This is a genomic window from Streptomyces sp. NPDC001443 (assembly GCF_053597355.1).
Map to the genome: position 1 here is coordinate 1 of NZ_JBSFIA010000043.1, position 57,671 is coordinate 57,671.

General features: G+C 72.6%; 43 protein-coding genes and 3 pseudogenes (1 of these 46 running past the window's edge). 19 read left to right on the plus strand and 27 right to left on the minus strand.

Annotation, left to right across the window (positions count from 1 at the left end; all coding sequences use genetic code 11):
* Positions 1-102 precede the first annotated feature (102 nt).
* The 5 genes from sbnA to ACWC24_RS33895 form a co-directional block, all read right to left on the minus strand.
* Positions 103-1,077, minus strand: a complete 975-nt coding sequence (gene sbnA, locus ACWC24_RS33875) for a 2,3-diaminopropionate biosynthesis protein SbnA (RefSeq protein WP_450666737.1) — start codon at positions 1,075-1,077, stop codon at positions 103-105.
* A gap of 34 nt (positions 1,078-1,111) precedes the next feature.
* Positions 1,112-2,155 (minus strand): 2,3-diaminopropionate biosynthesis protein SbnB, encoded by a 1,044-nt coding sequence (sbnB, locus tag ACWC24_RS33880; RefSeq protein ID WP_450666738.1) that lies wholly within the window; start codon positions 2,153-2,155, stop codon positions 1,112-1,114.
* On the minus strand, positions 2,152-3,165 hold the full coding sequence (locus tag ACWC24_RS33885; RefSeq protein WP_450666739.1) for a TauD/TfdA family dioxygenase: 1,014 nt from the start codon (positions 3,163-3,165) through the stop codon (positions 2,152-2,154). Before ACWC24_RS33885 ends, sbnB begins: the two co-directional genes overlap by 4 nt.
* A 77-nt stretch (positions 3,166-3,242) precedes the next feature.
* Positions 3,243-5,510 carry a non-ribosomal peptide synthetase gene (locus ACWC24_RS33890; RefSeq protein WP_450666740.1) on the minus strand — a complete coding sequence of 756 codons (2,268 nt, stop codon included), beginning with the start codon at positions 5,508-5,510 and terminating at the stop codon, positions 3,243-3,245.
* Between the two features lie 38 nt (positions 5,511-5,548).
* On the minus strand, positions 5,549-8,095 hold the full coding sequence (locus ACWC24_RS33895) for a Pls/PosA family non-ribosomal peptide synthetase (protein WP_450666741.1): 2,547 nt from the start codon (positions 8,093-8,095) through the stop codon (positions 5,549-5,551).
* A gap of 1,060 nt (positions 8,096-9,155) precedes the next feature.
* Here ACWC24_RS33895 and ACWC24_RS33900 point away from each other — a divergent pair.
* Positions 9,156-10,409 (plus strand): YihY/virulence factor BrkB family protein, encoded by a 1,254-nt coding sequence (locus ACWC24_RS33900; protein WP_450666742.1) that lies wholly within the window; start codon positions 9,156-9,158, stop codon positions 10,407-10,409.
* A 260-nt stretch (positions 10,410-10,669) separates the two neighbouring features.
* Positions 10,670-11,353 carry a helix-turn-helix domain-containing protein gene (locus ACWC24_RS33905; protein WP_450666743.1) on the plus strand — a complete coding sequence of 228 codons (684 nt, stop codon included), beginning with the start codon at positions 10,670-10,672 and terminating at the stop codon, positions 11,351-11,353.
* Positions 11,354-11,399: 46 nt separating this feature from the next.
* Here the strand turns inward: ACWC24_RS33905 and ACWC24_RS33910 are convergent, their stop codons facing one another.
* A complete protein-coding gene (locus ACWC24_RS33910; protein WP_450666744.1) occupies positions 11,400-11,798 on the minus strand; it encodes a VOC family protein in 399 nt (132 codons plus the stop codon).
* Positions 11,799-11,882: 84 nt separating this feature from the next.
* The gene (locus ACWC24_RS33915) at positions 11,883-12,521 is read right to left on the minus strand and encodes a VOC family protein (protein WP_450666745.1); all 639 of its coding nucleotides are present in this window, start codon (positions 12,519-12,521) and stop codon (positions 11,883-11,885) included.
* Positions 12,522-12,821: 300 nt separating this feature from the next.
* Here ACWC24_RS33915 and ACWC24_RS33920 point away from each other — a divergent pair, with 300 nt between their 5' ends.
* Entirely contained in the window at positions 12,822-13,685 is an 864-nt protein-coding gene (locus ACWC24_RS33920) for an isocitrate lyase/PEP mutase family protein (protein WP_450666746.1), read from the plus strand.
* Between the two features lie 142 nt (positions 13,686-13,827).
* Here ACWC24_RS33920 and ACWC24_RS33925 read toward each other — a convergent pair whose 3' ends face one another.
* From ACWC24_RS33925 to ACWC24_RS33935, 3 genes are all read right to left on the minus strand, one after another.
* A complete protein-coding gene (locus ACWC24_RS33925) occupies positions 13,828-14,322 on the minus strand; it encodes a CAP domain-containing protein (protein WP_450666747.1) in 495 nt (164 codons plus the stop codon).
* Between the two features lie 406 nt (positions 14,323-14,728).
* Positions 14,729-15,772, minus strand: coding sequence for a LacI family DNA-binding transcriptional regulator (locus tag ACWC24_RS33930; RefSeq protein ID WP_450666748.1), 1,044 nt, complete (start codon positions 15,770-15,772; stop codon positions 14,729-14,731).
* A gap of 169 nt (positions 15,773-15,941) precedes the next feature.
* Positions 15,942-16,955 (minus strand): hydroxyacid dehydrogenase, encoded by a 1,014-nt coding sequence (locus ACWC24_RS33935; RefSeq protein WP_450666749.1) that lies wholly within the window; start codon positions 16,953-16,955, stop codon positions 15,942-15,944.
* Between the two features lie 338 nt (positions 16,956-17,293).
* On the opposite strand from ACWC24_RS33935, the gene ACWC24_RS33940 reads away from it, so the two are divergent.
* A complete protein-coding gene (locus tag ACWC24_RS33940) occupies positions 17,294-18,874 on the plus strand; it encodes a carboxylesterase/lipase family protein (protein WP_450666750.1) in 1,581 nt (526 codons plus the stop codon).
* Positions 18,875-19,002: 128 nt separating this feature from the next.
* On the opposite strand, the gene mmuM is transcribed toward ACWC24_RS33940, so the two are convergent.
* Positions 19,003-19,935 (minus strand): homocysteine S-methyltransferase, encoded by a 933-nt coding sequence (gene mmuM / locus ACWC24_RS33945; RefSeq protein WP_450666751.1) that lies wholly within the window; start codon positions 19,933-19,935, stop codon positions 19,003-19,005.
* Between the two features lie 195 nt (positions 19,936-20,130).
* Here mmuM and ACWC24_RS33950 point away from each other — a divergent pair, with 195 nt between their 5' ends.
* Positions 20,131-21,540: an RICIN domain-containing protein gene (locus ACWC24_RS33950; protein ID WP_450666752.1), complete on the plus strand. Its 1,410-nt coding sequence runs from the start codon at positions 20,131-20,133 to the stop codon at positions 21,538-21,540.
* A 7-nt stretch (positions 21,541-21,547) separates the two neighbouring features.
* Here ACWC24_RS33950 and ACWC24_RS33955 read toward each other — a convergent pair whose 3' ends face one another.
* Entirely contained in the window at positions 21,548-23,227 is a 1,680-nt protein-coding gene (locus ACWC24_RS33955; protein ID WP_450666753.1) for a rhamnogalacturonan lyase B N-terminal domain-containing protein, read from the minus strand.
* A 192-nt stretch (positions 23,228-23,419) separates the two neighbouring features.
* On the opposite strand from ACWC24_RS33955, the gene ACWC24_RS33960 reads away from it, so the two are divergent.
* From ACWC24_RS33960 to ACWC24_RS33975, 4 genes and pseudogenes are all read left to right on the plus strand, one after another.
* Complete coding sequence (locus ACWC24_RS33960; RefSeq protein WP_450666754.1) at positions 23,420-24,463, plus strand: rhamnogalacturonan acetylesterase; 1,044 nt, start codon at positions 23,420-23,422, stop codon at positions 24,461-24,463.
* Positions 24,464-24,555: 92 nt separating this feature from the next.
* On the plus strand, positions 24,556-26,334 hold the full coding sequence (locus tag ACWC24_RS33965) for a DUF2264 domain-containing protein (protein ID WP_450666755.1): 1,779 nt from the start codon (positions 24,556-24,558) through the stop codon (positions 26,332-26,334).
* 57 nt (positions 26,335-26,391) lie between these two features.
* Positions 26,392-26,760 (plus strand): VOC family protein, encoded by a 369-nt coding sequence (locus ACWC24_RS33970; RefSeq protein WP_450666756.1) that lies wholly within the window; start codon positions 26,392-26,394, stop codon positions 26,758-26,760.
* Between the two features lie 141 nt (positions 26,761-26,901).
* Positions 26,902-27,090, plus strand: a pseudogene (locus ACWC24_RS33975) (isocitrate lyase/phosphoenolpyruvate mutase family protein); the annotation flags it as partial.
* On the opposite strand, the gene ACWC24_RS33980 reads toward ACWC24_RS33975, so the two are convergent.
* The 3 genes from ACWC24_RS33980 to ACWC24_RS33990 form a co-directional block, all read right to left on the minus strand.
* Positions 27,087-27,680 (minus strand): TetR/AcrR family transcriptional regulator, encoded by a 594-nt coding sequence (locus ACWC24_RS33980; RefSeq protein ID WP_450666757.1) that lies wholly within the window; start codon positions 27,678-27,680, stop codon positions 27,087-27,089. The pseudogene ACWC24_RS33975 and the gene ACWC24_RS33980 overlap by 4 nt on opposite strands.
* Positions 27,681-27,764: 84 nt before the next feature.
* Positions 27,765-29,096 (minus strand): jacalin-like lectin, encoded by a 1,332-nt coding sequence (locus ACWC24_RS33985; protein ID WP_450666758.1) that lies wholly within the window; start codon positions 29,094-29,096, stop codon positions 27,765-27,767.
* A gap of 185 nt (positions 29,097-29,281) precedes the next feature.
* Complete coding sequence (locus ACWC24_RS33990) at positions 29,282-29,758, minus strand: hypothetical protein (RefSeq protein ID WP_450666759.1); 477 nt, start codon at positions 29,756-29,758, stop codon at positions 29,282-29,284.
* An 85-nt stretch (positions 29,759-29,843) separates the two neighbouring features.
* On the opposite strand from ACWC24_RS33990, the gene ACWC24_RS33995 reads away from it, so the two are divergent.
* Positions 29,844-31,175, plus strand: a complete 1,332-nt coding sequence (locus tag ACWC24_RS33995) for an MFS transporter (protein ID WP_450666760.1) — start codon at positions 29,844-29,846, stop codon at positions 31,173-31,175.
* 27 nt (positions 31,176-31,202) lie between these two features.
* Here the strand turns inward: ACWC24_RS33995 and ACWC24_RS34000 are convergent, their stop codons facing one another.
* From ACWC24_RS34000 to ACWC24_RS34025, 6 genes are all read right to left on the minus strand, one after another.
* Entirely contained in the window at positions 31,203-34,073 is a 2,871-nt protein-coding gene (locus tag ACWC24_RS34000) for a glycoside hydrolase family 2 TIM barrel-domain containing protein (RefSeq protein ID WP_450666761.1), read from the minus strand.
* Between the two features lie 27 nt (positions 34,074-34,100).
* Entirely contained in the window at positions 34,101-34,997 is an 897-nt protein-coding gene (locus ACWC24_RS34005; RefSeq protein ID WP_450666762.1) for a carbohydrate ABC transporter permease, read from the minus strand.
* Complete coding sequence (locus ACWC24_RS34010; RefSeq protein ID WP_450666763.1) at positions 34,994-35,959, minus strand: carbohydrate ABC transporter permease; 966 nt, start codon at positions 35,957-35,959, stop codon at positions 34,994-34,996. The genes ACWC24_RS34005 and ACWC24_RS34010 overlap by 4 nt, the downstream gene beginning before the upstream one ends.
* Positions 35,960-35,979: 20 nt before the next feature.
* Complete coding sequence (locus ACWC24_RS34015) at positions 35,980-37,245, minus strand: ABC transporter substrate-binding protein (protein WP_450666764.1); 1,266 nt, start codon at positions 37,243-37,245, stop codon at positions 35,980-35,982.
* 267 nt (positions 37,246-37,512) lie between these two features.
* Positions 37,513-38,757 carry an ROK family protein gene (locus tag ACWC24_RS34020; RefSeq protein WP_450666765.1) on the minus strand — a complete coding sequence of 415 codons (1,245 nt, stop codon included), beginning with the start codon at positions 38,755-38,757 and terminating at the stop codon, positions 37,513-37,515.
* A gap of 114 nt (positions 38,758-38,871) precedes the next feature.
* Positions 38,872-40,116 (minus strand): FAD-binding protein, encoded by a 1,245-nt coding sequence (locus tag ACWC24_RS34025; protein ID WP_450666766.1) that lies wholly within the window; start codon positions 40,114-40,116, stop codon positions 38,872-38,874.
* A 193-nt stretch (positions 40,117-40,309) separates the two neighbouring features.
* On the opposite strand from ACWC24_RS34025, the gene ACWC24_RS34030 reads away from it, so the two are divergent.
* Complete coding sequence (locus tag ACWC24_RS34030) at positions 40,310-41,680, plus strand: radical SAM protein (RefSeq protein WP_450666767.1); 1,371 nt, start codon at positions 40,310-40,312, stop codon at positions 41,678-41,680.
* A 292-nt stretch (positions 41,681-41,972) separates the two neighbouring features.
* Positions 41,973-43,469, plus strand: coding sequence for a cellulose binding domain-containing protein (locus tag ACWC24_RS34035; RefSeq protein WP_450666768.1), 1,497 nt, complete (start codon positions 41,973-41,975; stop codon positions 43,467-43,469).
* Positions 43,470-43,567: 98 nt separating this feature from the next.
* Here the strand turns inward: ACWC24_RS34035 and ACWC24_RS34040 are convergent.
* Positions 43,568-43,870 (minus strand): annotated as a pseudogene (locus ACWC24_RS34040) (DUF1062 domain-containing protein); the annotation flags it as partial.
* 223 nt (positions 43,871-44,093) lie between these two features.
* On the opposite strand from ACWC24_RS34040, the pseudogene ACWC24_RS34045 reads away from it, so the two are divergent.
* Positions 44,094-44,645 (plus strand): annotated as a pseudogene (locus ACWC24_RS34045) (transposase); the annotation flags it as partial.
* Positions 44,646-44,714: 69 nt separating this feature from the next.
* Here ACWC24_RS34045 and ACWC24_RS34050 read toward each other — a convergent pair.
* The gene (locus tag ACWC24_RS34050) at positions 44,715-45,149 is read right to left on the minus strand and encodes a VOC family protein (RefSeq protein ID WP_450666769.1); all 435 of its coding nucleotides are present in this window, start codon (positions 45,147-45,149) and stop codon (positions 44,715-44,717) included.
* Positions 45,150-45,925: 776 nt separating this feature from the next.
* On the opposite strand from ACWC24_RS34050, the gene rsgA reads away from it, so the two are divergent.
* The 3 genes from rsgA to ACWC24_RS34065 all read left to right on the plus strand — a co-directional run bounded on the left by rsgA (position 45,926) and on the right by ACWC24_RS34065 (position 49,095).
* A complete protein-coding gene (rsgA, locus tag ACWC24_RS34055; protein WP_450666770.1) occupies positions 45,926-47,032 on the plus strand; it encodes a ribosome small subunit-dependent GTPase A in 1,107 nt (368 codons plus the stop codon).
* 135 nt (positions 47,033-47,167) lie between these two features.
* Positions 47,168-48,586 carry a bifunctional transcriptional activator/DNA repair enzyme AdaA gene (locus tag ACWC24_RS34060; RefSeq protein WP_450666771.1) on the plus strand — a complete coding sequence of 473 codons (1,419 nt, stop codon included), beginning with the start codon at positions 47,168-47,170 and terminating at the stop codon, positions 48,584-48,586.
* Positions 48,583-49,095, plus strand: a complete 513-nt coding sequence (locus ACWC24_RS34065; protein ID WP_450666772.1) for a methylated-DNA--[protein]-cysteine S-methyltransferase — start codon at positions 48,583-48,585, stop codon at positions 49,093-49,095. Before ACWC24_RS34060 ends, ACWC24_RS34065 begins: the two co-directional genes overlap by 4 nt.
* 149 nt (positions 49,096-49,244) lie before the next feature.
* Here the strand turns inward: ACWC24_RS34065 and ACWC24_RS34070 are convergent, their stop codons facing one another.
* Both ACWC24_RS34070 and ACWC24_RS34075 read right to left on the minus strand, forming a co-directional pair.
* Positions 49,245-49,727, minus strand: coding sequence for a DUF456 domain-containing protein (locus ACWC24_RS34070; RefSeq protein WP_450666773.1), 483 nt, complete (start codon positions 49,725-49,727; stop codon positions 49,245-49,247).
* Between the two features lie 36 nt (positions 49,728-49,763).
* Positions 49,764-49,892 carry a hypothetical protein gene (locus ACWC24_RS34075; RefSeq protein ID WP_450666774.1) on the minus strand — a complete coding sequence of 43 codons (129 nt, stop codon included), beginning with the start codon at positions 49,890-49,892 and terminating at the stop codon, positions 49,764-49,766.
* Positions 49,893-50,014: 122 nt separating this feature from the next.
* Between ACWC24_RS34075 and ACWC24_RS34080 the strand changes: the two genes are divergently transcribed.
* On the plus strand, positions 50,015-51,649 hold the full coding sequence (locus tag ACWC24_RS34080; RefSeq protein WP_450666775.1) for a protein phosphatase 2C domain-containing protein: 1,635 nt from the start codon (positions 50,015-50,017) through the stop codon (positions 51,647-51,649).
* 67 nt (positions 51,650-51,716) lie between these two features.
* The gene (locus tag ACWC24_RS34085; protein WP_450666776.1) at positions 51,717-53,459 is read left to right on the plus strand and encodes a pyruvate dehydrogenase; all 1,743 of its coding nucleotides are present in this window, start codon (positions 51,717-51,719) and stop codon (positions 53,457-53,459) included.
* A 64-nt stretch (positions 53,460-53,523) separates the two neighbouring features.
* Here ACWC24_RS34085 and ACWC24_RS34090 read toward each other — a convergent pair whose 3' ends face one another.
* On the minus strand, positions 53,524-56,541 hold the full coding sequence (locus ACWC24_RS34090; protein ID WP_450666777.1) for an alpha-mannosidase: 3,018 nt from the start codon (positions 56,539-56,541) through the stop codon (positions 53,524-53,526).
* 260 nt (positions 56,542-56,801) lie between these two features.
* Between ACWC24_RS34090 and ACWC24_RS34095 the strand changes: the two genes are divergently transcribed.
* Positions 56,802-57,272 (plus strand): ATP-binding protein, encoded by a 471-nt coding sequence (locus tag ACWC24_RS34095; protein ID WP_450666778.1) that lies wholly within the window; start codon positions 56,802-56,804, stop codon positions 57,270-57,272.
* Positions 57,273-57,365: 93 nt separating this feature from the next.
* On the opposite strand, the gene ACWC24_RS34100 is transcribed toward ACWC24_RS34095, so the two are convergent.
* A protein-coding gene (locus ACWC24_RS34100) for a DUF2637 domain-containing protein (RefSeq protein WP_450666779.1) crosses the window boundary here: on the minus strand, positions 57,366-57,671 show its 3' end. 738 nt of this gene lie beyond the right edge of the window; only the last 306 of its 1,044 coding nucleotides appear in the window; the start codon falls outside the window, past its right edge; it ends in the stop codon at positions 57,366-57,368.

Genomic DNA, 57,671 nt, shown 5'->3' on the forward strand with positions numbered 1-57,671 from the left:
GCCCCCGTCGACCATGACCGTGATGATCTCGAATCCCCGGGCCAGTGGATGCCGCTGGCGGTCGGGAGCACTCGCCGCCGCCTCGGTTGCCTGCGCTCCAGGTCAGCCCAGCGGGGTCAGAGCGGTCTCCAGCGGGTCCTCCGTCAGCGCCTCCTCCGGCCAGCCGGGACAGTAGACCGTGTCGAGATAGCGTTCACCGAGGTCGGGGGCGATACCGACGGCCGTGAGACCGGGGCGGCCGTGCTGCGCCAGCCACTGCCCGGCGCCACTGACGACCGTGCCGGTGGAGCCGCCGAACAGGAAACCCCGTGCGGCCAGCCGGCGGCAGGCGTGCACGGTGTCCCGCTCCTCGACCCGGACCACGTCGTCGACGTACGACGTGTCGAGCAGCGGTGGCCGCACGCTCGTACCCAGCCCCGGAATCATCCGGCGGGCCGGAGCGCCGCCGAAGGTCACCGAACCGACGCTGTCCACGGCGACCACCCGCACCCGCCGCCGCCACTGCCAGAACCAGCGCGCACAGCCCATCAGCGTGCCGGTGGTGCCGGCGCCGACGAACAGCACGTCCAGGTCGGGGAAGCGACGGGCGATGGCGGGCGCGGTGGTGCGGTAGTGCGCCCGCCAGTTGCCCGGGTTGGTGTACTGGTTGAGCCACACGTACCGCTCGTCCGAGGCGCACAGCGCCCGCACGTAAGCGATCCGGGCGCCCAGCAGGCCGTTGACCGGGTCGGGCTCCCGGATCACATGGACCCGGCTGCCGAGCGTCTCCATCAACCGGATGGTCGGCTGGTTGCACCGCGCGTCGGTCACGCACAGGAACCCGTAGCCCCGGCTCGCGGCGATCACGCTCAGTGCCACGCCCAGGTTCCCGGACGACGACTCGACCAGGACCGAACCCGGCCGCAGGACGCCGGCGCGCTCGGCGGCGTCCACCATCTCGCGCGCGGCCTTCAGCTTGACGGACCCGGCGAAGTTGAAACCCTCGCACTTGAGATAGAGCGGCAGCTCCAGCGCGGCCCGCAGGTCGACGTAGAGCTCCTCCTCGTTGAACTCCGAGGGATCGGAGATGACGGGCATGTTGTCCCCCTGTTCCCGCTGCATGCCCCGCCGGTCATCCGTGCCGGCGCAGTTCGTGGAAGAAACCGTCTACGACGCGCAGTTCGCCCAGCCGGACCATCTCGTCGTGGACGAACCGGCCGACCGCGAGGTCGAGCACGCCCAGCCCGAACGGCGAGAAGACCACCGTCCGGTCCGCCGGGACCTCCGCCCGCCCGGTCAGCACGTCGTACAGCGTGCCGTCGAGGAACTCCCGGCTCCCGGTGAGCTGTTCGACCAGATGCGGCGAGGTGTCCGCCTTCAGGCAGTGCTCGACGTCGTCGACGTAGTTGGCCGAGGCGAGCAGGATCCGCGGATCCAGGTCGCGCAACGACACGTGCAGCACCAGCGGATGGTGCGCGAACCAGGCCAGGTCGTGGACGTGCGGCCGAGCCGCCACGGTGGCGAAGACCAGCAGGTCGCTCGACCGGACCAGGGACTCCGCGCTGTCGTGCACGGTGATCCGGCCCTTCGTCCCCGACCGCTCCAGATAGCCGCGGAAGCCCGCCGCGCTGTCCGCGGACAGGTCGTACACCCCCGTCTCCTCGAACTCCCAGCCCGTGGCGACGAGATGGGTGTGGACGTAGCGGGAGATCAGGCCGGTGCCGACGAAGCCGACCCGCGCCGGACGCGGCCGGGACCTGCTCAGCCGGTCCGCGGCCAGCGCCGCCGAGGCCGCCGTGCGCGTGGCGCTGATGACCGAACTCTCCAGACAGGCATACGGATAGCCGGTGACCGGGTCGTTGAGGATCAGTACCGCGGACGCGCGCGGGAGTCCCGAGCGGGTGTTCTCCGGGAAACTGGAGATCCACTTCAGCCCGTCCACCCGCTGCGGCCCGCCGAGCGAGGCGGGCAGCGCGATGATCCGCGCCGACGGGCGGTCCTCGAAGCGCAGGAAGTACGACGGCGGGTTCACCGACTCGCCCTCGCCGTGCAGCCGGTAGGCCTCCTCGACGAGCCGCCCGACCTCGGGCTCCCGTCCGTCCAGGGCCTGTTGGACCTGTTCTCCGGAGACGACCGCGAACGCGGGCGCGTCGATCCGGTCCGGTGTCGTCGTCATGCCGTCCCCACCTCGTTCTCCATCGCCGTCGGCGCGTGGCCGGCCGGCCTGATCGGGTCGCCGAGCGCGGCGAGCACCTCGCGCGGTCCCGTGAAGGGCTCCCTGCCGTGCGCGGTACGGATGTTGTCGACCAGCAGCAGATCGCCGGACTGCCACGGCTCGCGCACGGTGTGGGCCTCGTACACCTCGTTGATGCAGGCCACGACGTCCTCGCCGACCGGGTCCCCGCCCCCGAACCAGGTGCTGAAGGGCAGCCCTTCGGGGCCGTAGACGTCGATCAGGTACTCGCGTACCTCGGGCTCCATCGTCCACTCGCTCAGGAACGAGATCTGGTTGAACCAGCAGCGTCGGCCGTCGGCCGGATGCGCGAGCACGGCGCCGCGCCGCTGCCGGGTGCGCAGCGCGCCGTCCTCCTGCCAGGCGAACTCGATGCCGTGCGCCCGGCAGTAGCGCTCGACCGTGGCCCGGTCGTCGGTGCCGAACGCCTCGGCGACCGACGCCCCCAGCTCGTCGTGGTAGGTCCGGGCCAGCGTCCAGCCCTCCTTCTCGAACCGCTCGGTCAGCTCGGCGGGCAGCGCGTCGAGCACCGCCGCGGCGTCGGCGAGCGGGGTCGCACCGCCCTCGGCCGGCGCCTCCAGGCACGCGAACAGCAGCAGGCCCGGGAACTCGTCGGCGTAGCTCAACTCGTGGTGCAGGCACATCTGCTGGTTCGGCGGCCACTTGGTGGAGGAGTACACGCCGTCCCCGTACGTCCGGCGCGGCGCGAACGGCTCCCGGTCCTGCATCAGCGTGTCGGTCAGCCGTCGGAAGACGGCCGCGCAGGTGTCCGGGTCGCTCAGGCCGAGACCGCGCACCAGCACGCGCCCCTGCCCGGCGACGACCGCCCGCAGCGCGTCACGGTGCGACTCCGCCCAGGCGACCGGGTCGCCGCCGGGATCGGCGTGCAGCAGTGGCGGACTGCCCGGGGCCTGTGCCAGGCCCGGGAGGACGAGGGGAGATGAGGACGTCATCTCGTGGTTCCTTTCGGTGGTGCGAATGAGCGGTTGTGCGGGGGTGGACAGAGGGCGCGGCGGGCGGTCACCGCTGCTCAGACCACGGGGTCGAGCAGGACCGCCAGATCCGCGAGGACCGGATGGCGGGTCACGTCCTTGAGGGTGACCGCCCGGTCCAGCGCGATCACCAGCCGTACCGCGGCCAGCGAGGTGCCGCCACGGTCGAAGAAGTCGTCCAGGCGGCCGATCCGGTCGGCGGGGATGCCGAGCACCTGCGACCAGGCGGCGGCCATCCGGTGCTCACCCGGGGTGTCGGGGCCGCCCTCGACCGTGCCGAGCTGCTCGGCGAGCGCGCCCAGCGTCCGGCGGTCGATCTTGCCGTTCGCCGTCAGCGGCAGCCGGTCCCGCCAGTGGACGGCCGACGGGACCATGTAGGCGGGCAGCGACGCGGCCAGCCGCTCCCGGACGGCCCCCGCCTCGATGGGCGACGCACCGCTGCAGAACGCCACCAGGCGGGTACCCCGTACGACCACCACCGCGCCGTCGCGGACCCCGGGCACCCGCAGCAGCGCGCTCTCGACCTCGCCGAGCTCGATCCGGAAGCCGCGCACCTTCACCTGGCTGTCGCGCCGCCCGAGGAACTCCAGCTTGCCGTCGGGCAGCCAGCGCCCGTGGTCGCCGCTGCGGTACAGCCGCTCGCCCGGGCGGTGCGGGTCCGCGGTGAACGCGGCGGCGGTGCGCACCGGGTCGTTGACGTATCCCCGGCCCACGCACACACCGGAGAACACGATCTCGCCGGGCGCCCCGAGCGGCACCGGCGCCAGCCCGGCGTCGACGACGTACGCGCGCACGTTCGCGATCGGCCGCCCGAGCGGGACCCGTGCCTGCTCCGGCACCGCGAGCATGACCTCGTGGTTGGTGTCGTCCGACGTCTCCGTCAGCCCGTACGCGTTGACCAGCCGGATCCCGGGCCGGGCCGCGAACCAGCGCTGCACCAGCTCCTTCTTGACCGCCTCCCCGGTGACCGACACACAGCGCAGGTCGGCCAGTTCGCGCGGCCGCTGCTCCAACTCGGCCAGCACAGCGTCGAGATACGACGGTACGACCTGGAGCACATGGACCCCGGCCCGCTCGACGGTGTCCACGAACAGCGGCACGTCCAGGATGGTCTCCTGCCCGATCAGCAGCGTCCGCCCGCCGGCCACCGGCCCCGCCAGCAGCTGCCACAGGGAGATGTCGAAGCACTGCGGCGCGGTCTGCGCGACCGTCCGCCCGGCCTCGATCCCCAGGTCGTCGATCTTGGCGAGGAGATGGTTGAGGAAGCCCGCGTGCTCGCACATGGCACCCTTGGGCTCGCCGGTGGAGCCGGACGTGAAGTAGATGTAGGCGAGTTGGCCGGCGTCGACCTCGACCCCGAGGGCGCTGTCGTCGTGGACCTCGGTCCACACGGTGTCGACCAGGACGGTCCGGGCGTCCACCGCCGCCCGGTCGAGCGTGTCAGTGCTGCCCCGCTCGCTGACGACGAGTCCGCAGCCGGCCCGGGACAGGACGGCGGCGATCCGCTCGGCCGGGAAGTGCGGCTCGACGGGCAGATAGACCCCGCCCGCCTTCAGCACTCCGAGGACGGCCGCCATCCACTCCAGATCGCGCTCCATGACGACGGCGACCACGTCCTCCCGGCGCAGGCCCCGGGCCAGCAGCGCCCGGCCGATCCGGTTGGCGCGGGAGTCCAGCTCCCGGTACGTCCACCGCCGGTCGCCCTCGACGGCGGCGATCGCGTCCGGATGCAGCGCCACCCGGTCCTCGAACAGCTCGTGCACCCGGCGGTCCGGCAGCTCGCGCGCCGGACCCGCCAACCCGGTGAGCTGGTGGTGCAGTTCGTCGGCGGACAGCAGGCTCCGCGCGGTGTGGTCGGCGTCGGGGTCGGCGTCGATCAGGGCGAGCGCGGTGAGGTGGTAGCCGGCGATGCGCTCGGCGGCCGGGGCGTCCAGGACGTCGGTGCGATAGCGCAGCCGCAGCCTGCCGTCGTACACGCTCACATGCAGTACGGCGTCGTCGGCGCCGTCGTGGACGCCGTACGGATCGAGCACCGTCTCGGCCGCCGGGTCACCGCCCGGGACCGCGCCCTCCATCAGTGCCCGCCACGACCCGGGACCGGCGGACAGCCGGTGGGCGACCGGCTCCTCGCCCTTCGCCGGGACGAACCGGGTCGTCACCTCGTGCTCGCCGGACAGCGTGGCGAGCACCTTGGCGTGCGCGGCCAGCAGTACGTGCTCGGCCGGCGGCACCGGCCGGGGCAGGGGCACTTCGTAGGTCGCAACGCCCGGCACCGGGGCCGTGGTCCACCTGGGGATCGTCTCCATCGTTCTTTCCTTCTCCGTCTTGGTCACGCGCGTCGTGGTCACGCGCGGCGCAGGGCCGTCGCGGGATTGCCGCCCCAGTGCGCCCGCGGCGGTACCTCCTCGCCCTTCATCAGGAAGGAGTCGGGGGCGAGCACGGCGCCGTCGCCGAGCGAGACGCCGTAGTGCACGAGTGAGCCGGTGCCGAGCGTGCAGCCGGCGCCGAGCGTGATGTGCTCGGACTTGAAGGTGCCGTCCTCCTGCGAGTGCGACTGCACCTTGGTGTGGGCGCCGAGCGTGCAGTCGTCGCCGATCGCGGTCAGGGTGCGCTCGGTGATGTAGCAGCCGTCGTCGAAGACCCGGCGGCCGATCCGGACGCCCAGCAGCCGCCAGACGACGTTCTTGAACGGCGTCCCGTTGAACACCGCGAGATGGTGGTCCGGCACCTTCCACAGCCGCTCGTGCCACCAGAAGTACGGGTCGTAGATCGAGCAGAGCTTCGGCTCCAGCGGCCGGAACCTGCCGATCACGCGCTCCACCAGCGCCCAGTAGCCGGTGGTGAACGGCAGCGCCACGATCATGGCGGCCCCGATCAGCAGTCCGCCCGCCGTGCCATGGGTCCCGGACAGGTCGACGGCGCCGAAGCCGAGCACGGTGAGCAGGCACCAGTGCAGCCAGCGCAGGAACAGGAACAGCCCCATCGTGCGCAGGTTGTGGCCGTTCTTCGCGGTCAGCCTCCGGCGCAGTTCGTCGCCCTCGCGGAAGTGGTCGAAGCGGGTGTCGCGCTCCACGGTGCGCGGGATCTCGAAGGGCGGCGAGCCGAGCAGCCCCACGCCCTCGCGGATCTCGCCGTCGAGCGGGACCATCACCTTCGTCGCGAGCAGGCAGTTGTCGCCGGTGCGGCCGCCCGCCGGGTAGGCGATGTGGTTGCCGAGGAAGTTGTGCGCCCCGATGACGGTGCGCGAGAGCCGGAAGGACGTGGCGGAGAAGTCGGCGTTGACGATCGACAGTCCGTCGGCGACCATCGTGCCGCTTCCCACGACGGCCAGGTGGGGCGACTCGTGCGCGACCGCTGAACCGAAGTTGGAGCCGGTCTGCTCCACCTCGCCCAGGTCGTAGCCGATGGCCCGCAGATAGCCGGTGATGTACGAGCTGTCGCCGAACAGCCAGGTGAAGAAGTGGACGTTGGACAGCCGGGCGATCGCTCGCTGGACCGAGTGGTGCAGGCCGTAGAGCGGATAGGTCCGGTCCGGGCGCACCAGCGGGCGCAGCAGCCGCGGCACCAGGCACACGGTGGCCAGGCCGAGCACGGTGAAGCCCGTGAAGAGCACCAGGGACAGGCCGAGCGCCTCGACATAGAACCGGGGGTTGTCCAGGTCCTGGCTGTTCGGGTCGGTCAGCCGGTCGAGCGCGGGCACCAGGGGGAGCAGCAGATAGGTGCCGCCCACGGCGAGGGGCACGTACACCAGGAGCAGCTGGAGGAGTCCGCCCAGACCGTAGGCGGCGCGGCGCAGGGTCCCGCAGGGCGCGGCCGGCACCCGGACGTAGTCGACGTCGGTGGGCTGGGCGGGCGAGCCGTGCCGGTGTTCGCCGGCCGGGACCGCGACGCCGTCGTAGAGCGCGGAGGCGTGGCCGAGCTGGGCGCCGTCGCCCATCGAGGTGCCGATGTCGAGGACGGTCTTCTCGCCGACGTACACGTCCTTGCCGAGGGTGACCGGGCCGGTCCGGATCCGGCCCGCGTGCGCCCGGTAGCAGAGGAAGAAGCTCTCCTTGCGGATCACCGTGCCGGAGCCGATGGTCAGCAGGTCGGTGCAGACCGGGACGGAGTGCGACAGGATCGTGACGCCCCTGCCGATCCGGGCGCCCAGGGCCCGCAGGTACAGGACGTACAGCGGGCTGCCGGCGAACAGGACCATCGGGTTGGCGTGCAGCAGTGACTTGACGACCCAGAACCGGAAGTAGGCAAGGCTCCAGACCGGGAACTCGGTCTCCTTCCAGCGGCCGACGAGCACCCATTTGGCCACCACCGGCACCGTGCAGACCCCGGCGAACACCGCGCCGCCGAAGACCGCCGAGCGCAGATAGACCGCCGCCACGGAGCCGGCGTCGGAGATCCAGGAGTAGCCGCGGGCGGTGACGAGGCCGGTCAGCAGGCAGTACCCGACGAAGACCAGGAGTTGGAGCGCGCCGCACAGGACGTAGCGGGCGGTGTTGCCGGGCGGGGGAGGGGGGACCTCGACCGGGGCGGGGGCCTCGGCGGGCTCGCCGGCCAGCGCGGCGGCCAGGCCGCGGATCGTCGGATGGCCGTAGACGTCCTTCATGGACACCGCGGGCAGGTCGGGGCGCTTGCGGACCCGGGCGCAGAACTGCGCCATGACCAGGGAGTTCGCGCCGAGATCGTCGAAGAAGTCGCTGTCGACGGGGACGTCGTCGCGGCGGACGACGCCCGCGAGAACCTCGGCGAGAGCACTCTCCGTGTTGGTGCTGGTGTTGGTGTTGGTGCTGGTGCTGGTGCTGGTGCCGGTGCCGGTGGCGGCGAGGCCTGGGCCTGGGTCCGGGCCGGTGCCCGGGACGGTGACGGTGCCCTTTACGGTGCTGGGCTTGCTCACCACGTGCGCTCCTTGTTGCGGTTTGACTGGTGGTGCGGGTCGAGGACGGGGGGAGTGGTCGCGGTGCGCGCACGCCCGGCCGCTGCGGCGAGCGGGTGTCCCAGCGGCCCCCGGTTCCGGGAGCGGCGCCACCCGTAGGCGCAGAGCGGTGAGGCCGCGGCCGGTACCCCGTACAACGGACCGGGCGAGTCCGTCGGTACGCCCGTGGCGCCGAACCGCAGCCGGACGGTGACGGTCGGGCCGGCCTCGGCCGGCCGCGACGCGGCGGGGCCCGGGCCGTCGTCGCCCGGGGGCGGTGACGGCGCGGGCGTCAAGGAGCGCGATACCGGCATGTCGGTTCTCCGGACAGGAATGACGGGCGGAATGACGGGCGGAATGGCGGACGAAATGAAGGGTGGAACAGAGAAGGGAGGAACGGCGAAGGGCGGAACGGCGCCGGCCGGCGTGCGGCGGCGCTGGGTCCCGGTGTTTGGGCGCAGAAGTGACCCGAGATGTTCGAGTGGAATTCGTTCGAAAGAATGTGTGAGTGGCCGCGTAAATGTTTGGCGTGCAGAAAATGGCATGGTGCAGCACGGCATGACCCACATGGAACCATGCGGATCACGGGTAACGCGGCTGGATCGGGTCCTGGTCAGAGACCCCTGTTGTCCCCCGTGTCGTGTGCGCCGAGCCCTCCTCGGAGCGCGCAACGAATGCAATCAGAATTCTTTCGAGCCACTCAGGAACGGGTCAAGGCCATTTCGGTCATTGACCCGTTCGCAACGGCCATCCATTCGCCGTGCGAACCCTTTCGATCTTTCGATCACCCGTCCCACCGGGGCGTTCATCGAGTGGACCGTGCAACTGCTCCGAAGGGTTCCGGTTCTTTCGGACGTATAAATTCGGCCAACGCGGACATGACAGAAAAATGGTTCGATTTTGCCGGTGGTTTCTCCTGGGTTGCTCATGAATTGCTGCCCGGTTGCGCGCCGCGAGTGGGCGGAGCAGCGTCGCGGGTCCGGCCGGTCCGACCGTCACACCAGGGGTGATCTCATGCGGGTGCGGCGGATACCGTTAGGGGGTGCAGCCAGCAAGTCAGTCTCCCGAGCAACCCGAGAGCCCGTCCGGGCGTCTCCACCGGGCCCGTGCCCTCTACCGGAACGTCTCCAAGCGCAGGACCGCCTGGCTGCTTCTGAAGGACACCGTCAACTCCTGCGTCGAGTACCGCATCCTCGGTCTCGCGGCCGAGGCGGCGTTCTTCACGCTGCTGTCCGTACCGCCGCTGCTGCTGAGCCTCATCGGACTGCTCGGCTACGTCGACGCCTGGACCGGCACCGACAGCATCAGCAGCCTGGAGAGCAATCTCCTGGAAGCCTCGCGCACCGTCCTGTCGGACCGGGGCGTCAGGGAGATCGCGCAGCCGATCCTGGACGACGTGATGAAGGGCGGCCGCCCCGACGTCATCTCCATCGGCTTCCTGTTCGCCCTCTGGTCGGGCTCCCGTGCGGTGAACGTCTTCGTCGACACCATCACCGTGATGTACGGCCTCGACGGCGTCCGCGGCATCGTCAAGACCCGGCTGATGGCCTTCCTGCTCTTCATCGTGGCGCTGCTGATCGGCTCGGTCGCGCTGCCGCTGATGGTCGCGGGCCCCGACGCGGTGGTGCGGGTCGTGCCCTGGTCGACGACGGTGGTGCAGGTCCTGTACTGGCCGGTGGTGATCGTGCTGTCCATCGCCTTCCTGACGACGCTCTACCACGTGTCCGTACCCGTGCGCTCGCCCTGGATCGAGGACGTGCCCGGGGCCCTGGTGGCGCTCGCCATGTGGGTGCTCGGCAGCTTCCTGCTGCGGATCTACCTCCAGCACACCATCGAGGGCGCGACGATCTACGGTTCCCTCGCGGCAGCCGTCGCCGTCCTGCTGTGGATCGGTGTGTCCGCGTTCGCCGTGCTGGTCGGGGCCGCTGTCAACGCGGCCATCGACCGCGTCTGGCCGGCCGCCGCGACCGCCGCCGCCCGCGCGGCCAACGAGCTGCTGCGGGAGGAGGTGGCCGCGGAGTACGTCGCCCGCAGGACGGCCGCGCGGACGCATGACTCCGACGACCCCGACGACGACGATCTCTACGACGCCGACATGCCGTCCGAGTTCCCCGAGCGCTGGTCCCGCTTCCTGCCGCCGGACGACGTCACGGGACGTCTGCGCACCCACGCGAAGAGCTCCCCGAAGGGCAACGGCGTCAACGGCGCCGGCGGTGGCACCACCGGCAACGGCACCGGCCGCACCGGTGCGAACGGTGGCGACGGGAACGAGGAGGAACCGCCGACACCGAAGTGACGGCCGCGGGCCAGGGCAGGGGGTCGGGCCAGGAGGTCGGGTGAACCGGGAGCGCGGACCGGTTCGCACGCCGTGTGCGTGGGCCCGTACGCCGGGCCGCATACCCCGGGCGCCTGGCGCGGCGCACCGGCCCGGGCGCGGCAGCAGCGCCTCGCGCATACGTGTGTGCGCCTGGCGCACCTTGTACCACCGCTTGTGCGCCCGGCGCACACAGGGCGGGCCGGGCGGGACGCGGTAGCGAGCGACGTAGCCTGGCCCACGTGTACGCGGAACGGCGGTCCTCCCTGCTGAGCGGCGCGGTGGTGTGGAACCTCGTGCCCTCGGCGTCGCGGGCCCGCCCGGTGCTGCCCGACGGCTGCATGGACCTGCTGTGGACCGAGGGCCGGCTGCTGGTGGCCGGTCCCGACACCCGACCGCACCGCCCCGAGGGTGCGCCCGCGCGCTGGGCGGGCGTCCGCTTCTTCCCCGGCACCGCGCCCGCGCTCCTCGGCGTACCGGCGCACGAACTGCGCGACCGGCGGGTGGGGCTCGACGACCTGTGGCCCGCCGCGCCGGTGCGGCGGCTGTGCGAGCGGGTCGACGCGGCGGCCGACCCCGCCGCCGCGCTGGAGGAGATCGCGTGGGAGCGGGCCGGCACCACGGACCCGCCCGACCCCGTCACGGCGAGCCTGGTGGCCGCCCTGGCCGCGGGCCGGTCCGTCGCCGCGACCGCCGACGACCTGGGGCTGGGGGTCCGGCTGCTGCACCGCCGTTCGCTGGCCGCCTTCGGCTACGGACCCAAGACGCTGTCCCGCATCCTGCGGCTGCAACGCGCCCTCGCGCTGGCCCGCGACGGCGTTCCGCAGGCCGGGACGGCGGTCCGGGCCGGTTACGCCGACCAGGCCCACCTGGCCCGCGACGTGCGGCGGCTGACCGGTACGACGCTGGGCGCGCTGCTGCGCTGAGCGCGTCCCCGGGGTCCGCCCGCCCCGTTCGGCCCGCCCGCCCCGTTCAGCCGGCCTTCAGCGGAGCGAACAGGTCCACGCCGTTGCCGTCGGGGTCGAGCACCACGGCGTACCGCTGGCCCCAGAAGGCGTCCCACGGGTGCAGCTCGCCGTGGTACCCGGCGTCCACCAGCTCCCGGTACACGGAGTCGACCTCGTCCGGTCCCTCGCACCGCATGGCCAGCGCGGTCCTGCCCTCGCCGGACGGCGCCCGCCACTGCGGACGGAAGGACCGGACGGTGTCCTCCGTGTCCAGCAGCAGCCGCAGCCCGCCCGGCAGTCCGATCTCGACGTGCGGTTCGCGCTCGGCCCCCTCGGGGATCGTGAACCCGAGCCTGCGGTAGAAGGCGACGGAGGCGGCCATGTCGGAGACGACCAGCCCGATGGCATCGAATCGTGGACTCATGGGACCACCGTAGGCGGCGGCCCGGCCACCGGTCTTGAACGAATCGGACACCCGCCACCACGGCCGTCCGCGCGGTCGCCCGCCTCAGTCGAAGGTCACCGGCCCCCTGGGCGTCCGTACCGTGAACGAGATCCCCACCGGGCCCCGCGCGACGGCGAGTTCCGTGCCGAGGAGGGTCAGCAGCGGCCTGATCGCGTCCGGGTCGGGGGCGGTCGCGGACAGGGCGAGCAGGGGGGTCACCGGCAGGCCCGACGCCGCCGAGGGGTGGGCCGAGGCGCCCCAGTCGATGAGGAACGGCACCAGGCCCGAGGGGTGTGCGGTCCCGTCGGTCAGGCGCCACTCCAGCAGGGTGCCGTCGGGACGGCGGCGGCTCATCGCCCGTACCGGGCCGGGGTCGTGGCCACGCGCCCGCGCGGCCGCGACCGTCGCGTCCAGGTCGGGCGGGCTGATCGCCCAGGTGACCGTCCGCGGGGCGGCCAGACCGTCGACGCCGAAGGGCCGAGGACCTGTGGCGTCGGGCTGCTCCGGGTCCGGCCCGATGATCTCCAGATAGCTCGTGCCGCCCAGCCCGACGAGGTGGTTGCGGGTGCCGAGTCCGACATGGGCGCCGCCGGGGGCGGGCGTCACACCGGTGCGCCGGGTGAAGTCGGCGACGGTCGCCGCCAGATCGGGGGTCGCGAGGACGAGGTGGTCCAGCAGCGGGACGAGCGTGTCGGCGTTCATCCCGCCCGAGACTACGCTTCCCGTTCCTCCCGGCGGCCCCATATGTGTGAGGCCCGTGCGGTCGGCCGGGCCCGCGCACCGTGCCGGGCGCGTCCCTCCGTCGGGATCCCGTCCCGCGTCGGCGAGTCGGCGTACGAGTGACGTTTCTCCGGTGAACCGTCTGCGCCGATGGAGTGAGCAAAACCCGTCCGAGGGAAAAGTTCAGGGCCGCCCTGGAGATCCTCTCGTCTTGGCAAAGGGCGTCGTGTCGCGACGACCCGTACGCGACAGCGTGCCCAACTCCCCAGGAGGAATCGAGCCTTGACGTACGGCAAGAGGTTGCGCGAGCAGATCGCCGGGCCGGGAACCACTCCGCTGATCGGCGTCTACGACATGTACTCGGCGTCGATCGCCGCCGACCACTACGACGGGATGTTCGTCTCGGGCTTCGGCTTCGCCGCCTCGCACTACGGGCTGCCGGACATCGGGTTCATCGCCTGGCCGGACATGATGGCCTTCGTCCAGCGACTGCGCGGCGCATTCCCCCGGCACCACCTGCTGGTGGACATCGACGACGGGTACGTCGATCCCGAGGTCGCCTGCCATGTGGTGGAGGGGCTGGAGCGGATCGGCGCCTCGGGGGTGATCCTGGAGGACCAGAAACGGCCGCGCCGCTGCGGGCACGCCGACGGCAAGCAGGTCCTGCCGCTGCACGAGTACCTCGCCAAGCTGGAGATGGTGCTGGCGACCCGCCGCGACCTGGTCGTGGTGGCCCGTACCGACGCCACGGACGAGCACGACATCCTGAACCGGGCCAGGACCCTGGCGGCGACGGACGCGGACGTGGTCCTGGTCGACGGGGTCCGCAGCGTGGAGTGGATCCGCCGGATCCGGGACGTGACGGGGGACAAGCCGCTGCTGTTCAACCAGATCGCGGGCGGCAAGTCCCCGAGGCTCTCGCTGACCGAACTCGCCGAGCTGGGCGTCGACGTGGCGATCTACAGCACGCCGTGCCTGTTCGCCGCGCACGAGGCGATGCACCGCGCGCTGGCCGCTCTCAGGGCGGCGGACGGCCGGCTGCCCGAGGTCGACACCGCGACCGGGGTCGGCGTCAGGGCCGCCACGGAACTGCTGGAGCGCAACATCGCCCGGCTGCGGGACGTGCCCCAGGGCGTGGGCGTGTGAGCCCCGCGGGTGCGCGGCCGCGGACGGCCGACGCGCTCGCGACGTCCCTGCCGGGTCCCCACGACGGCGGCGGCCGTGCCCCGCACTGCGGCGGGGCACGACCGTCCCCGTTGGCGTCCGACGGCCTGCCCGGCCGGGCGGCTCAGGCGTACCGGCACACCGTGATGCCGTCGGCCGCGCCGCAGCCGACTCTCGAGTACCCCGGCACGATCATGTTGTAGTAGTGACCCCAGGTGTAGTAGCCGGGACTGTTGGTGTCGTGGTCGGTGGTGGCGTCGTAGGCGGCCTTCTCGCTGGCCCACTGTCCCGTGGCCGAGGTCGGACCCGAACTCGATATGTTCTCGGCGCCGTTGTTGAAGTTGTCGTCGTGTCTCAGGCCGCCCGCATGGGAAGCCGGGTTGTCGGCCCAGGCCTGGGCCCCCTGGGCGAGCCCGCTGTCCCAGGACAGGGGCCCCTGGTTGGCGCCCTGACGGACCGTGTTCGTCTGCGAGAGGATGGTGTTCTGGTCGCCGCCACTGATGTCGGCGGGCAGCCCCGTGGCATGGGCGGTGACGCCCGTGGTCAGGACCGTGCCCGCGCACATCAGCGCCGCCGCGACGGCGGCCGTGGCACGGCGGTGTGTACGGGAATTCTTCATGGTGACTCCCTGAGTGCAGGGCAACCCGGGCGGCCCGAGCGACGCGGGCGGCCTGAGCGACGAAAGCGCGCTGGAATGTGACCGGCGCGGGACCCCGGCCGTCGGAAGCGGCCGCGGAGCCGGCACGCGGGACGGCCCGGGGCCGTCGGTACCGAAAGTGATCGGTTCGGCGGCCCGCACGGCCGCCCTCGGCAGATCCAGCGTATGCCGAGGGGATTCGTGAGTCGACCGGAGGCGCGGCCGGAGCCCGGCCGGTCTCCGCGGCCGGTGAGCGGTGCCGCGCCCTGGGCGGCGCGGAGCACGACGGTCACCGTCGCGCCCCTCCGGATCGCCTCCCGTTCGGCTGCCGCTCACTCAAGAGTCCGTCCACGCGGACCTGTTGAGCCGTTCCGATGCGCCAGATGTCTCAACTCCCGAGTGGTGCCGTGCTCGACCGCTCCACCAGGCGCGTCGACAGCTCCGTGCGGGTGCCCTCCGGGCGGTGACCGTCCGCCATCCGTACCAGCAGGCGCAGTGCCGTCGCCGCCATCTCCGCCAGCGGCTGGCGGACCGTGGTCAGGGACGGACTGGCCCAGCGGGCCTCCGGGAGGTCGTCGAAACCGACCACGCTGACGTCGTACGGGACCGTCAAGTCCCGTTCGGCCAAGGCCTGGTAGACCCCGAGCGCCATGCGGTCCGAGCAGACGAAGACGGCCGTGGGCGGCTCGGGCAGCTCCAGCAGTTCCCGCATCCGGATCCGGGCGCCCGCCTCGTCGGGGCGGCCGTGGCGCAGGTACTCGGGCCGATGGCGCAGTCCGGCGGCGGCGAGGGCCGAGCGGTAGCCGGCGGTCCGGGCGCCGGCGCACAGCGTGTGCCGAGGACCGGCGATCACGGCGATCCGCTCGTGCCCGAGCGCGAGCAGATGCTCGGTCGCCGTGACCCCTCCCTGCCAGTTCGCCGCTCCCACCGACACCACGCCGGGCGGTGGCTCGACCGCCGGGTCGATCAACACGTACGGGATACGGAGCTGGTCGAGCCGGGCGTACTGGGACGGCGTCGGCTCGGCCAGGTTGAGCAGCACACCGGCCGAGCCGCGCGTGGTGAGCCGGTCCAGCCAGCCGTGCTGCGCCCGCGCGGCTCCCGGCCGGGGGGCGTCGGCCGAGACGACCACGTCCAGGCCGGTGTCCTGGGCCGCCTCCTCCACCCCGTGCAGCACCGCGCCCGACCGCGGACCGTCCAGCGCGGGCACGACGAGATCGACCAGCCGGGGCGTCCTGGTCGTGTCGAACCGCGGCCGGCGGACGTAGCCGAGCCGGTCCAGCGCCTCCGTGACCCGGCGGCGCGTCTCGGGGGCGACGTCGTCCCGGCCGTTGACCACCTTGGACGCGGTCGGCACCGACACCCCTGCCTCGCGGGCCACGACCGCCAGCGTCGGTCCGGCCGTCGCGCTCGCAGACCCCGTACGGACCATCGGGAACCACCTCTCTGGACACCGACGTACAGAAAGCGCTTACTATCCTAGGTGTGTCTCGGCGGGGATCAAGGGTTGCGCCGAAAATCGCCGGACCCGGCCGTGGACGTCCCGGGACGCCGTGCGGATCCCGTACGGCGTCCGTGCGGCGTCCGTGCGGAGGCTGCCGTCAGGCGGCCCTGGCCAGGTCCGCGTGCCGTACTTCGTGCGCCAGGGGCAGGCCCGCGGCCAGGCGTTCCAGCTCCTCGACGACGACCCGGCCGAGCCGCTCCAGCTCGTTGCCGAGCGAGCCCGCGATGTGCGGGGTGAGGAACACGTTGGGCAGCCGGTACAGCGGGGAGTCGGCGGGCGGCGGCTCGGGGTCGGTGACGTCCAGGACCGCGTGCAGCCGGCCGGAGACCAGCTCGTCGGTGAGGGCGTCCGGGGCGACCAGCGCGCCCCGGGAGGTGTTGATCAGCATGCCGCCGTCGCGGATCAGGGCGAGCCGCTCGCGGTCGAGCAGGTGCCGGGTCTCGGGCAGGTCGGGGGCGTGCAGGCTGACGATGTCGCTGCGGCGCAGCAGGTCCGCCAGTCCCAGCGGCTCGGCGCCCAGCGCGCGGGCTTCGGCGGGGTCGACGTACGGGTCGTGCAGGAGGATCTCGAAGTCGAACGGGCGCAGCAGTTCCAGCAGCCGGCGGCCGACCCGCGAGGCGCCGACGATCCCGACCCGGCGGCCCAGGTTGCCGGTGCGCGCGGTCTCGGCGGGGGACGGCTCGGCGTGGGTCTCGCGGTAGCGCTCGCGCCGGGCGAAGGCGTCCTTCCCGGCCAGCAGGATCATCGCGAGGGCGTACTCGGCGACCGGCAGCGCGTTGGCGGCGGCCGCGCTGGATACCGCGATCCCGCGTTCCCACACGGCCTCCCCGGCCACCGGGCGCACCGAGCCCGCGGAGTGCAGCACCGTGCGCAGCCGGGGCGCGGCGGCCAGCGCGCCGCCGTCCAGTCGGGGGCAGCCCCATCCGGTGATCAGGACGTCGGCTCCCGCCAGGGCCCGCGCGGCGGCGGGATCGGCGAAGTCGCGCACCACGAGCCCGGGGTCGATCACCGCCGTCCGCCGGAGCCGGTCCAGCAGGGGTGCCGGGAAGAGCCGCGGGAGGTGCGCCGGGTCCATGGCGAACACGGCCAGGGGCGGCTGGGCGCTGGTCATGACCCTCCTGGGGCGCGTAGGAAACGCTTTCTGCGAGCGTCTTCCAACGTAGATCCAGGCGGGAGGCGGGTCAATCGGCGGGACAGGCCCCCGGAGTCCGGGATCCGCGCCGACACCGGGTTCCCGGGGCTCGGGATCCGCGCCGGTTCGGGGCCCGGGCGTACGGCCGGCGTGCCGGGTGACGTGCGGCCGGTGTGCCGGGCGGGGCCCGGCCGGGGCCCGGCCGGGAGGCCGTACGCCGAACGGCCCAGCGACGGGCCCGAGCGGCGGAATACCGCGCGCCGATGTGGTGCTCTTGGCTTACCGGTGCGTGAGCGCGGCGAAGGGCTGGTGGGCAGATGACGGCAGACCGGACGGACCCCGTGGTCAGAACCCCGTACGGGGCGGTACGCGGCAGATACGAGCGGGGCGCCGCGGTGTTCCGGGGCATACCGTACGCGGCCCCGCCGGTCGGCCCCCGCCGGTTCCGGCCGCCCGTACCGCCCGAGCCCTGGGACGGTGTGCGGGACGCGGGAGCCTTCGGGCCGACGGCGCCGAAACCCCCGTACTCGGAGGCCTTCGCGCAGTACCTGTCCGACCCGGTGGTGGCGGGCGAGGGCTGGCTCAACCTGAACGTCTGGACACCGGAGCCCGGCCCCGGCGCCCGGCTGCCGGTCCTGGTGTGGCTGCACGGCGGCGCGCTGACCCGTGGTTCCTCCGCCGTGCCCGTGTACGACGGGCAGCCCTTCGCCCGGGACGGCGTCGTGTTCGTCTCGGTCAACTACCGGCTGGGTGTGGAGGGTTACGGACTGTTCCCGGACGCCCCGGCCAATCCCGGCCTGCACGACCAGCTGGCCGCCCTGCGCTGGGTGCACGAGTCGATCGAGGCGTTCGGCGGGGACCCCGGGCGGGTGACCCTGTGCGGGCAGTCGGCGGGCGCGATCAGCGTCGGCGCGCTGATCGCGGCCCCGCAGGCGCAGGGGCTGTTCCGGCGGGCCGTACTCCAGAGCGGGCCGCCGGAGGCCCTCGACCGGGACAAGGTGCGGCGCATGGTGCGCCGGATGGCGACCCGGCTGAAGATCCCCGCGACCGCCGAGGCCTTCGCCGCCGTCGACCCGGCGCTGCTGCTCAGGGCCCAGGCCGAGACCGGTCGCCTCAGCAGCCCGGTGCTCGGCGGACCCGCTTTCGGCATCGTCGTCGACGGCGACCTCGTGCCCCGCGACCCGCTGGAAGCCCTGGTCGAGGGCACCGTCGCCCGGGACGCCGACCTGCTGCTGGGCTGGACCCGGGACGAGTACCGGCTGTGGCTGGTGCCGGGCGGACTGCTGGAGCGCGTCGACCGGCTCGGCCCGGTCGCCCTGGCCGGGGCCATGGCCCGCTGCCACTGCGGCGGCGAGGTGGTGCGCGGCTACCGCGCCCTGCGTCCCGACGCGGGCACCGCCGAGATCGTCGGCCAGCTGGTCACCGACCACCTGCTGCGGATCCCGCTGCACCGGCTGGCCGACGCCCGGCCCGGATCGTCGTACGTCTACGAGTTCGCGTGGCCGTCGGGGCAGCCCGGCCTCGGTGCCTGCCACGCCCTGGAACTCGGCTTCGTGTTCGACACCGGCGAGGTCCCGGAGGCGCGCAGGCTCGCGGGCGAGGGCGCGCCGCGGGAACTGGCCGACGCGATGCACCGCGCGTGGGTGCGGTTCGCCGTCGAGGGAGATCCGGGGTGGCAGGCCTGGGACGCCACGCACCCGGTGCGGCTGTTCGGCGACGGCGACCCGTATGTCGTCCACGGTCCCCGGGACGCCGAACTGGCCCTGTGGGCCGCCGACGCCGGCGCTCCGGAACCCACGCCCGCGTCGGACCCGCCGTCCGGCCGCTCCGCACGCGGTATCGAACTGCGTTCGGCGGTACGGAGGTTGCGCCGCTCGGTCGGTGTCCGCCGGCACTGACCGCCCGTGCCCGGTCCGATGTCCCGTGCCTCGTGGGTGTCCCGTGCCCGGTCCGATGTCCCGTGCCTCGTGGGTGTCCCGCGCCCCGTCCGATGTCCCGTGCCCCGCCCGGGGCTTCGCGGCCGGGCCTACGCCACGGGACGCAGGGTCCGTGAGATCGCGGCGATCTCCTCGGGGCCGACCCGGCAGCAGCCGCCGATCAGCCGGGCGCCCGACTCCCGCCACCCCTGGACCTGTTCGGCGGTGAAGGAGGGGCGGCCCGTCCAGTCGCGGGCCTCGGCGTCCCAGGTCTCGCCGCTGTTGGGGTAGACGACCACCGGCTTGCCGGTGACGCGGGCCGCGGTGGCGACGGCGGCTGCCGCGTCCTGTGGTGCGCAGCAGTTCACGCCGACGGCGACGATCTCGTCCGCCTCCGCGGCCAGGGCGAACGCCTCCGCGAGCGGTTGCCCGGCCCGGGTGCGGTCGCCCGCGACGGAGTACGAAAGCCAGGCCGGCACCCCGAGCCCGCGCACCGCCCGCAGCAGCGCCGCGGCCTCGTCGGTGTCGGGGACGGTCTCCAGGGCCAGCACGTCGGGGCGGGCGGCGGCCAGCGCCTCCAGCCGGGGCCGGTGGAAGCGTTCCAGTTCGTCGACGCCCAGGCCGTAGCGGCCCCGGTACTCGGAGCCGTCGGCGAGCATCGCCCCGTACGGGCCCGCGGACGCGGCCACCCACAGCGGGCGCCCGACGCCCCGGGCGCGGGCCTGCCGGGCCGCCTCGCGGGCCAGTTCCACGCTCAGTGCGAGCAGCCGGACGGTCTCCTCGTGGCCGATGCCGTGCCGCGCGAAGCCCTCGAAGGTGGCCTGGTAGCTGCCCGTGATCGCCACGTCGGCGCCCGCCTCGAAGTAGGCGAGATGGGCCTCGGTGAGCGCCTCGGGCCGTTCGGCGAGCAGCCGGGCCGACCACAGCGCACCGCCGAGGTCGTGCCCCGCGGACCTCAGCTGGTTGGACATCCCGCCGTCGAGGACGACCGTGCCCGCGGCGAGGGCCTCGGTGAGAGTCGGGGCAGGAAGGTGGCTGCTCATGGGGCGACGCTAGCCGACGGGTCCGCAGACACACCGAGGACGGGGCCACCGACCGCTCCCTCCGACGTTTTTCGCCCCGCGTGACCCGTTGACCTCCCCGGAGCCCACCCTTACCTTTTCCGCGTTCGTCATGCCACATACCGTTCGTCATCTCGAACGGTCTCGTGTGTTCCCCCCCACCGAGAGGCAGTCCCCATGAGACGCGTCCACGCTGTCCTGCTCGCCCTGTGCTGTGCCCTCGCCGGTGTGCTCGGGGCCGCCGCGAACGCCCGCGCCGCGGCCCAGACGATCGCCAACGGCACCCAGTTCACGGACACTTCGGGCGCCGCCGTGCACGCCCACGGCGGCGGGGTCATCAAGGTCGGCTCCTACTACTACTGGTTCGGCGAGGACCGCAACGCCGACAACACCTTCAGGTACGTGGACGCCTACCGCTCCACCGACCTGAAGAACTGGGAGTTCCGCGCTCACGTCCTCACCCAGTCCAGCGCCGCCGAACTGGCCACCGCCTACATCGAACGGCCCAAGGTCATCTACAACGCGTCCACCGGCAAGTTCGTGATGTGGATGCACAAGGAGAACGGCACCGACTACAGCCAGGCCCGTGCCGCGGTCGCCGTCTCCAGCACCGTCGACGGCGGCTACACCTACCAGGGCAGCTTCCAGCCGCTCGGCTCGTACATGTCCCGTGACCTCACCGCCTTCGTCGACACCGACGGCACCGGATACATGGTCTCGGCGGCCAACGAGAACTACGACCTGCACATCTACCGGCTGACCGCCGACTACACCGGCATCGCCGCACTGGTCGCCAACCCCTGGGCGGGCGGCCACCGGGAGGCCCCGGCCCTGTTCAAGCGGGGCGGCGTCTACTTCATGCTGACCTCGGGCGCGACCGGCTGGAGCCCCAACCAGCAGCAGTACGCCACCGCGACCTCCCTGTCCGGCCCCTGGACGGCCATGACGAACGTCGGCGACTCCACGGCGTTCGGCTCGCAGACCGCGTACGTCCTTCCCGTCCAGGGGACTTCGGGCACCGCGTACCTCTACATGGGTGACCGCTGGGGCGACTCCTTCGGCGGGACCGTCAACGACTCCCGCTACGTCTGGCTGCCGCTGACCTTCCCGACCTCGACCTCGCTGTCCCTGTCCTGGTCCCCGGAGGTGACGGTCGACACGGCCGCCGGGACGGTGACCGGCACCGGCGCCACGTACAACACCCTGATCGCCAGGCACAGCGCCAAGTGCGCCGACGTGCCGAACCAGTCGCTCTGGCAGAGCGCCGCGATCAGCCAGTACACCTGCAACGGCGGCACCAACCAGAAGTGGTGGTTCAAGGACCTGGGCAGCGGCTACTACGCGTTGGTCGGACGGGGCAGCTCCCTGTGCCTGACGGAGAACGCCACCGCTGTCACCCAGGAGAACTGCACTGGCGCCACCGCCCAGCAGTGGTCGGTGACCGCCTCCGGCAGCTACGTCCTGGTCAAGGCGCGCGCCAGCGGCGAGTGCCTGGACGTGTCCGGCGCGTCCACCGCCAACTCCGCCGCGATCATCACGTACACCTGCAACGGAGCGACCAACCAGCAGTGGACACGCGGGACATGAGGACACCTCAGGCGAGCAGGTCGATCGCGTCGACCGAGGTGCCCGCGCTGAGATAGGACGTCGTGCCCGAGCCGCTCGCCACGTAGATCTTCAGCGTGTTGTAGGCGCTGGTGTCCGTCAGCCAGGCGGACGCCGGGACGCTGTAGGTGAACGTGTAGTTGTTGCCCCGGTACGAGCCCACGGTCAGCGAACGGGTGCTCGGCTGGGTGGGCGGCGAGGGAACGGCCGAGGTCCAGGTGTCGTTGACGACGACCTGCGGCCGGCCGTTGGCGTAGGCCGTCGTCACGCCGATGCGCAGGGTGTGCGCGGCGGCGGCCTGGGCGGCGGTCAGCTTGAAGTACACGATGATCCCGCTGTTGACGTCCTTCCACAGGTAGCAGGGGAAGGCCGACGTCTCCGTGCCGCTGCCGACCACCACGTTCCCGGTCCAGGACGAGGCCCGGACGTCGGACGGATGCGCGTACGTCATCAGGTCCGCGTTCTTGAAGCCGCTCGGGGAGCCGGTCCAGTCGCCGATCCGCCAGATCGTGCTCGCGTTGGACGGATCGTTCGAGGACGGGATCGCGATCGAGTTCAGGGTGGTCGTGCCGCCCGCCGTCACCGTCACCGACGTGGTGTACACGGCGAGTTCGCCCTTGAAGACGGTCAGGGTGTACGACCCCGGCAGCACCCCCGCGATCGAGAACCAACCGTCCGACGAGCGTGCCGGACCCCAGTACTGCGCGGCCGAGTTGGCCAGGCCCACGGTGTACGCGTAGGCGGTGTTCCGGCCGGTGATGCCGACGCCCGCGACCCGGCCCCGGCCGCTCGCGGAGACGTATCCGGAGATGCCCAGCGAGTCCGCCCACGAGGTGGTCAGGGTGCCTGGATAGAGCGACGAGGAGGGGGCGCCGCCGTCCGTGAAGGCGATGACGTACGGGCCCTGGAGGCCGAAGCGCTCCGACTCGGTCTGGTTCTCGCCGTAGTACAGGATCTCGTACAGGCCGCCCCCGTCCGTGCTCTGGTGGCGCAGCAGTGAGCGGTAGAAGGGGCCGCCGGAGGCCTTCTCGTGGTTGCTGCGCACGATCCACAGGCCGACGCCGCCGGTGGTCCAGCCGATGTAGTTGTAGTCCATCACCCGCAGCTTCGAGTAGTGCTTGGCGCGGGTCTGGCCGTCGGACTTCTTGAAGACGTCCGCGGACTCGATGACGGTGGGGGCGTAGGTGTATGAGTCCGGCTCGTCGTTGAGGAACAGGCCGGCCTTGACGCGGACGATGTAGCGGGTCGCGGAGACCGAGGTGTCGGCCTTGTTGGTCCACAGGTAGACGTTGTTCTCGCCGCTGCGGGCCGCGTAGTAGTGCTTCAGCGTGCCGTACGCGACCGAGATCAGGATCGTGGTGTCGGACTGGGCGATGGTGACCGTGGAGGTGCCGAGGCCGGACTCCACGTGCGAGTTCTTGCCGCCGTAGCCCTGGTACTCGGTGCCCTTGTAGACCAGCGAGGTCAGGTCGCCGTTGGTCTTGCTGACCTTGAAGACCAGACTGGCTCCGGTGTCGACGACGTAGTTGGAGCCGTCGTCGCTCCAGCCGAAGCTCGCGGCCGACGCGGTGCCGGCGAGCGGTCCGGCGAGGGCGGCCGAGCCGGCGGCGGCCGCGGTGCCGAGAACGAAGGTACGGCGTCCTAAGGATCCGTTCGGTGATCCGGACATGGGGGTGCCTCCTCCGGGAGGTGTGGGGGTGCGGGTGCGGTTGGCAGAGTGGCAGTTGAATCGATTTCGCGAAAGGGCTTTCACTGTCTGTGAGTCGGTGGTCGTGCAAAATCTGGCCATGGACTAGAAAGCGCTTGCCGATGGCGGTACCGTCCAGCGGCCAGGCCCTGTCCCCCGACGGAGGAGCCGCAAGTGAGACGTTTCGAGCTCGCCGTGCTGGCGGCGATGACACTGACCGCCGCCCTGCCCGCCGTACCCGCCCAGGCGCACGCCGGGCCACGGCCGTTCGGCCTCGACCACTGCACCGCCACCGCCTGCCACTTCGACGTCCCGCCCGGCACGTACGACGTGACGGTGCTGCTCGGCGGTGACGGCGCGTCGAGCACGAGCGTCGGCGGCGAGACCCGGCGCGCCCTCCTCCCGGAGACGGCGGCGGCGCCCGGCGCCCGTACCCTCCGCGGCTTCACGGTGGACGTCCGCACCCCCGAGGGGGAACCGACCGGCCCCGACGGCACCGCCGGGCTCGACCTGACGATCGGCGGCACCGCGCCCGCGCTGGCCGGCGTCCGGGTCGTCCCGGCCCGCCACCCCCGCCAGATCTTCCTGGTCGGCGACTCCACCGTCTGCGACCAGCCGGCCGAGCCCTACACCGGCTGGGGCCAGCAGCTCCCGCAGTACCTCCGCGCGGGCGTCTCCGTCGCCAACTACGCGGACTCGGGGGAGAGTACGGTCACCTACCTGGAGAACCCGCTGCTGTGGGCCACCGTCCAGCCGCTGATCCGCCCCGGCGACCTGGTCCTGGTCCAGCTCGCCCACAACGACAAGACCACCGACGAGGCGACCTACCGGGCCAACCTGGAGACGCTGGTCGCGGGCGTCCGGGCGAAGGGCGGGCGGCCCGTCCTCGTCACGCCGATCGTCCGGCGCTGGTTCAACGCCGACGGCACCCTCGACAACGACATCGCCCTCCTGGTCAACGGCCTCGGCGTGAACCACCCCGCGGTGATCCGCGAGGTCGCCGCCGCCGAGGGCGTACCGCTGATCGACCTCACGGCGAGGACGAAGGCACTGGTGGAGTCCCTGGGCGTCGAGGGCTCCAAGGCGCTGTACCTCTACAACGAGAAACGCGACAACACCCACACCTCCGTCCACGGCGCCACGGTGTACGCGGGCCTGGTCCGCGACGAACTGCGCGCACAGCATCTGGTGCCAAAGGGCAGGGTGCGGGTGGGATGAGAGCTCCGCAGCTCTGAGTCCCCGATGAACGCCTGGGGCGTCCCGACCGGAACCGGGGCGTCCCAGGCCCCGCCGGAAGGAGAGACCGCCGGATGCGGCTGCCCCCGCCCGACCACACGCTCAGCCCCGCCACCGGCTTCACCCGCGTCCACTGGGAGGCGGCCGCCGACGCCCTGCTCGCCGCCGTCGAGCCGTACGCCACCGGGAACCGCGCCCTCTACCATCTGCCCGGCCCCCGCCAGAGCTGGTCCGGCCGCCTCTCGGACGGCCTGGAGGGGTACGCCCGTACGCTGCTGCTGGCCGCCTTCCGCCGGGACGAGACCGCCCTCGGCCGCTACGCCGAGGGCCTCGCCGCCGGGGTCGCGGGGGTCTGGCCCCGGATCGAGGACCGCGGTCAGCCGCTCGTCGAGGCCGCCTCGATCGCGCTCGCCCTGCGACTGACCCGGCCCCTGTTGTGGGACCGCCTCGACGACACCGTGCGCGGGCGGGCCGCCGAGTGGCTGGCCGACGCGCTCACCGCCGAACCCTGGCCCTGCAACTGGGAGTTGTTCCCGGTGACAGTCGGCGGCTTCCTCCAGGAGATCGGCCACGAACCGGACGCCGCCCGCAAGGCGGTCGACCACGGGCTGGCGCGCATCGAGGACTGGTACGTCGGCGGCGGCTGGTACACCGACGGCGACGGGCGCAAGTTCGACTACTACAACGGCTGGGCCATGCACCTCTACCCGGTGCTGCACGCCTGGCTGGCGGACGACCCCCGCCTGCTCGACCTGTACGGCGGCCGGCTCGAACGCCATCTCGCCGACTACGCCCGCCTGTTCGGCGCGGACGGCGCGCCCCTGCGCCAGGGCCGGTCGCTGACCTACCGCTTCGCGACGGCCGCGCCGCTGTGGCTGGGCGCCCTCACCGGGCGTACCCCGCTGGCCCCGGGTGAGACCCGCAGACTCGCCTCGGGCGCGCTGAGGTACTTCCTCGACCGGGGCGCGGTGGACGGACGCGGACTGCTCACGCTCGGCTGGCACGGCCCCGACGAGTCCGTCCTCCAGGGCTACTCGGGACCGGCGTCCCCGTACTGGGCGAGCAAGGGCTTCCTCGGCCTGCTCCTCCCGCCGGACCATCCGGTGTGGACGGCGCCCGAGGAGCCCGGCCCGGCGGAGCGTGCCGACGCGCTCACCTCGATCCGGGCCCCCAACTGGCTCCTCCAGTCGACCTGTTCGGACGGTCTGGTGCGCCTCCACAACCACGGCAGCGAGGACGTGCGCTACGACCCCCACTACACGCGCCTCGCCTACTCGACCGTGACGGCGCCCTCGACGTCGTACGACAACAGCGTGATCGTCGGCGACGAGCCGGGCCGCACCGGCATCGAGCCGCTGGGCGTGGGCGACGGCTGGGCAGCCTCGCGGCACACCACCGCCTCCGGTGCCCGGGTGACGAGCCTGGTGCTCGCCCACGGAGCCGCGGAGGTGCGCGCCCATCTGGTGACGGGCGCGGCCCCCGGCACCCCGGTGCGGGTGACCGGGTGGGCGGCGCCGTACGGGGTCAGCGCCGAACTGCTGCCCGCCGTCGGTCTCGTGGACCCGGCGCACGCCGTGGACCGGGCGGGCGTCGGGGCGTCGGCGGAGCACGAGGATCCGGCGGACGGCGCCGGGCTCGTCGGGGTCACCGGCGACGGGGACACGCTCTTCGTGGCGCTGGCCCGGCTGACCGGTGCGCCGGACCCCGGACCGTTGGAGGAGACGGTGTCCGTACGGGTCGACGCGGCAAACGCGACAGACACAGCAGGGGAGTTGGACGTCGACTGGGGTCAGGGGCCCCGACTGCGGGCGCGGCTCGACGGGCACGGGGTGGAGGTCCATGTGCGGGAGTGAACTTCCGGGGCCCGTTACTCCGTTGCCCCGGTCCCGGGCGGCCACGAGAATCCCCGTATGACTTCCGTGATCCGTCATGTGACCGTCGACTGCGCCGACGCCTACGCCGTCGGCAGCTTCTGGTCCAAGGTTCTCGACCAGCCCCTGCACGACGACGACCACCCCGGCGACCCGGAGGCGCTGATCGAGGGCGCGGGCCTGCTGTTCGTCACCGTGCCGGAGGCCAAGGCGGTCAAGAACCGAGTCCACTTCGACCTCCAGCCGCAGGACCGCACCCGTGACGAGGAGGTCGAGCGGCTGCTCGCGCTGGGTGCCCGGCTGGTCGACGACCGCCGCAACGAGGACGGCACGGGATGGGCGCTGATGGCCGACCCCGAGGGCAACGAGTTCTGCGTGGAGCGCAGCGCGGCGGAGCGCGCGACCTGAGACACCGGTGCGGGCCCGCGCCCAGGGTGCCCGGCCCGGGTGCGCGCACCCGCGTGCCCACACCCGCGTGCCCACACCCGCGTGCCCGCACACTTCGGTCCGCGCCGAAGTGACACGGACCTGGCCTGCGGGTATGACCGTGAACCCGCGGGGCCGGCCGTCGGCCGGCTCGCCGACCTCGGCGTGCGCCGGATCAGCGTCGGCTCGCTGCTGTACCGGCGGGCGCTGGGCGCGGCGCTGGAGGCGGTGGCGGACATCGCGGCCGGCCGCGCTCCGGGCGGCACGGTACCGACGTACGACGAGGTGCAGGCGCTCGGCGACCCGGCCTAGACCCCGGGCGGTGGCGTCCCTTCCTCGCGCGGCCAGTGTTCCAGTGCCACGTGCAGGGCGTCGACGGCGCGGTCCCAGGACTTCTGCACGTCACGAGGGGCGCCGAAGCCGCCGCCCGCCTCCAGGGCGCAGTAGCCGTGGAAGGTGCTGCGCAGCAGTCGCACGGCGTCGGTGAGGTCGGGCTCGTCGAGGCCGTAGGCGCGGAGCATGCCGTAGGTGATCTCGGCGGTGCGCAGCAGGGCGGGGGAGCCGGCGATCACGGACGGGTCGACACGGCTCTGGGTGGCGGCGTACCGGCCCGGGTGGGCCAGCGCGTACGCGCGGTAGGCGCCCGCGAAGGCGGTCAGAGCGTCCTTGCCCGCGCGTCCGGCGACGGCCGCCGCGATCCGGTCGATCAGCTCGCCGCCCGCGGCCAGTGCGAGCCGGGTCCGCAGGTCCTGGAGGCTCTTGATGTGCGAGTACAGACTCGCGTCCTTCACCCCGAAGTGACGGGCCAGCGCGGACACGGTGACGTTCTCGAAACCGGCCTCGTCGGCGAGGTCGGCGGCGGCTGCGACGACCCGGTCGGTCGTGAGGCCGGCACGGGCCATGCGGTACTGCCTCCGTATCACTGGGCTGCAACCCGGAGCCTCCAGGGTGCAGCCCAGTCTAGGCAGTCCGCGTGTCGCCGCCGGTCAGCCGATCGGCGCGTACACCACGCCCAGCTTGTCGATCTCGTCGCCCGAGCGGCCGGTGAAGCCGACGATCTGCCAGCCGGACGGCGCCGTGAACGTCTTCGTGTCGGACGTGGCGGTACCGGCGATCAGGCCGCGGCCCTTGTCGGTGCCGAAGGCGGCCGAGAAGATCCGTGTCTGGCCGCTTTTCTGACCCTCCGTCAGCGTCACCGAGGTGAGGTGCTCGCCGGACGCCAGGGTCAGCGAGACCGCCGTACCGCCCGTGCCTCCGTGGGCCAGTGCCGTTCCGCCGTCGTGCGTCAGCGACACCGCGTCCAGCCGGGCGCCGCCGCGCAGGGTCAGCGTGCGCGGGGCGAGGGCGGCCGGCAGGTCGTCGGCGTCGTTGAAGGCCGTGCCGCCCGTGCCGCCGAAGAAGTCACTGGCCCTCAGCGCGGAGTTCAGGGTGTACGAGAAGTCGACCGTGTGCGGGAAGTGGTCGGAGAGGTTGCCGCCCGCCGGGTCGAGGAACTTCGCCCACTCGTCGTGGTAGCGGGTCGCGTCGAGCGTGACCAGCCTGCTGCCCCGGTAGAGGATCTTGTCCACCACCTCGCAGTCGTCGGTCGGCGCCGTCGTCGGGCACAGCAGCGCGTCCGCGCCCTGCGTCGGCCGGGAACCGCCCTTGACCAGCTTCACCCACGCGTCCGTCAGGCCGTTGCCGTCGGCGAGCGTGCGGATGTTGTCGCCGCTGCGGGTGTACCGGGTGTTCGTGTCGCCCATCACGATCACCGCGTTCCCCGCGGAGTTCGCCTGGACGAAGGCGGACAGCTGGGTGATGTTGGCGCGTCGGGCGGCCAGCGCGTCGTCGGTGTCGTCCGCGTTGGTGTGGACGTTGTAGAGGTCGACGAAGACGCCCTCGGCGAGCCGCACCCGCGCGAGCGTGAAGCCCTTCGGGGTCAGGCAGTCGGTGCCGGTGCAGTCGTTCCACCCGACCCGCTGGAAGTCCTCGAACGGGTAGTCCGAGAGGGTGTTGAGACCGTCGCCGATCCCGGCCCCGCCGCTGGTCGCGGTGCGGTACGCGTGGTCGTCGCCCGCGTACAGCGCCGCGTGGTAGTTGAAGTCCTCCTGGACGTTCACGATGTCGTACGCGCCCAGCCGCGGCGAGATCAGCGGGGTGTCGGTCGCCGGGTGGCCGGAGCTCAGCCCTTCCGGCAGGCCCGCGACGTTGTAGGTGAGGACGTTGAAGGTGCCGGTGCCGGTGCCGGTGCCGGCCGCCGCCGCGGGCGCCGAGCCGGCGGTGGCCAGGCCGGTGAGGGCGAGCGCGGCGGCCGCGAGGGTGCCGATGAGTCGTCTCATGGTGGGGGTGTCTCCGGTCGGGGAGGGGGAGGGTGCACCCGGAAAGAGGGGGGACGCACCCGGGGGAGAGCGGTGCGTGGATCGACGGTTCTCAGCGTGCGGTCAACCAGTGTGACGAACAAGGGTAGTTGGGGAAACTGTGAACGTCGTGCCGGGCACCGCCGGTCGTTCCTCCGGGACGGACGTCAGGCCCCTCCCAGTTCCCCCACCGCCCCGCGCGGGTGCGCCCGGCCCTCCGGCCGGCCGCCCGAACACCACCACACCATCCGGTCGTCCACGTACTGCGGGTGCATGCCGAGGTCGTGCTCGTCGCACACCGGCCAGGCCTGCCACAGGCGTTCGACGACCGACTCCTGCGCCGCGTCGACGACGGCCGCGAGCGCGTCGACCGGGTCGTCCCGGTCGAAGTCGTGGTCGAGGTCGTGGTTCAGCGGATTGCCGTGCCAGGTGCCGTCGGCCACCGCCACGTACACCTGATCCGGTTCGTCCTCCTCCGGACGGGGCAGCGCCATCAGCCGCAGTTCCCCCTGCCCCGGCAGGGTCACGGCCAGGTCCCGGTTGACCACGGCCAGCGCCTCCTCCCACAGCGGGTACGTGCCGGGCGGCACGGGGCGCGGGTCGAAGTCGGGGAGGGGACGGCGGCGTGGCGGAATCGAGTGCATGGTCTCATCGTGCCGCAGGCGCGACCGCGGACCCGATCGCCGGCGGACGTACGGTGGTCGACGACTTCGAGGCCCAGGGGGCAGGATGACACACGAGGGGCGCCGCGACGGCGGGGAGCACGACGGCGGCGCACCGCACGGGCGGGCGCACGAGAGACCGCCCGAGCCCGCGCACGGCCGACCGCACGATCCGCCGACCGCCGCCGAAGTCCCGCTGTGGCGGCAGCGGGACTTCGGGATCTTCTGGGCAGCGCAGACCCTCTCCGTCCTCGGTGACTCCTTCGCGCTGATCGCCCTGCCCCTGCTGGTGCTCCAGGCCACCGGTTCCCTCGCCCGGATGGGGCTGCTGACGGCGGTGGGCGGCGCGGCCTCGGTGCTGGCGGCGCTGTTCGCGGGGGCGGTGGTGGACCGGGTCGACCGACGCCGGCTGCTGATCGGCTGCGACCTCGTACGGATGGTGCTGTACGGGGTGATCCCGCTGGTGTGGCTGTTCGGGCCGCAGGTGTGGCTGCTCTACACGATCCTGCCGCTGTGCGAGGCCGTCGGCATGCTGTTCGCCGTCGGCTATGTCACCGTCGTGCGCAGTCTGGTGCGCGGCGTCCGGCTGACCGAGGCCAACGGACGGCTCAACGCGACCGCCGCCGCGGCCGGTGTGCTCGGCCCGCTGGGCGCCGGGCTGGTGGCCGCCTGGACGGGTCCGGCGGCGGCCGTCGGCGTGGACGCGGCCAGCTTCGGGGTGTCGGCCGCCTGCATGGTCCTCGTACGGTTCCGGGAGCGGGCCGGGGGCGGCGCGGACCGGCCGGACGAGCGGGCCGGGCTGTGGCGCGACCTGCGGACCGGGGTCTCCTTCCTGTACGGCCACCCCGTGCTGCGCGCGCTCACCGCCCTCCTGTTCGTCTTCAGCTTCCTCACCCTGGGCCTGAACGACCTGGTCATCTACCACGTGAAGCACGACCTGGGGCACGACGACGGAACGGTCGGCACGGTCATGGCCGTCGGCGCGATCGGCACGATCACCGGTTCCCTGCTGGTCGCCCGGGTCCGCGGCCGGTTCGGCTTCGGCCCCACCTGGACCGGTTCGGTGGCGGTGTGCGGGCTCGCGTTCGCCTGGCTGGGCCGGGCGGGCGAGGTACCCGTCGTCGCGGCCCTGAGCGCGGCCTTCCTGGCCTGCGTGGCCGTGGCGGGCACCTGCTCGCTGTCCCTGCGCCAGGAGGTCACCCCGGAACATCTGCTGGGCCGGGTCACCTCCGCCTTCTGGACCCTCCAGTACGCGGCCGCCCCGGTCGGCGCGGTCGTCCTGACCGGGGCGGCGGAGCGGTGGGGGACGGCGCCCGTGGGGTTGGTGGCCGGCCTGGCCTGTGTCCTGGTCGCGGTCGCCGCGCTGTTCACACCGCTGCGCGGACCGGCTCACGGCTGACCGGCCCGCGCGGCGATCCCGGACCGGTCAGCCCGTCGCGGTGAAGACGAAGGAGAACTCCGCGGGTTCGGCGTGCAGGAAGTACTGCGGGAGCGGGCCCGGGCCGCAGGACTGCGAACCGATGCCGTGCTGGCCGTGGTCGAGGTTGACCCACACCGTGTCGCCGGGCGTGAGGTCCGTCAGGTGCGCGGCCGTGTCCAGCTGTTCGGTCGTCCAGCGCCGGGCGGTGAACCAGAACTCCGGCTCGCCCTCGATCCGCAGGCCGCCGAGCTCCACCCAGCGGACGTCGGCGCGGGCGCCGTTCTCCTGCGGGCGGACGTACGGCGTCTGCATCCCGTCGACGCGGGACTCCCAACGAGTCACCAGGGACGCCGATCCGGTGTCCGGGTAGGCCTCGCCGGGGCCGCCGCCGTACCAGCGCACCCGGTCGGCCGAGGCGGGCAGCCCGAGGCGGACGCCGAGCCGGGGCAGCGGCAGCTTCCACTCGCCCTCGGGGGTCACGGACACCGTCAGCCGCAGCCGGTCGCCGTCCGAGGTCCACCGGTACACCGTGTTCAGGCCCACCTCGCGGGCGGCCGGTGCCACCCGGGTGCGTACCGTCAGCGCGTCGTCGGTCGACTCCACCGCGTCCAGGCGGTGTTGCATCCGGTGCAGCCCCAACTGGCGCCACAGCACGCCGTGCCGGATGTCCGACTGCCAGGGGGCGCCGTCGTCGTTGTCGGTGGTGGCCCGCCACACGTCCAGGCGCGGCCCGGTCAGTTCCACCCCGCCGACCGAGGTGAGCCGGCCGGTGCGGGCGTCGAACACGGCGGGCCCGAGGGTGATCCGGCCGTCGGCGCGTACGGGCCGCGCGGCGGGGGCCACCGGCACCGGGGTGCGGGGCGTGACGGCGAACTGGCCCCAGCCGACCACATGTCCGCGCGGCGCCCACGCGGTGTCGGCCGCCAGCAGCGCCCGTACCGTGCACCGGGTCTCCGCGTCCCCCGGCTCCTCGGGCGGATGCGGCAGCTTCACCTCGGCCGACTCGCCCGCCGCCAGCGCGGGGACGGCCAGGGAGCCCGACTCGACGCTCTCGCCGTCGCGCTCGTACGACCAGGTGAAGGCGAGGGCGGAGAGGTCGGCGAAGTCGTACCGGTTGGTCACCCGGACGGTGCCGTCCGGGCCGCCCTCGACGCGTACCGGCTCGATCACCTTCTTGTACTCGACGAGTCCGGGCGACGGCTCCCGGTCGGGGAACAGCAGGCCGTCGCAGACGAAGTTGGCGTCGTGCAGCTCCTCGCCGAAGTCGCCGCCGTAGGCGTAGCCGAGCTCCGGGTGCCTGATGCCGTGGTCGATCCACTCCCAGACGAAGCCGCCCTGGAGCCGGTCGTGGGCCTCGAAGATCCGCTGGTAGTCGGCGAGTCCGCCGGGTCCGTTGCCCATCGCGTGGGCGTACTCGCAGAGGATGAAGGGCAGTTGGCGCCGCCTGCGGGTGCCGCCGTCCAGGCCCTGGCCGATCCGCTCGACCTCGGCGTGGGAGGCGTACATCCGCGCGTACATGTCGGTGTCACGGCAGTCGGGGTCGCCCTCGTAGTGGACGAGCCGGGAGGCGTCCCGGGCGCGGATCCACTCGGCCATCGCGGTCAGTCCGCGGCCGGTGCCGGCCTCGTTGCCGAGGGACCAGACCACGACGGACGGGTGGTTCTTGTCCCGTTCGACCATGCGGGCCGCGCGGTCCAGCAGCGCCGGGGTCCAGCGGTCGTCGTCGGCGGGGTTGTCCCGCCAGCCCTGCTCGGTGAAGCCGTGGGTCTCCAGGTCGCACTCGTCGATCACCCACAGGCCGTACTCGTCGCACAGGTCGAGGAAGGCCGGGTGCGGTGGGTAGTGCGAGGTGCGGACGGCGTTGATGTTGTGCCGTTTCATCAGCAGCACGTCCGCCAGCATGGTCTCCGGGTCGAGGGCGCGGCCCCGCTCGGGATGCCACTCGTGCCGGTTGACTCCCTTGAACAGCAGGGGCCTGCCGTTGACCTGGACCAGTCCGTCCGCGAGGCGCACGGTACGGAAGCCGATCCGCAGCGGGATCCGCTCGCCCCCGGTGGCCAGCACCCCGTCGTACAGGCGCGGGGTCTCCGCGGTCCACGGCTCGACGGGGACGGTGACCGGCTCGCCGGTGGCGACGTCGACGCCCAGGTCGGGCACCGTCACCCGGCCGTCGACGTCGGAGTCGACGCGCAGGGTGCCCTCGCAGGTGGTGTGGTCGTAGGAGGCGTGCACGAAGAAGTCGAGGGCGCTGTCCGCCGGGCGGTGCAGCAGGGTCACGTCACGGAAGACGCCCGGCAGCCACCACTGGTCCTGGTCCTCCAGGTAGGAGCCGGCCGACCACTGGTGGACGCGGACCGCGAGCACGTTCCCGGCCGGCCGCAGCAGGTGCCCGACCGCGAACTCGTGCGCCAGCCGGGAGCCCTTGAACTCGCCGATGTCCGTGCCGTTCAGCCAGACCCGGGCGCAGGACTCCACGCCGTCGAAGCGCAGCACCGCGCCGCCCCCGTCGAGGTCCGGCCAGTCCTCGGGCAGGTCGAAGGAGCGCAGGTGGTCGCCGGTGGGGTTGTCCGTCGGCACGTGCGGCGGGTCGACCGGGAAGGGGTAGAGATGGTTGGTGTAGACGGGCGAACCGTGCCCCTGGAGCACCCAGTGCCCCGGGACCGTCACCTCCGCCCAGTCCCCGGCGTCGTACCCCTCCTCGGCGAAGGAGTCGTCCCGCGCGTCCGCGGTCGGCGACAGCCGGAAGCGCCAGCTGCCGTTCAGGGAGAGGGACGCGGCGTCCGAGGACGCGTACCAGGCGCGCGGTGGCAGGGCTCCGCTGCCGGGGGAGACGTCCTCGACGTAGTCGGTTGCGGTGACGGAAGGGCGAGCAGACATCGGTCTCCAGATCCTGGGTGGAAGGCGTCAGCCCTTGATGCCGGTCTGCGCGATCCCCTGCACCAGCCAGCGCTGGAGGAAGAGGAACACGAGGAGCAGCGGCAGCAGGGAGATGGCGGTCGCCATGAAGATCAGGTGGTAGTTGACGGTCTGGTTGGTCATGTACGACGACAGCGCGACCTGGACCGTCCAGGCGCCCGGGTCCTGGCCGATGACCAGTGGCCACAGGAAGGAGTTCCAGCCGTTGATGAAGGTGATCGTCGCCAGCGCCGCGAAGAAGTTCAGCGAGTTGGGCACGACGACCCGCCAGTACGCGCCCCAGTGGCCGAGCCCGTCCACCCGTGCCGCCTCCTCCAGTTCCTTGGGGAACCCCAGGAAGTACTGCCGGAACAGGAAGCAGGTGAAACCACTGAAAAGCCCCGGGATGATCAGGCCGCGGTAGCTGTCCACCCAGCCGAGCGACGAGACCAGCACGAAGCTCGGGACGAAGGTGACGGCGGTCGGCACCATCAGGGTGAACAGGACGGCGTAGAAGATCTTGTTGGCGTGCCGGTAGGGGATGCGGGCCAGGCCGTAGCCGGCGAGCGAGCACACCAGCAGGGTGCCGACCGTGTGCAGGACGCCGACGACCAGCGAGTTCACCATCGACCTGCCGAAGTCGACCGTCGGGTCGCGGAAGGGTTCGGTGATGTTGCCCCACTGGAGGTCGGTGGGGAAGAACTTCCAGTTCTCGCCGGTGATCTCGGGGTCCGTGGACAGCGCGTTGCGCACCAGCAGATAGAACGGGATCAGGAAGAGCAGGGCGGCGACGCCGATGGCGAGGTACAGGCCGGTGGAGCCCATCGGGCCGGTGTGCCGGACCCGTCGCGGGCGGCCGGAACGAGGCGGCACGGCCCGGCCGGTGCGGGGTGCGGTGGTGGTCACCTGGACTCCTCTCCCCGGCCGAATCCCATGAGCCTGCCCTGGAACAGGGTGACCACGCAGATCAGCAGGGTCAGCATGACCGCGCCCGCGCTGCCCGCGCCGTAGTCCTGGTTCTGGCCGAGGGCCATGTAGTAGAGCTCGACCAGTGGCGGCCGGCCCCAGGTGGTCTTCGACAGCAGGTTGAAGAACTCGTCGAAGGCCTGGTAGGCGGCCACGAGCAGCAGCAGGATCACGGCGGTCGAGGTCGCGCGCAGCTGCGGCAGCGTGATGTGCCGGAAGGTCTGCCAGCCCCGCTTCGCGCCGTCGATCTCGGCGGCCTCGTACAGCTCCTGCGGGATGTTCTGGAGGGCGGCCAGGAACAGGATCATGTAGAAGCCGGACTGGAGCCACAGCCGGGCGGTCACGAGGACCAGCCAGTACCACGGCGGGTCGGGGTCGGCGAGCCAGGCGATGTTGTCCACGCCGAACCAGCCGATGACGGTGTTCGCCAGACCGAAGCGGACGCCGTTGAAGAGGGACATCTTCCAGATCAGCGAGGCCGCCACATAGCTGCACGCGGTGGGCAGGAAGAACACCGAGCGGAAGAACGCCCGCATGAACCGCATCCGGTTCACCAGCAGCGCCAGGCCCAGCGAGAGCGCCCAGGTGGTGGGGACGATGAGCGCGGCGAACACGGTGAAGGTGACCAGCGCGCCGGTGAAGTTGCCGTTGTCCAGCATCTGCCGGTAGTTGGCGAACCCGGTGAACTTGTCGGGGGTGACGGTGAAACGCGCCTCGAAGAAGCTGAGCCAGACGCTCCAGCCGATGGGCACGTAGACGAAGATCACCAGGCCGAGGAGGAAGGGGCCGGTGAAGAGCCAGAAGTTGAGGGTGGGGCTGCCCCGCAGCCCCCGCCGCGGCCGGGCCGTGGTGGCCTCGGCCGGGACGGGGCGGGTACGGTCGAGCCTGCTCGTCGTCGCCATGTCGAGGTCGGTCCGCCGGCCTATCCGAAGAGCTTCTTGAGCTCGGCGGACACCGTCTTCTCGGCCGTGTCGAGCGAGGCCTTCGGGTCGCCGCCCTTGCGGACGCAGTCGGCGAAGACGTTCTCGGTGGCGGTGATCATCGCCTGGGTCCAGCCGATGTTGTCGAAGTGCCCGTACTCGCCGAAGAGTTTGACGCCCTCGGCGGGCAGACCGGACTTGAGCTTGGTCGCGGACGCGGCGATCGAGGAGCGCGGCGGGATGTGGAAGCCGTAGGACAGCGCCCAGTCCTCCTGGTACTTCTTCTGCTCGATCCACAGCCACTTCACGTACTCCTTGGCCGCGTCGACGTTCTTGCCCTTGGCGTTGACGAACATCGACCAGCCGCCGTTGTAGACCGAGGGCTTGCCGGCGTCGGTGGCCTTCGGGAAGGGGAAGACGCCGAGGTCGTCACCGAGGGCCTGCTGCATGGCCGGCATGGCCCACATGCCGCAGAACTGGATGGCGCACAGGCCCTGGTTGATCGCGGACGGGTCCCAGTAGTCGGCCGGGGCACCGAGCAGCAGGCTGCCGCTGGTGAACAGCTTGCGCATCTTCGTCAGGCCCTCGGCGACGCCGTCGGTGTTGAAGGCGGGCTGATTGTCCGCGGTGAGGGTGTCGGCGCCGGAGGACCAGATCAGCGGGTTGATGACCGAGTGCAGGTCGTTGCCGAGGAAGGCGCCCTTGACCTTGCCGGTGGTGAGCTTGGCCGCGGCCTCGATCAGTTCGTCGAGGGTCTGCGGCACCTCGACCTTCGCCTTCTCCAGCATCGACTTGCGGTAGAAGAAGAACTGCGGGTCGTCGATCATCCGGACGCCGTATATCTTGCCGTCGACCGTGTGCGAGGCGATGTCGGCCTGGTTGAAGTCGGACTTGACCGGGTCGACGATGTCGGTCAGGTCCGCCACCTGGCCGCTCTTGACGAGCTGGATCTGCGGGTGGAACTCGAACAGGTCGGGCGCGTTCGCGGTGAGCAGGGTGGCGAACAGCTTGCTCTCGAAGTCCGAGCCGGTGATCCACTGCGTGCTGACGTCGGCCTTCGAATACGCCTTCGCGTACTTCTTGACGGCCTGCTCGGTGCCCGCCTCGCCGTAGGCGTGGAAGTACTGCACGAGGTGCTCGCCCGAACCCGACCCGCCGCCACGGCCGTTGTTGCTGCCGCAGGCGGCCAGCGTGCCCGCGGCCGCCATGCCCGCGGCGGCCCGGAAGATCGATCGGCGGGACCAGTTGCTGTTGCTCGATGCCGACATGGTGACGTCCTTGTCTTGAGTGCGGCTGTGGCTCCACTGCTGCGCCGCCGCCTGGCGGACATTTGCGTTGCGGTGCGGGACGTTAACCTTCTGCTAAGGCTTCGGCAAGGGGTTGGACGAAGCCCGTCCGAAGCGTTGCCTCCGGTTCGGAATCACGAACAGGGCTCAGACACAAAGGAGTTGAGGACCGCCGACTCGGGTGAGCGGCGATCCTCGGTGGGCAGGGGCGACCGTGCCCGGGGTGGGCCCGCCCCGCACCTGCGAACGTCAGGAAGACGGTGCGGTACGGCTCCTCGCCGGGGTGGCGCGCCTGGGGCCGCGCTGCCCCACCGACTGGAGGGCGCCTTCCAGGGCGAAGGTCGCCGCGCCCAGGCACACCGGATCGGTGGGGATGGGCGAGAGGACGATCTCGGTGGCGGCCAGCGGACGCCGCAGCGCGTGCCGGGCGACGGCCTCGCGCACCTCGCGGGCCAGCGGCTCGCCGAGCCGGGAGGCGACCCAGCTGCTCAGCACGACCACTTCGGGGTTGAGGAGGTTGACCAGGTCGGCGACGGCGGCGCCGAGATAGCGTGCGGTGTCGCGGACCACCTTGACCGCCACCGGGTCGCCGGCCGCCACGCCCCGCGCCAGCGCGTCGATGGTGGCGGTCTGGTCCTCGGGGTGCAGCAGGGCGCTGCGCGGGCTCGACTCCCGCAGGTTCACCATGATCCCGGGCGCGCCGACGTACGTCTCCACACAGCCGTGGTTGCCGCAGTGGCACAGCCGCCCGTCCAGCACGAGCGTGGTGTGACCCCACTCGCCGGCGCTGTTGCTGACCCCCCGGTGCAGCCCGCCGCCCACGACGAGACCGGCGCCCACGCCGGTGCCGAGATTGACCACCACGGCGTCCTCGTGGCCCCGCGCGGCCCCGAACCACAACTCGGCGACCGCGCAGGCGCGCAGCGGATTGTCCAGATACAGCGGATAGGCGATGTGCTCGGCGAGCAGGTCGAGCAGCGGCACGTCGTGCCAGTCCCAGTTGGGCGCGTACTCCGAGAGCCCGGTGTCGCGGTCCACCTGCCCCGGCACACTGACCCCGACCCCGAGGACCCGGGCCGCCTCGACCCCGGCCTGGGCGACCACCGAGCCGACGGCGGCCGCGACATGGCCGACCACCTGCTCCGGCAGGCTCTCGCCGGGGCGCACGTCCTCCTCCGCGCGGGCCAGCACGTTCAGCCCGAGATCGAACAGCTCGACATGGACGTACGTCTCCGCGATGTCGACACCGATCAGCGCGCCGCCGGAGGAGTTGACGGCCACCAGGCCCCGGGGGCGGCCGCCCGCCGAGTCCTCGAAGCCGACCTCCGTGATCATGCGCAGCTCGAGCAGCTCGCCGACCAGCGTGGCGACCGTGGCGAGACTGAGGCCGGTGGCCACCGCCAGTTCCTGCCGGGAGGTGGGCGACGCGGCGATGATCTGGCGCAGCACCTCGTAGCGGTTGGCGGTGCGGATGTCGCGTGACGTGCGCTTCACCGAAAGCCCTCGTTCCTTCCGGTCCCGGCCGGAGCCACGTCGGCACCGGCGCGGCGTCAGGCTATGGGGGCGCCGGGCCTTTCGACAAGGGGTTAGGAAAGGGGGTGTACAAAGTCAGCCGCCGAGCAGGTCCCGTACGAACGCGTTGGTGAACTTGCCCGTCGGGTCCAGGTCCCGGACCAGGGCGCGGAAGTCGTCCAGCCGCGGGTAGCGCCCGCGCAGCCGCCCGGACGGCACGGTGAACACCTTGCCCCAGTGCGGCCGCGGGTCGAAGGCGTCCAGCACCTCCTCCACCCGCCGCACCACCGGCAGGACGGCGTCCGTGTCCTCGATCCAGGTGAAGTGCAGGGCCACGGTGTCCCGCCCGTACGACGGGCTCAGCCACTGCTCGTCCGCGGCCACCGTGCGCACCTCGCAGATCTGGAGCACGGGCGCGACGACCGCCCGGACCGCGTCGATCGCGTGCAGCGCCTCCAGGGCGCGGGACCGCTCGATCAGGTACTCCGACTGGAGCTCGGCGCCGCTGCTGGGCGTGAACTCCGCCCGGAAGTGCGGCAGCCGCTCGTGCCAGGGCCCCGGCACCCCGAGCTGCTGCGTGCAGTTGACCGCGGGCATCCCCGGCACCGGGTGCAGTGCCTCGGTGGCGGGCGTGGCCGGCGGGCGGTCGGTGAGCGGCTGGTCGGTGCGCCGCTTGAGCCACACCTGCCGGAAGCCCGGCTCACGCCAGTCGGTGAACAGGCTCACGCTGTACGCGGCAGCCATCACCGACTCGAAGTCCAGCCCCGCGAGCGGGAGTTCGGTGAACACCTGCTGCTCGACGGTGAAGGAGTGCTCCAGGTCGAGGGTGAGCGCGCCGACCACGCCGAGCGCGCCGAGCGAGGTGACCGCCCCGCCGAACCGGTCGTCCCCGCGCCCGAGGACGAGGGTCGAGCCGTCGGCGGTGACGATCTCCACCTCCCGTACGGGCGCCGCGAGCGGCCCGTTGCCGACGCCCGACCCGTGGGTGCCGGTCGCCACCGACCCGGCCACCGAGATGTGCGGCAGCGACGCCATGTTGGGCAGCGCGAGCCCGTGCAGGTCCACCTGCCGGGCGAGCTGCGCGTACCGGACGCCACCGCCGACCCGTACCGTACGGGCGGCCGTGTCGACGTCGATCTCGGCCGGCAGCGCGTCGAGCGAGACCAGCACCCCGTCGCCGCCGGGCTCCGCGATCTCGTTGAACGAGTGCCCGCTGCCCAGCGCCCGCACCCGCGCGTTCCCCGCCACGGCCGAGCGCAGCGCGTCCGCGGAGCGCGGCCGGTACACCTCCTTGGCGGCGTACGTGACGTTGCCCGCCCAGTTGCTCACCTGCTCGGCCATGCGGTCGTCCCTCCGGGAGGATCGAGATCGGAAAATCCCCGTTGAACCTACCTCGTCCCGACTGGCGGCCGAACGTCTCCCGATACGGGTGTTTTGTGCGGGTCTCGCGCCACGCGGAGGCCCCGCCCGCACCCGCGCGGGACCGTGGGCATACCGTGAGGAGTCGTACACGCGAGTCGGAGGAGAAGTCGGGATGGGCAGCCGTACCGCGCTGGTCGAGGATCTGATGGAGCGCTTTCCGCACGTGCCGCGGGAGGCGGTCTTCAAGGAGGACCTGCTCCGCGGCGGCGTGGCCTTCGATCCGTCGGCGCTGAGCGACAACGAGAGCGGCGAGGTCAAGCCGAAGTCGTACTTCATCTTCTCCTTCGACCACGGCACCCTGCCCGAGCTCGGCGAGGCCGCGCTCAGGCGCCCGCCGGAGGAGATCATCCTCACCGGAGGGCCCTACGACCTGCGCCGGACCGTCGTCTCGGTGCGGGTGAACCCGACCTCGCCCTACCGCGTCGCCGCCGACGGGGAAGGCCTGCTCGGGCTCTACCTCGACGGCCGGCGCATCGCCGACGTCGGCGTGCCGCCCATGCCCGAGTACTACCGGCACAAGCTCTCCAACGGGAAGTCCGTCATGGAGGTGGCCCCCACCATCCAGTGGGGCTACCTGATCTACCTGACCGTTTTCCGGGTCTGCCAGTACTTCGGCGCCAAGGAGGAGTGCCAGTACTGCGACATCAACCACAACTGGCGCCAGCACAAGGCCGCCGGGCGGCCCTACACGGGCGTCAAGGACGTGGAGGAGGTGCTGGAGGCGCTGGAGATCATCGACCGCTACGACACCCAGAAGACCTCCACCGCCTACACCCTCACCGGCGGCGCGATCACCAAGACCGTCGCCGGGCGCGACGAGGCCGACTTCTACGGCCACTACGCCAAGGCCATCGAGGAGCGCTTCCCCGGCCGCTGGATCGGCAAGGTCGTCGCCCAGGCCCTGCCGAAGGACGACGTCCAGCGGTTCAAGGACTACGGCGTGCAGATCTACCACCCCAACTACGAGGTGTGGGACCGGCGGCTGTTCGAGCTGTACTGCCCCGGCAAGGAGCGCTACGTCGGCCGTGACGAGTGGCACAAGCGGATCCTGGACTCCGCGGAGATCTTCGGCGCCCGCAACGTGATCCCCAACTTCGTGGCCGGTGTGGAGATGGCCGAGCCCTTCGGCTTCACCTCCGTCGACGAGGCCATCGCCTCCACCACCGAGGGCCTGCGCTTCTTCATGTCGCACGGCATCACGCCCCGCTTCACCACCTGGTGCCCGGAGCCCACGACCCCGCTCGGCAAGGCCAACCCGCAGGGCGCGCCGCTGGAGTACCACATCCGGCTCCTGGAGGCCTACCGGGCCACGATGGACGACTTCGGCCTGTCCTCCCCGCCCGGCTACGGCCCGCCCGGCCCCGGCAACGCCGTCTTCTCCGTGAGCTCCTTCATGGACAGCCTCCCGGCGAACGAGACGGCGAACGAGACGGCGGACGGGACGGCGGACGAAACGGTGAAGGAGACCGCGAACGGGGCGTGAGCGGGACCGCGAACGGGGCGTGACAGGGGCGAACAGGGCGGACGGGACCGCGGCGGTGTGGCGCGTGATGCGCGCGGTGAGTACAAGTGCCGTCGCAGTCCGTACAGTAGGGCGGAGCCGAGGGGGCTTTCGTGTCAGGCCTGCCGACCGCGCGACCGTCACGCCATGACATCTGAAAAGGGCGCTTGTCAGTTGTGACGGGGACGTGAAAGGGTCGGGCCCTGCTGCGAGGTACCCCCAACTCCTTCGCCGAATACGGCGAGTTGACCTCGATCCTGGATGCAGGAGACCCATGCCCGACCTGCCGACCCCTCGGGACGCCGCCGAGGCCGCACTGTTCTCGGAATGCTGGGACGCGGTGCTTTCCTACGCCGACCTGTGCACGGCCGGTTCCGCGGCCGCCCAGCAACTGGCCAGGGACGCCTTCGCGCTCGGTATACGCGAGTCCCGCGAGGCCGAGGCGAACGGCCGGCGCGGCGCCGGCCGACGCCCCTCCGGGCTGCCCAGGATCCCCCTGCTGCTGACCGCCGTGCGCACCACGGCGGCCGCCTGGGAGGCCGCCGGCCAGGGCCACAAGCTCGACCCCGACCTGCGCCTGTGGCTCAACTCGGACAAGGCCGCCCGCTACACCGGACCGCCGCTGCGCCGCCCCATCGCGCTGCGCGGTCTGCGCGACATGCAGGAACCCGACGCGGCACTGCTCTGGCTCGCCGAGGTCGAGGCGCTGCCGGTGCGGGCGGTGGCCCGCAGGCTCGGCCTCGACCCGGCCGCCGCGAGCGAGGAACTCGACCAGGTGCGCGGCCTGTTCCGGGACCGCTGCCACCGCAACCACCTCGACACACCGCTCGACGGGGAGTGCCGCAGCTACCGTCGGCTGCTGGACGCGGTCACCCGCTCGCCCGTCGCCGACACCCCCGAGGACCTCTCCCGGCATCTCGCCACCTGCGTGGAGTGCGCCGAGGCCGCGGCCTGTCTGCGCCTCCAGGGCGGCGGACTGCCCGCCGCCCTCGCCGGCGGCGTGATCGGCTGGGGCGGCCTCGCCTACCTGGAGCGCCGCCGCCGCGCCGTCGAGGTGCGTCTCGGCGCGCCCCGCCCCGAGGACAAGGACACCGACGGCGACCACACCCAGAGCGGAGCCCACAAGGCGCGCGCCGTGCGCAACGGACTCCTCGTCACCGCCGTCCTGGTCTCGATGCTCGCCCTCGCCGTGTCGATGATGCCCTTCGGCGACGACGGCGCCGACACCGCGGCGGTCAGCGACGACCGCCAGCCGGTGGCCGATCCCCACCCCTCCGTGCCGTCCGGCACCGCCACCCGGTCCGCGTCGGTCACCCACGAGGCCCCGCGGCCCTCCGCCGACAGCGCCTCTGCCACACCCCGCCACGACGACCCCGACCCCGACCCGGAACCCCAGGGCACCTCCTCCACCACCGCCGCCGCGGGCCACCCGTCGGCCCCCGCGCAGACCGGCGCGGCCGTCTGCCACGTCCGCTACGACCTCGACAGCGAATGGACCGACGGCTTCCAGGCCAGGGTCACCGTCACCACCGTGCGGGCCCTCGACACCTGGCAGGTCGCCTGGTCCTACCGCGACGGCCAGCGGGTCGGCCAGATGTGGGACGCGAGCGTCGCCCAGAGCGGCTCCCGCGTCACCGCGACCGCGGCCGACTACAACAAGTCCGTCGCCGCGAACGGCACCCTCGCCTTCGGCTTCCTCGGTACCTGGCAGGGCACCGACTCGGCGCCGTACGGCTTCACCCTCAACGGCCAGGACTGCACCCTGTCCTGAGCGCCGGGAGCCGGCGCGGTGCTCGACGATCCGGCCCGGCTGCCGTCCGGGGCCCGTCCGGCGGAACGTGCCGGACGGGCCGCGGTCCCGGGACGGGCTCAGCGCTTGAGCGTGAAGGTGAAGTCGTCGGAGAGCCTGCCGCTCAGCCGGACCGCCGAGACGAGTTTCCCGTCCGTGATCAGCTTCTCGACCTCGGCCCGGGAAAGACGGCAGCCTTCGGCGATCAGCCGCACCGCCCGGACGGGGATCCGCGCCGAGAAGCGGACCGAGACGTCGATCACCTCGCGGTCCAGGTGACCCGTTCCGCGGGTGTCGAGACGCCAGGCGTCGTCCCAGTCGAGGGACACGTGATTGCGGCGCCGCACGGCCGGATCCTGGAGCAGTTCGGCCGCCAGGGAGGGGTGTGGAGCTGCTGCTTGACCGTGCACGAGTGCGTTTTCGTGAGCGTGGGTGAGCGGCTGGTGGCGGGTGCCGGTGGGTGGGAACGGGGGTTTGCCGGTCGAATGCGTGACCTTTTCGGGTGGGGTGCGTTGAGCGGGGTGACTGCAGTGGTGCGGGGTTGGACGGGCGGGGGTGGGCGGGGTGCGGGAGGTGGCGGCGTCGTTCGTGGTGCCCGGTCCTGCCGGGGTGCCGAAGTCGGCCGCCAACCGTGTCATCGACCACCTCGGGTCGTCGCTCGCGCTCCAGCAGCGCAGAAGGTTCCGCAAGGACGCCGTGCTGATCGTGGACGGCACCCTGGTTCCGACCCGCGACCACACCATCGCCGAGCAGTCGAAGAACTATCGTTACTCGACCAACCATCAGGTCGTCATCGACGCTGACTCCCAACTCGTCGTCGCCGTCGGCCGGCCGCTGCCCGGCAACCGCAACGATTGCAAGGCGTGGGAACTTTCCGGTGCGAAGGCCGCCGTCGGCCGGGCCACGGTCATCGCGGACGGCGGCTATCGGGGCACCGGCCTGCTCGTTCCGCACCGCCGTGAACGCGGCCAGACCGAACTGCCAGCTTGGAAAGAGGAGCACAACACCTCCCACCGCAAGGTCCGGGCCCGCGTCGAGCACGTCTTCGCGCGGATGAAGGCATGGAAGATCCTTCGTGACTGCCGTCTGAAAGGCGACGGCGTTCACACCGCCATGCTCGGCATCGCCCGGCTGCACAACCTCGCCCTCGCGGGGTAACTCCCGCCCCGTACGAGACCAGAGAGGCCCAAGGGAGGTGGCTCCCCGCCTCCCCGGCTCGAAGGATGTTCAGTCGATACAGAACTCGTTGCCCTCGATGTCCAGCATCGGGATGCACGACTCGTTTTCCTCATCGGCATACAGCGTTTGCACGTGGGTCGCACCGAGCGCGACCAGTCGTGCACACTCGGCTTCGAGCGCGGCGAGGCGCCCGTCCCCCACGAGCCCGGTACCGACCCGGACGTCGAGATGCACCCGATTCTTGACGATCTTGCCTTCAGGGACGCGCTGGAAGTACAGGCGCGGGCCCACGCCTGAGGGATCACTGCAGGCGAACCATGATCCCTGCTTCTCGGGAGGCAGGGTGCGGTTGAAATCGTCCCAGGTGGTGAACCCCTCAGGTGGCGGCGGCATGACGTACCCCAACACTTCACACCAGAAGCGAGCGAGGCGCTCAGGTTCTGCGCAGTCAAAGGTGACTTGGAACTTTTTGATCTCTGACATCGGCGCACCGTACCGCTTACCAGGGGGACCCTGCCGCTCATTTCCCCAGGCGGATCCGCCCGCCACCCATCGCATCCTGGGCCGCCTTGGATACCAAGTGATCAAACCGAACAGTCCAGGAGAATGACGCGGCCGTGGCGGCGGAGCGCCCCAGTGGTCCTCAGGATCCAGTCCTGACCAACCACCTTCAGGCCAAGATCAGTTGCGGGACAGCCCTTAGACGGCTCGGTTCGGCCGCATGGTAGTGATCCACGGCGGCACCGCTCCACTGGTTTTCGGGCATCCCACCGCCGGGTCCTGTATATCCACCGGCGTGTCAGCACCGGTGATATCGAAGCGACTTGTGCCGACCGCGTCGGCAGGTACGGCAGACGCCACGGACACCCCGTGCTCCGTGCGTCCGCGCCAGGTCCAGCCGGGACGACGGCCCGACGCACCACAGGGCCACCGGACTTCCTGGTGACGGGCCACCTCCGTCCGGCGCCCCTGGCCGACGGGCGTGCTCCTTCGGCCCGGACGGATTCCCGCCACGGAGAAAAGCGCTGGCCTTCCGGTGAGACACCCGGCTAGGGTTTCCCTGGTTCCGAGGCGGCCGCCGGCCGTCGTGGTCGGCGAGCGTGATCCGGGAGGTGTGACTGATGACTGTCGTTGCGATGGGCGATGCCCGCATCCACGAGTTCATCGATTCCACCTCCGTGGCCCTCGGCTGACATCTCCGGTCTCCGCGCCCGTGTGCGCGGTCCGGCTCCGGGGCCACCCTTGTGAAGGGTCATCCCTTGTCTTCCTCCGTTCAGCCTCCTTCCGCGCACCCTCTCGCCCGCTACGGCTGGGACGCGGATCGGGAGACCGAGTTCGCCCCCTACGCCCGGCAGGGTCTGCTGCCCGGCCGGGTCGTACGGGTCGACCGCGGCCAGTGCGACGTCGTCACCCCTGACGGCACCGTGCGGGCCGACACCGAGTTCGTCGTCCCCCGCGATCCCATGAAGGTCGTGTGCACGGGCGACTGGGTCGCCGTCGACCCGGACGGCGGTGATCCGCGCTATGTGCGGACCCTGCTGACCCGCCGTACCGCCTTCGTACGCTCCACCTCCTCCAAGCGGTCCGAGGGACAGATCCTCGCCGCCAACGTCGACCACGCCGTCGTCGCCGTCTCCCTGGGCGGCGAACTCGACCTCGGCCGCGTCGAACGCTTCCTCGCCCTGGCCTGGGAGTCCGGCGCGCAGCCCGTGGTGGTGCTCACCAAGGCCGACCTCGTGCCGGACCCGGTCGGCCTGTCGTACCTCGTCCAGGACGTGGAGACGACGGCGCCCGGCGTGCCGGTGCTGACCGTCAGCGCCCACGACGGAACCGGACTGGACGTCCTCGTCGCCCTTGTCGGCGGCGGTACGTCCGTGCTGCTCGGCCAGTCCGGCGCGGGCAAGTCGAGCCTCGCGAACGCGCTGCTCGGCGACGACGTGATGGGCGTACAGGCCACCCGTGACGTCGACGGCAAGGGCCGGCACACCACCACCACGCGCAACCTCCTCGTCCTGCCCGGCGGCGGCGTGCTGATCGACACCCCAGGCCTGCGCGGGGTCGGCCTGTGGGACGCCGAGACCGGCGTCGGACAGGTCTTCGCCGAGATCGAGGAGCTGGCGGGGCGGTGCCGCTTCCACGACTGCGCGCACGAGTCCGAACCGGGCTGCGCGGTGCTGGCCGCGCTGGAGACGGGGGAGCTGGCCGTGCGACGGCTGGACAGCTACCGCAAGCTCGTCCGGGAGAACCAGTGGATCGTCGCCAAGACCGACGCCCGGCTGCGGGCGGAGATCCGCAAGGACTGGAAGCGCAAGGGCGCGGAAGGCCGGGCCGCCATGGAGGCGAAGCGAGGGCGGGGACCGCGGTGATCCCCGCGGCCCCCGCCGGGTGACGGGCCCGGGCATCGATACCGGGCGGGGACCGGCGGGCGGCGGGCCGGCGGGTGAGGGCGATGTCCGATACCCGCCAGCCCGGCCGTCCGCCGATCGCCCACACTGGACCTCGTGAGGGACGAGGACAGCAGGTACGAGGCCGTGCGCAGCCGGGACGCCCGGTTCGACGGCGAGTTCTTCTTCGCCGTCGAGACGACCGGCATCTACTGCCGCCCGAGCTGTCCCGCCGTCACCCCACGGCGACGCAACGTACGGTTCTTCGCGACGGCCGCCGCCGCGCAGGGCTCGGGGTTCCGGGCCTGCCGGCGGTGCCGCCCGGACGCCGTACCGGGATCGGCCGCCTGGAACGTACGGGCCGACGTCGTGGGCCGGGCCATGCGGCTGATCGGCGACGGCGTGGTCGACCGCGAGGGCGTCGCGGGCCTCGCCGTCCGGCTGGGCTACAGCGCCCGGCAGGTACAGCGCCAGCTCACCTCGGAACTCGGCGCGGGGCCGGTCGCCCTCGCCCGCGCCCAGCGGGCGCACACCGCGCGCGTGCTGCTCCAGACGACCGGACTGCCGGTCACGGAGATCGCCTTCGCGTCCGGCTTCGCCAGCGTCCGCCAGTTCAACGACACCATCCGGGCCGTCTACGCCGCCACCCCCAGCGCACTGCGCGCCGCCGCGCCCCGCGGCGGACCGGCCACCGCCGTCACGCCCGCCGCCGGGATCCCGATCCGGCTCGCCCACCGCGGCCCCTACCAGGCAGGTCCCGTCCTGGACCTGCTCGCCCGCGAGGCGCTGCCCGGCGTCGAGGAGGTCACCGGCACCCCCGGTGACCGCACCTACCGGCGTACCCTGCGCCTGCCCCACGGCACCGGGATCGCCGCGGTCCGCGAGCGACCGGTCACCCAGCGGGCGACCGCCGCCGCCCACGCCGGCGGCTGGCTCGACGCCCGGCTGCGGCTGACCGACCCACGGGACCTCACCACCGCCGTGCAACGGCTGCGGCGGCTGTTCGACCTCGACGCCGACCCGTACGCCGTCGACGAGCGGCTCGGCGCCGACCCGCGGCTCGCCCCGCTGGTCGCCGCCCGGCCGGGACTGCGCTCACCGGGCGCCGCCGACCCGGACGAACTCGCGGTGCGGGCCCTGGTGGGCCGGGCCGCCGCCGCGGAACTCGTGCGCCGCCGCGGCAAGGCACTCGACGCGCCCTGCGGCACGCTCACCCACCTCTTCCCGGAACCCGCCGCCCTGGCCGGGACCGGGCGCGACGGCCCGCTGGGCGCGCTCGCCACCGCCCTCGCCGACGGAACCGTACGACTGGACGTGGGCGCCGACCGGGACGACGCCGAGCAGGCCCTGCTCGCCCTGCCCGGCATGGACGCCCGGACGGTGGCGGTGATCCGCACCCGCGCCCTCGGCGACCCGGACGTCGCGCCGCCCGGCGCGGACGTCCCCGGCACCTGGCGCCCCTGGCGCTCCTACGCACTGCACCACCTGCGCGCCGCCGACGAGCGGGCCACCCGACAACTTACGGAGAACCGATGACCAGCCCGTCGTACTGGACCAGCCTCGACAGCCCGCTCGGGCCGCTGCTGCTGACCGCCGCCGCCGACGGTGCGCTGACCTCGCTGTCGCTGCCCGGCCAGAAGGGCGGACGCACCCGCGCGGACCTGGACGGCCTGCGCGAGGACCCCGGGCCGTTCCGCGAGAGCGCGCTGCAGCTCGCCGCCTACTTCGCCGGGGAGCTCGAGGAGTTCCGGCTGCCGCTGCGCGCCGAGGGGACGGACTTCCGTACCCGGGTGTGGGACGCCCTCGACACCGTGCCCTACGGGGCGACCACCACGTACGGAGAGATCGCCGCGCGGATCGGGGCCTCCCGGGCCGCCGTGCGGGCGGTCGGCGGCGCGATCGGCGCCAACCCGCTGCTCGTCGTCCGCCCCTGCCACCGGGTGATCGGCGCCGACGGCTCGCTGACGGGCTACGCGGCGGGCCTGGAGCGCAAGGTACGGCTGCTGACGCTGGAAGGAGCGCTGACGGCGGACCGCGGGCTCTGACCGCTGCCGGGGGACCGCCGGGGGACCGCCGGGGGGGAATACCGCCCCCGCGCCGAGGGACCGCCGGGGGGAATACCGCCCCCGCGCCGAGGGGACCGCCGGGGGACCTGCCGTCCCCTCGGAATCCCGCCCCCTCGGAACCCCGCCCCTCATCCCCACACCACCGCGCCCAGCCACGCCCCCGTGACCAGCAGGCAGGCGAACAGCTCGGTCAGGACGCTCCAGCCGCCCGCCCGCATCACCTCGTGCACCGACGCCCGCGCCTCGGCCGACCCGCCCAGGCGCAGCCGCTCGCACAGGTAGATGCCGCCCACGAATCCCGGGACCGCGCCGAGCACGGGGAGCAGGACGAAGCCTGCCAGCGCCCCGGCCCCGGCGTACACGGCCATCCGGGAACTGGCCGCGCTCTGCCGCAGCCGCCGGGGCGGCAGCGCCCAGCGCACCGCCTGGGCGAGGAACAGGGTGCAGGTGGCGCCGACGAGGACGCCCCAGGCGACCGGCTGCGGATCGTTCAGCGCCCACCACAGGACCCCGGACCACACCAGCCACGCCCCCGGCACCCCGGGTACCAGCACTCCGCACAGGCCGAGCAGGACCACCAGGCCGACCAGCAGGAGTTCCCACACTCCCATCTGCCCAGGGTGCCCGAGCCGGGGAGGAACGGCAGGTCAGTCCCGCGCCATCCGGTCCCGCGCCATCCGGTCCCGCGCCATCCGGTCCCGCGCCATCCGGTCCCGCGCCATCCGGTCCTGCCCGTGCGTGCGCACCCCGCCCTCCGGCCTGCTCTTGCGCACCACCGGTCACAGATACGTACTGGTGTTCCCGATGTCACCCTATATGCCGTTCGGCGGGGAGGGATCGCACAGGATTTTCCTGATGCCCCGTTTTCATCAGGCCCTCGCGGTGGACAATTAGGGGCATGAGCCAGCAGGGGGGAAGGCCCACCGGTCACGAGGACGACTGGTGGAGGCAGCTGTACGACGACTCCACCGAGGACACCGGCCCGGTGGCCGCGGCCGACTCGCTGGACGACCGGTTCGCCTCGGCCGCGGGGACGCTGGGGGACGGGACGGCGTTACCGGAGGGCGGCGCGGCGCGGGCGGTGCCGCCGCGGCAGCGCGCCCCCTGGGAACCGCTGTCCACCGCGCCCGAACCACCTTTCAGCCCTGACCGGCCCTCCGCCGCGGACCTCTCCTCCGCCGCGGACCCGGCGCTCCTCCCCGACCTGCCCGCCCGTCCCGACCCGGCGGCTCTCCCGGACCCGGCGCCCCGTCCCGAACCGCCGTCCGCAGCGCCCGGCACCGTCCTCCCCGAACTCCCCGCCCTCCCCGAACTCCCCGCCCGCCCCGAACTCCCGCCGCCCGCTCCCGCCGAGGCCCCCGCGGCCTTCCCGCCCGGGCCCATGCCGCCTGGGTTCCACCAGCGCACCCCCCAGGAGCGCACGAACTCGGTGACCGGCCCCGCCGTGACCGGCGCGGGCCCCGCCCGCCGGGACCCCGCAGGACCGCCCTCCGACGCCGCCCTCCCCGCCGACGGGCCGCGGCCGGGCACCGACACCCGTCTCGGCCTCCCCGTCGTCGACCGGGCCGGCCGCCGCGACCACGTCGGCTCCGGGCCGCCCACCTACGACGCCGAACCGACCGCGCTCCCGCCCGCCGACCCCGACGCACTCGACGACCTGGTCGCCGACACCGTGCTCGACGGAGCCCACTACGGCGCCTGCACCCTGCGCGCCGTCTCCGCCCGCGGCGACTCGGCCCGCTTCCGTGGCGAACCGCGCCGCGACGCGCTGCTCACCGCACGCTTCGGACAGGGCGACGCGGCCCTGGTGCTGGTGGCCATGGCGACCGGCGCCCGTGCCACGACCGGGGCCCACCGGGCGGCCGCGGAGGCCTGCCAGTGGATGGGCCGTGCCGTGGGCCGCAGCCATGCCCGGCTCGCGGAGGACATCCGGGCCGGACGGCGCGGCGAACTCAAGTCCGGCCTGCACCGCCTCACCGACCGCAGCCTCGGCAAACTCCGCGCCAGTGCCACGCTCCACGGCATCGACCCCGACGCGTACACGGCCGACCTGCGCTGTCTGCTGCTGCCGGCCGACCCCGACTGCCGTACCCGGGTGTTCTTCGGAGTCGGCGAGGGCGGGCTGTTCCGGCTGCGGGGCGGCGAATGGCAGGACATCGAGCCTCGGGTAACCGAGACCAGGGGCGGACCCGTGGTCGGCTTCGGCTCGCCGCCCGCCGAGACTCCCGAGGGCGACCGGCTCACCATGGACCTGGGCATCCCGACCCCGCCGAGCCCCTACGAACCCGCCCCGCAGGCACCCCGCGAACCCTTCCGCTTCCGGGCCTCGGTAGCCCGGCCGGGTGACACCCTGCTGGTGTGCACCGGCGGCCTCGCCGAGCCGCTGCGCGGCGAGCCCGAACTCTGCGGATACCTCGGCGAGCGGTGGTCGGCGGGGGAGGCGCCCGGTCTCGCCGCGTTCCTCGCGGACACCCTGGTCCGGGTCAAGGGGTACGCGGACGACCGTACGGCGGCGGCGGTCTGGGAGGCGTGACGGCGGCTGCTGTGTCTCCATGGAAACCGGAGGCATCCGCAGCCGACCGGGAGGACATCCGACAGCCATGGCCAAGCAGAACGTCGCCGAACAGTTCGTGGACATCCTCACCCGCGCCGGAGTCACCCGCCTGTACGGCGTCGTCGGCGACAGCCTCAACCCGGTGGTCGACGCGGTCCGCCGCAACTCCGCCATCGACTGGATCCACGTACGCCACGAGGAGACGGCGGCCTTCGCGGCCGGCGCCGAGGCCCAGCTCACCGGGAAGCTGGCGGCCTGCGCGGGCTCCTGCGGACCCGGCAACCTGCACCTGATCAACGGCCTGTACGACGCCCATCGCTCCATGGCCCCGGTCTTGGCCCTCGCCTCGCACATCCCCTCCAGCGAGATCGGCCTCGGCTACTTCCAGGAGACCCACCCCGACCGGCTGTTCGCCGAGTGCAGCCACTACAGCGAACTGATCTCCAGCCCGAAGCAGATGCCCCGGGTGCTCCAGACCGCCGTCCAGCACGCCATCGGCCTCGGCGGGGTCAGCGTCGTCACCCTCCCCGGCGACATCGCCGACCTGCCCGCACCCGAGAAGACCTTCGAGACCGCGCTCGTCACCGCCCGCCCCACCGTCCGGCCGGGCGACACCGAGATCGACCGGCTGGTCGAGATGATCGACCGGGCCGAGAAGGTCACCCTGTTCTGCGGCAGCGGCACGGCGGGCGCGCACGCCGAGGTCATGGAGTTCGCCGGGAAGGTCAAGTCCCCCGTGGGCCACGCCCTGCGCGGCAAGGAATGGATCCAGTACGACAACCCGTACGACGTCGGGATGAGCGGACTGCTCGGCTACGGCGCCGCCTACGAGGCCACCCACGAGTGCGACCTGCTGCTCCTGCTCGGCACCGACTTCCCGTACAACGCCTTCCTGCCCGACGACGTGCGGATCGCCCAGGTCGACGTCCGGCCCGAACACCTGGGCCGTCGTTCCAAGCTGGACCTCGCGGTGTGGGGCGACGTACGGGAGACCCTGCGCTGTCTCACCCCGAGGGTGCGGCCCAAGGACGACCGGCGCTTCCTCGACCGGATGCTCACCAAGCATGCCAACGCGCTGGAGGGGGTGGTGAAGGCGTACACCCGGAAGGTGGAGAAGCACGTTCCGATCCACCCCGAGTACGTGGCGTCCGTGCTGGACGAACTCGCGGACGACGACGCGGTCTTCACCGTCGACACCGGCATGTGCAACGTCTGGGCCGCCCGCTACATCTCGCCCAACGGCCGTCGCCGCGTCATCGGTTCCTTCTCCCACGGGTCGATGGCGAACGCGCTGCCGATGGCGATCGGCGCGCAGTTCACCGACCGCGGCCGGCAGGTCGTGTCGATGTCCGGCGACGGCGGGTTCGCGATGCTGATGGGCGACTTCCTGACCCTGGTCCAGTACGACCTGCCGGTGAAGGTCGTGCTCTTCAACAACTCGTCCCTCAGCATGGTGGAGTTGGAGATGCTGGTGGCCGGTCTGCCCGCGTACGGCACCACCAACAAGAACCCCGACTTCGCCGCCGTCGCCCGGGCCTGCGGCGCCCACGGGATGCGGGTGGAGAAGCCCAAACAGCTCGCCGGCGCCCTGAAGGACGCCTTCGCGCACAAGGGTCCGGCCCTCGTCGACGTCGTCACCGACCCCAACGCCCTGTCCATCCCGCCGAAGATCAGGGCGGAGATGGTGACCGGCTTCGCGCTGTCCGCGTCGAAGATGGTCCTGGACGGCGGCGTCGGCCGGATGCTCCAGATGGCCCGCTCCAACCTGCGCAACGTGCCGCGCCCTTGACGCCCCGCCCCGGCGGCACGGCGTCCACCGGGGCGAGGGTGCGGGTCCGGCCGGGCGGCCGGTTTCAGGAGCGGCGCAGCCGCAGGGTGCGGATCTCGAACGGCCGCAGGACCGCGGCCGGGTCCGGGCCGTCGGGCAGCGGCTGTTCGAGCAGGTCGGTCACCTCCGTACGGGCGACCGGGAAGTCCGCCGACAGCTCGCAGCGGGCCCGCCCGCCCCGGGACTCGTACAGCCGGACCACCACGTCCCCGCCGCGGTCGTCCGCGAGCTTCACCGACTCGACGGTCACCGCCGGGTCCGCCACCCGCACCAGCGGCGCGGGCGCCGGCGCCTCGGCGGGCCGCAGCGGCAGATTGAGCGCCAGCCCCTCCGCGACCGCGTCCCCTACCGCCGCGCCCGGCAGCAGCGCGTACGTGAAGCGGTGGGTGCCGAGGTCGGTCTCGGGATCCGGGCTGTGCGGGGCGCGCAGCAGGGTCAGCCGTACGGTCGTGCCGAGGCCGCCCTCGTACGGGGTGCGGGTCACGTCGTGGCCGTACGTCGAGTCGTTGAGGACCGCCACGCCGTAGCCCTCCTCCGCCACCCGCAGCCAGCGGTGGGCGCAGATCTCGAAACGGGCCGCGTCCCAGGACGTGTTGGTGTGGGTGGGGCGGTGCACATGCCCGAACTGGATCTCGGCGGCGGAGCGTTCGGCGTGCACGTCGAGCGGGAAGGCGGCCTTGAGGACCTTCTCGGACTCCTGCCAGTCGACGTCCGTGACGATGTCGACGCGACGGCTCGCGGCGGTCAGCCGGATCTCCTGGCTCAGCCGCGAGGCGCCGAACGCGCGGGTGACCCGTACGGCGGCCCGCAGCGGACCGTCCGCCACCAGCTCTACCGAGTCCGCCTCCGTCAGGTCCGTGTGCCGGCGCCGGTAGTGCCGGTCGATGTCCCAGGCGTCCCACGCGTTGGGGTGGTCGGGGTGCAGCTGGAGGAGGTTGCCGGGCCCGCACAGGACCTCCCGGCCGGCCACCAGATCCCGCACGGACGTCAGCAGACCGTCGGCGTCGACGCGCACGCGCAGCCACGCGTTCTCCAGCACGAGCGTGTCGCCGTCGCGCTCCGCGCGGACGCCCCGGGCGGGCGCCGTCGTCGGTACCGCGGCGCCGCCCAGCCCCGGTACGGTCACCACCGCGTCCCCGACCACCTCGGTCCGCTCGTACGGCGAGGCGTTGAGCACCGCCGGGCCGCCCGGCCCCAGCGCCCGCACCGCCCCGGCCGTGAGCTCCGCCAGCTCCGCCAGTACGCGCGCGTACGTCTCCCGGGCCTCCCGGTGCACCCACGCGATGGACGAGCCGGGCAGGATGTCGTGGAACTGGTGCAGCAGCACCGTCTTCCACAGCCGGTCCAGCGCGTCGTACGGATAGGCGTACGACGCGCTGCGCACGGCCGCCGTCGCGCACCACAGCTCGGCCTCGCGCAAAGCGTGTTCGCAGCGCCGGTTGCCCTGCTTGGTCTTCGCCTGGGTGGTGTAGGTGGCCCGGTGCAGCTCCAGGTACAGCTCGCCCGACCACACCGGCGCCTGCGGCCCGTACTCCTGCTCGGCGGCCGCGAAGAAGGCGGACGGCCGCTCGATCTCCACCCGCGGTGAGCCCTCCAGGGAGCGCAGCCGCCGCGCCTTCTCCAGCATCTCCCGGGTGGGTCCGCCGCCGCCGTCGCCCCAGCCGAACGGGACCAGGGACCGGCTCGCCCGCCCCTTGTCGGCGAAGTTGCGTTCGGCGTGGGCGAGTTCACGGCCGTGCAGCTGGGAGTTGTAGGTGTCGACGGGCGGGAAGTGGGTGAAGACGCGGGTGCCGTCGATGCCCTCCCACCAGAAGGAGTGGTGGGGCATCCGGTTGGACTGGTTCCAGCTCAGCTTCTGGCTGAGGAACCAGCGGATTCCGGCCAACTTCGCGAGCTGCGGGAAGGCTGCGGTGTAGCCGAAGGAGTCGGGCAGCCAGATTTCCTCCGTCCGCACGCCCAGTTCCTCGGCGAAGAACCGTTTGCCGTGGGTGAGTTGGCGGGCCAGCGCCTCGCCGCCGGGCATGTTGGCGTCCGACTCCACCCACATCGAGCCGACCGGCGCCCAGTTGCCGTCCTGGACCGCTTTCCTGATGCGCTCCCAGATGTGCGGCTGGTGCTCCTTCACCCACGCGTACTGCTGGGCCTGCGAGCAGGAGAAGACCAGTTCGGGGTAGTCGGCGGCGAGCGCGGTGACGTTGGCGAAGGTGCGGGACGCCTTGCGGACCGTCTCGCGCAGCGGCCACAGCCACGCCGAGTCGATGTGGGCGTGCCCGGTCGCCGAGACGCGGTGGGCGCTCGCCGCCGCCGGGCGGGACAGCACGTCCGTGAGGGCCGCGCGGGCCGCCGCCGCGGTGCCGGGCACGTCGTGCAGATCCAGGGTGTCGAGCATGTCCTCCAGGGCGCGCAGGATCTCGTGCCGGCGCGGCCGCTGCGCGTCCAGCTCGTACATCAGCTCCGACAGCACCTCGACGTCGATGACCAGGTGCCATACGTCCTCGTTCAGCACGGCCAGTTCGGCGGCGCGGAACCGGTAGCAGGGCCGGTCGCCCGCGGTCAGCACGTCGCCCAGGCGGGTCGGCTCGAAGCCGCCGTGCAGCACGGCGGGGTTGGCCGCCGCCTCCAGGAGCAGGTCCACCGGCTCGCCGCCGCGCGCGGGGCGGCCGACGGTCAGGTGCCGGTTGCGGGGGTGGATTCCCTTCAGCGGTACTCCGGAGGTGTCGAAGAGCAGGCCCTCCGCCTGGAAGCCGGGGCCGTCGCGGGTGAACCCGGGGTCGATCACCGCCTCCACCCGCCGCCCCGCCCACTCCTCGGGCACCCGGCCGGTCAGCCGGAACCAGCTCGTCGACCAGGGCTTTCCCCACTCGGTGCCGGCCGTGAAGGGCTCGTAGTCCGCCCGCAGGGCCTGCTCCACCGGCACCGGCTCGCCCGGTACGTGCCACACGGACAGCTCCAGCGGCACCGCGGGGCCGTACCGCGCGGGCCGCAGGAACTGTCGCAGGGCGCGTTCCAGGCGCGCCTCCACCAGGGCTCGGTCGTCGTGCACGGCACTCTCCTCGGCGGCTCGGGCGGTGCTGTCGGAAGTCCTGTACCCCTTTCGGACGGCCGCGCCGACACGAGTCCGCGTGGCCCGGCCGCCGCCGAAGGCGTCGTGGGCATGGCCGAAGACCCGGTCGTCGGGGATCCGGCATGAGTGCGGCGATGCCGGTGGGGCATGTCTCCCCGTGAACGTGTTCGAGCTGGAGGGGAACCGACATCGGCGCGCGGGCGGGGGCCATGACGAGGCAGGCACGAGGGAGCGGTCCCGTGGTGACCGGGACCACCTCGGCGGAGGTGAGAGCGGACGCGAGAGCCGTGGGGGGAGAGCCGGAGGACGCCGGGCCGCGGACGCGGCCGTCGCAGCTGCGGCACAGACTGGGGCGGGCGGACCTGCGGGCGGTGCCCGAGGCCCGCAGGGCGCTGCGCGAGCTGCTGCGGCACTGGGGGAAACCGGGCCGGTCGGAGATCGCGGAGCTGCTCACCAGCGAGCTGGTCACCAACGCACTCGTGCACACCGACCGTGAGGCCCTGCTGACGGCCACCGTCGGACCGGACGGACTGCGGGTGGAGGTACGCGACTTCGTGGCCGGCCGGCCACGGCCGCGGGTCCCGGCCGCGGAGGACGGCACGCACGGGCGGGGCCTGCTGCTGGTGCAGTCCCTCGCGTCCGCGTGGGGCGTGCGGCCGCACGGGGTGGGCAAGTCGGTGTGGTTCGAACTGGACGCGGAAGCGGCGTGAGGGCCGCACGGGCGGCCGGACGGACGAACGGGAGGGGGTGCGGCGCGCCGGAGCCGCACCCCCTCCCGTCGCCGCCCGGTACCGGGCCCCGGCTCAGCCGAACTGCTGCTCCAGGTCCTTGAGCTTGCGCTCCAGGTGGTCGAGCCGCGGCAGTGCCATGGTGTCGTCCTCGGTGGTCAGGTCGACGGTGATCGGGTCAGAACCAGTCCGTACGGGCTGGAGGGACGGCCGTGAGCGCGCGGGCAGCTCCAACTCCGGTGTCGATATGGCAGGCTCCGCGGCGGCGCGCTCGGGGCCCCGCTCCAGGGCCTGCGCCTCCGGTCGGCGACCGCCCCGCCCGACGAACCCGCGGTGGCCCCGGCTGATCGCCTTGAGCTGTGCGCGCTCCACCCGCTCCTT

Bases quoted from the DNA above. Each gene is read 5' to 3' on its own strand.
- ACWC24_RS33970 (WP_450666756.1), top strand. From the start codon at position 26,392: ATGACTTCCGTGATCCGTCATGTGACCGTCGACTGCGCCGACGCCTAC.
- ACWC24_RS34010 (WP_450666763.1), bottom strand. From the start codon at position 35,959: ATGGCGACGACGAGCAGGCTCGACCGTACCCGCCCCGTCCCGGCCGAG.
- ACWC24_RS34035 (WP_450666768.1), top strand. From the start codon at position 41,973: ATGCCCGACCTGCCGACCCCTCGGGACGCCGCCGAGGCCGCACTGTTC.
- ACWC24_RS34030 (WP_450666767.1), top strand. From the start codon at position 40,310: ATGGGCAGCCGTACCGCGCTGGTCGAGGATCTGATGGAGCGCTTTCCG.
- ACWC24_RS33950 (WP_450666752.1), top strand. From the start codon at position 20,131: ATGAGACGCGTCCACGCTGTCCTGCTCGCCCTGTGCTGTGCCCTCGCC.
- sbnA (WP_450666737.1), bottom strand. From the start codon at position 1,077: ATGCCCGTCATCTCCGATCCCTCGGAGTTCAACGAGGAGGAGCTCTAC.
- ACWC24_RS34015 (WP_450666764.1), bottom strand. From the start codon at position 37,245: ATGTCGGCATCGAGCAACAGCAACTGGTCCCGCCGATCGATCTTCCGG.
- ACWC24_RS33940 (WP_450666750.1), top strand. From the start codon at position 17,294: ATGACGGCAGACCGGACGGACCCCGTGGTCAGAACCCCGTACGGGGCG.
- ACWC24_RS33965 (WP_450666755.1), top strand. From the start codon at position 24,556: ATGCGGCTGCCCCCGCCCGACCACACGCTCAGCCCCGCCACCGGCTTC.
- ACWC24_RS33955 (WP_450666753.1), bottom strand. From the start codon at position 23,227: ATGTCCGGATCACCGAACGGATCCTTAGGACGCCGTACCTTCGTTCTC.
- ACWC24_RS33890 (WP_450666740.1), bottom strand. From the start codon at position 5,510: ATGGAGACGATCCCCAGGTGGACCACGGCCCCGGTGCCGGGCGTTGCG.
- sbnB (WP_450666738.1), bottom strand. From the start codon at position 2,155: ATGACGACGACACCGGACCGGATCGACGCGCCCGCGTTCGCGGTCGTC.
- ACWC24_RS34070 (WP_450666773.1), bottom strand. From the start codon at position 49,727: ATGGGAGTGTGGGAACTCCTGCTGGTCGGCCTGGTGGTCCTGCTCGGC.
- ACWC24_RS33985 (WP_450666758.1), bottom strand. From the start codon at position 29,096: ATGAGACGACTCATCGGCACCCTCGCGGCCGCCGCGCTCGCCCTCACC.
- ACWC24_RS33910 (WP_450666744.1), bottom strand. From the start codon at position 11,798: ATGAGTCCACGATTCGATGCCATCGGGCTGGTCGTCTCCGACATGGCC.
- mmuM (WP_450666751.1), bottom strand. From the start codon at position 19,935: ATGAGCAGCCACCTTCCTGCCCCGACTCTCACCGAGGCCCTCGCCGCG.
- ACWC24_RS34000 (WP_450666761.1), bottom strand. From the start codon at position 34,073: ATGTCTGCTCGCCCTTCCGTCACCGCAACCGACTACGTCGAGGACGTC.
- ACWC24_RS34065 (WP_450666772.1), top strand. From the start codon at position 48,583: ATGACCAGCCCGTCGTACTGGACCAGCCTCGACAGCCCGCTCGGGCCG.
- ACWC24_RS34050 (WP_450666769.1), bottom strand. From the start codon at position 45,149: ATGTCAGAGATCAAAAAGTTCCAAGTCACCTTTGACTGCGCAGAACCT.
- ACWC24_RS33885 (WP_450666739.1), bottom strand. From the start codon at position 3,165: ATGACGTCCTCATCTCCCCTCGTCCTCCCGGGCCTGGCACAGGCCCCG.
- ACWC24_RS33935 (WP_450666749.1), bottom strand. From the start codon at position 16,955: ATGACCAGCGCCCAGCCGCCCCTGGCCGTGTTCGCCATGGACCCGGCG.
- ACWC24_RS33915 (WP_450666745.1), bottom strand. From the start codon at position 12,521: ATGAACGCCGACACGCTCGTCCCGCTGCTGGACCACCTCGTCCTCGCG.
- ACWC24_RS34085 (WP_450666776.1), top strand. From the start codon at position 51,717: ATGGCCAAGCAGAACGTCGCCGAACAGTTCGTGGACATCCTCACCCGC.
- ACWC24_RS33995 (WP_450666760.1), top strand. From the start codon at position 29,844: ATGACACACGAGGGGCGCCGCGACGGCGGGGAGCACGACGGCGGCGCA.
- ACWC24_RS33990 (WP_450666759.1), bottom strand. From the start codon at position 29,758: ATGCACTCGATTCCGCCACGCCGCCGTCCCCTCCCCGACTTCGACCCG.
- ACWC24_RS33980 (WP_450666757.1), bottom strand. From the start codon at position 27,680: ATGGCCCGTGCCGGCCTCACGACCGACCGGGTCGTCGCAGCCGCCGCC.
- ACWC24_RS33925 (WP_450666747.1), bottom strand. From the start codon at position 14,322: ATGAAGAATTCCCGTACACACCGCCGTGCCACGGCCGCCGTCGCGGCG.
- ACWC24_RS33930 (WP_450666748.1), bottom strand. From the start codon at position 15,772: ATGGTCCGTACGGGGTCTGCGAGCGCGACGGCCGGACCGACGCTGGCG.
- ACWC24_RS34080 (WP_450666775.1), top strand. From the start codon at position 50,015: ATGAGCCAGCAGGGGGGAAGGCCCACCGGTCACGAGGACGACTGGTGG.
- ACWC24_RS34025 (WP_450666766.1), bottom strand. From the start codon at position 40,116: ATGGCCGAGCAGGTGAGCAACTGGGCGGGCAACGTCACGTACGCCGCC.